Source organism: Lentihominibacter sp., from assembly GCF_046951855.1.
Classification (GTDB): Bacteria; Bacillota; Clostridia; order Peptostreptococcales; family Anaerovoracaceae; genus Lentihominibacter; species Lentihominibacter hominis.
On the sequence record NZ_JBKTXS010000001.1, the window covers coordinates 68,785 to 126,455 of the forward strand.

At 40.0% G+C, this 57,671-nt stretch carries 55 protein-coding genes and 1 riboswitch (2 of these 56 only partly in view); of the genes, 4 read left to right on the forward strand and 51 right to left on the reverse strand.

The features are described from left to right. From ACLR96_RS00365 to ACLR96_RS00405, 9 genes are all read right to left on the reverse strand, one after another. Nucleotides 1-400, reverse strand: the 5' portion of a protein-coding gene (locus tag ACLR96_RS00365) for a response regulator transcription factor (protein WP_177267836.1). The gene continues 290 nt to the left of window position 1, outside the view; the window shows 400 of its 690 coding nt (coding positions 1-400); its start codon is at nt 398-400; its stop codon lies off the left edge, out of view. 68 nt (nt 401-468) lie between these two features. After that, entirely contained in the window at nt 469-2,139 is a 1,671-nt protein-coding gene (locus ACLR96_RS00370; RefSeq protein WP_177267837.1) for a Na/Pi symporter, read from the reverse strand. Between the two features lie 187 nt (nt 2,140-2,326). Further along, on the reverse strand, nt 2,327-4,015 hold the full coding sequence (locus tag ACLR96_RS00375) for a Na/Pi symporter (protein ID WP_177267838.1): 1,689 nt from the start codon (nt 4,013-4,015) through the stop codon (nt 2,327-2,329). Between the two features lie 115 nt (nt 4,016-4,130). Further along, entirely contained in the window at nt 4,131-4,607 is a 477-nt protein-coding gene (gene ribE / locus ACLR96_RS00380) for a 6,7-dimethyl-8-ribityllumazine synthase (RefSeq protein ID WP_177267839.1), read from the reverse strand. A gap of 40 nt (nt 4,608-4,647) precedes the next feature. After that, nucleotides 4,648-5,847 (reverse strand): bifunctional 3,4-dihydroxy-2-butanone-4-phosphate synthase/GTP cyclohydrolase II, encoded by a 1,200-nt coding sequence (locus ACLR96_RS00385; protein WP_177267840.1) that lies wholly within the window; start codon nt 5,845-5,847, stop codon nt 4,648-4,650. Nucleotides 5,848-5,868: 21 nt separating this feature from the next. Continuing rightward, on the reverse strand, nt 5,869-6,522 hold the full coding sequence (gene ribE / locus ACLR96_RS00390) for a riboflavin synthase (protein ID WP_177267841.1): 654 nt from the start codon (nt 6,520-6,522) through the stop codon (nt 5,869-5,871). Continuing rightward, nucleotides 6,507-7,610, reverse strand: a complete 1,104-nt coding sequence (gene ribD, locus ACLR96_RS00395; RefSeq protein ID WP_177267842.1) for a bifunctional diaminohydroxyphosphoribosylaminopyrimidine deaminase/5-amino-6-(5-phosphoribosylamino)uracil reductase RibD — start codon at nt 7,608-7,610, stop codon at nt 6,507-6,509. Before ribD ends, ribE (ACLR96_RS00390) begins: the two co-directional genes overlap by 16 nt. A gap of 248 nt (nt 7,611-7,858) precedes the next feature. Further along, nucleotides 7,859-8,003: riboswitch (FMN riboswitch) on the reverse strand. Between the two features lie 81 nt (nt 8,004-8,084). Continuing rightward, the gene (locus tag ACLR96_RS00400; protein WP_177267843.1) at nt 8,085-9,242 is read right to left on the reverse strand and encodes a hypothetical protein; all 1,158 of its coding nucleotides are present in this window, start codon (nt 9,240-9,242) and stop codon (nt 8,085-8,087) included. Between the two features lie 83 nt (nt 9,243-9,325). Next, nucleotides 9,326-10,024, reverse strand: a complete 699-nt coding sequence (locus tag ACLR96_RS00405; RefSeq protein WP_177267844.1) for an ATP-dependent Clp protease proteolytic subunit — start codon at nt 10,022-10,024, stop codon at nt 9,326-9,328. 54 nt (nt 10,025-10,078) lie between these two features. On the opposite strand from ACLR96_RS00405, the gene ACLR96_RS00410 reads away from it, so the two are divergent. Continuing rightward, nucleotides 10,079-10,327, forward strand: coding sequence for a YlmC/YmxH family sporulation protein (locus ACLR96_RS00410; protein ID WP_177267845.1), 249 nt, complete (start codon nt 10,079-10,081; stop codon nt 10,325-10,327). 5 nt (nt 10,328-10,332) lie between these two features. Here the strand turns inward: ACLR96_RS00410 and ACLR96_RS00415 are convergent, their stop codons facing one another. From ACLR96_RS00415 to ACLR96_RS00535, 25 genes are all read right to left on the reverse strand, one after another. Then, on the reverse strand, nt 10,333-11,184 hold the full coding sequence (locus tag ACLR96_RS00415; RefSeq protein WP_177267846.1) for a metallophosphoesterase: 852 nt from the start codon (nt 11,182-11,184) through the stop codon (nt 10,333-10,335). A 556-nt stretch (nt 11,185-11,740) separates the two neighbouring features. Continuing rightward, on the reverse strand, nt 11,741-12,013 hold the full coding sequence (locus ACLR96_RS00420; RefSeq protein WP_177267847.1) for a hypothetical protein: 273 nt from the start codon (nt 12,011-12,013) through the stop codon (nt 11,741-11,743). Nucleotides 12,014-12,043: 30 nt separating this feature from the next. Further along, nucleotides 12,044-13,429, reverse strand: coding sequence for an amino acid permease (locus tag ACLR96_RS00425; RefSeq protein ID WP_177267848.1), 1,386 nt, complete (start codon nt 13,427-13,429; stop codon nt 12,044-12,046). A gap of 195 nt (nt 13,430-13,624) precedes the next feature. Next, nucleotides 13,625-14,161: a rubrerythrin gene (gene rbr / locus ACLR96_RS00430; RefSeq protein WP_177267849.1), complete on the reverse strand. Its 537-nt coding sequence runs from the start codon at nt 14,159-14,161 to the stop codon at nt 13,625-13,627. Between the two features lie 76 nt (nt 14,162-14,237). Continuing rightward, nucleotides 14,238-14,612 (reverse strand): Fur family transcriptional regulator, encoded by a 375-nt coding sequence (locus ACLR96_RS00435; protein ID WP_177267850.1) that lies wholly within the window; start codon nt 14,610-14,612, stop codon nt 14,238-14,240. A gap of 164 nt (nt 14,613-14,776) precedes the next feature. Beyond that, nucleotides 14,777-16,012: an MFS transporter gene (locus ACLR96_RS00440; RefSeq protein WP_177267851.1), complete on the reverse strand. Its 1,236-nt coding sequence runs from the start codon at nt 16,010-16,012 to the stop codon at nt 14,777-14,779. 150 nt (nt 16,013-16,162) lie between these two features. Next, nucleotides 16,163-16,948 carry an ABC transporter permease gene (locus ACLR96_RS00445; protein WP_177267852.1) on the reverse strand — a complete coding sequence of 262 codons (786 nt, stop codon included), beginning with the start codon at nt 16,946-16,948 and terminating at the stop codon, nt 16,163-16,165. Next, on the reverse strand, nt 16,945-17,856 hold the full coding sequence (locus ACLR96_RS00450; RefSeq protein WP_177267853.1) for an ATP-binding cassette domain-containing protein: 912 nt from the start codon (nt 17,854-17,856) through the stop codon (nt 16,945-16,947). Before ACLR96_RS00450 ends, ACLR96_RS00445 begins: the two co-directional genes overlap by 4 nt. A gap of 1 nt (nt 17,857) precedes the next feature. Next, nucleotides 17,858-18,976, reverse strand: a complete 1,119-nt coding sequence (locus tag ACLR96_RS00455; RefSeq protein WP_177267854.1) for a helix-turn-helix domain-containing protein — start codon at nt 18,974-18,976, stop codon at nt 17,858-17,860. Nucleotides 18,977-19,082: 106 nt separating this feature from the next. Then, entirely contained in the window at nt 19,083-19,760 is a 678-nt protein-coding gene (locus ACLR96_RS00460) for an MmcQ/YjbR family DNA-binding protein (RefSeq protein WP_177267855.1), read from the reverse strand. Nucleotides 19,761-19,807: 47 nt separating this feature from the next. Then, a complete protein-coding gene (locus tag ACLR96_RS00465; protein ID WP_412265063.1) occupies nt 19,808-20,227 on the reverse strand; it encodes a cupin domain-containing protein in 420 nt (139 codons plus the stop codon). A 113-nt stretch (nt 20,228-20,340) separates the two neighbouring features. Then, a complete protein-coding gene (gene ppdK, locus ACLR96_RS00470; RefSeq protein ID WP_177267858.1) occupies nt 20,341-22,962 on the reverse strand; it encodes a pyruvate, phosphate dikinase in 2,622 nt (873 codons plus the stop codon). A 29-nt stretch (nt 22,963-22,991) separates the two neighbouring features. Further along, nucleotides 22,992-24,395, reverse strand: a complete 1,404-nt coding sequence (locus ACLR96_RS00475) for a glycine--tRNA ligase (RefSeq protein ID WP_177267860.1) — start codon at nt 24,393-24,395, stop codon at nt 22,992-22,994. 25 nt (nt 24,396-24,420) lie between these two features. Then, on the reverse strand, nt 24,421-25,143 hold the full coding sequence (locus tag ACLR96_RS00480; RefSeq protein ID WP_177267862.1) for a DUF4342 domain-containing protein: 723 nt from the start codon (nt 25,141-25,143) through the stop codon (nt 24,421-24,423). A gap of 26 nt (nt 25,144-25,169) precedes the next feature. Continuing rightward, the gene (gene recO, locus ACLR96_RS00485) at nt 25,170-25,916 is read right to left on the reverse strand and encodes a DNA repair protein RecO (RefSeq protein WP_177267865.1); all 747 of its coding nucleotides are present in this window, start codon (nt 25,914-25,916) and stop codon (nt 25,170-25,172) included. Nucleotides 25,917-25,925: 9 nt separating this feature from the next. Next, the gene (gene era, locus ACLR96_RS00490) at nt 25,926-26,825 is read right to left on the reverse strand and encodes a GTPase Era (protein ID WP_177267867.1); all 900 of its coding nucleotides are present in this window, start codon (nt 26,823-26,825) and stop codon (nt 25,926-25,928) included. A 23-nt stretch (nt 26,826-26,848) separates the two neighbouring features. Then, a complete protein-coding gene (gene cdd, locus ACLR96_RS00495; RefSeq protein WP_412265069.1) occupies nt 26,849-27,229 on the reverse strand; it encodes a cytidine deaminase in 381 nt (126 codons plus the stop codon). A 32-nt stretch (nt 27,230-27,261) separates the two neighbouring features. Next, the gene (gene ybeY / locus ACLR96_RS00500; protein WP_177267869.1) at nt 27,262-27,723 is read right to left on the reverse strand and encodes an rRNA maturation RNase YbeY; all 462 of its coding nucleotides are present in this window, start codon (nt 27,721-27,723) and stop codon (nt 27,262-27,264) included. 7 nt (nt 27,724-27,730) lie between these two features. Continuing rightward, on the reverse strand, nt 27,731-28,693 hold the full coding sequence (locus ACLR96_RS00505) for a PhoH family protein (RefSeq protein ID WP_177268017.1): 963 nt from the start codon (nt 28,691-28,693) through the stop codon (nt 27,731-27,733). A gap of 116 nt (nt 28,694-28,809) precedes the next feature. Beyond that, nucleotides 28,810-30,042 (reverse strand): sporulation protein YqfD, encoded by a 1,233-nt coding sequence (locus tag ACLR96_RS00510; protein ID WP_177267871.1) that lies wholly within the window; start codon nt 30,040-30,042, stop codon nt 28,810-28,812. Further along, on the reverse strand, nt 29,990-30,253 hold the full coding sequence (locus ACLR96_RS00515) for a YabP/YqfC family sporulation protein (protein ID WP_177267873.1): 264 nt from the start codon (nt 30,251-30,253) through the stop codon (nt 29,990-29,992). Before ACLR96_RS00515 ends, ACLR96_RS00510 begins: the two co-directional genes overlap by 53 nt. A 61-nt stretch (nt 30,254-30,314) precedes the next feature. Then, nucleotides 30,315-31,853 carry an NAD(P)/FAD-dependent oxidoreductase gene (locus ACLR96_RS00520; protein ID WP_412265064.1) on the reverse strand — a complete coding sequence of 513 codons (1,539 nt, stop codon included), beginning with the start codon at nt 31,851-31,853 and terminating at the stop codon, nt 30,315-30,317. Between the two features lie 31 nt (nt 31,854-31,884). Continuing rightward, complete coding sequence (locus tag ACLR96_RS00525) at nt 31,885-32,928, reverse strand: NAD(P)/FAD-dependent oxidoreductase (protein WP_412265065.1); 1,044 nt, start codon at nt 32,926-32,928, stop codon at nt 31,885-31,887. After that, nucleotides 32,915-33,601, reverse strand: coding sequence for an HdeD family acid-resistance protein (locus ACLR96_RS00530; RefSeq protein ID WP_177267879.1), 687 nt, complete (start codon nt 33,599-33,601; stop codon nt 32,915-32,917). The genes ACLR96_RS00525 and ACLR96_RS00530 overlap by 14 nt, the downstream gene beginning before the upstream one ends. 15 nt (nt 33,602-33,616) lie before the next feature. Then, nucleotides 33,617-33,766, reverse strand: coding sequence for a hypothetical protein (locus ACLR96_RS00535; RefSeq protein ID WP_177267881.1), 150 nt, complete (start codon nt 33,764-33,766; stop codon nt 33,617-33,619). Between the two features lie 212 nt (nt 33,767-33,978). Between ACLR96_RS00535 and ACLR96_RS00540 the strand changes: the two genes are divergently transcribed. Both ACLR96_RS00540 and dinB read left to right on the forward strand, forming a co-directional pair. After that, nucleotides 33,979-34,512: a hypothetical protein gene (locus tag ACLR96_RS00540; RefSeq protein ID WP_177267883.1), complete on the forward strand. Its 534-nt coding sequence runs from the start codon at nt 33,979-33,981 to the stop codon at nt 34,510-34,512. A 270-nt stretch (nt 34,513-34,782) separates the two neighbouring features. Continuing rightward, nucleotides 34,783-36,015: a DNA polymerase IV gene (gene dinB / locus ACLR96_RS00545; RefSeq protein ID WP_177267885.1), complete on the forward strand. Its 1,233-nt coding sequence runs from the start codon at nt 34,783-34,785 to the stop codon at nt 36,013-36,015. A gap of 51 nt (nt 36,016-36,066) precedes the next feature. On the opposite strand, the gene phnX is transcribed toward dinB, so the two are convergent. The 9 genes from phnX to ACLR96_RS00590 all read right to left on the reverse strand — a co-directional run bounded on the left by phnX (nt 36,067) and on the right by ACLR96_RS00590 (nt 48,924). Further along, entirely contained in the window at nt 36,067-36,852 is a 786-nt protein-coding gene (gene phnX, locus ACLR96_RS00550; RefSeq protein WP_177267887.1) for a phosphonoacetaldehyde hydrolase, read from the reverse strand. 30 nt (nt 36,853-36,882) lie between these two features. Further along, on the reverse strand, nt 36,883-38,043 hold the full coding sequence (locus ACLR96_RS00555; protein ID WP_177267889.1) for a saccharopine dehydrogenase C-terminal domain-containing protein: 1,161 nt from the start codon (nt 38,041-38,043) through the stop codon (nt 36,883-36,885). Next, complete coding sequence (gene phnW / locus ACLR96_RS00560; RefSeq protein WP_177267890.1) at nt 38,040-39,158, reverse strand: 2-aminoethylphosphonate--pyruvate transaminase; 1,119 nt, start codon at nt 39,156-39,158, stop codon at nt 38,040-38,042. The genes ACLR96_RS00555 and phnW overlap by 4 nt, the downstream gene beginning before the upstream one ends. Then, nucleotides 39,133-40,815 (reverse strand): putative 2-aminoethylphosphonate ABC transporter permease subunit, encoded by a 1,683-nt coding sequence (locus ACLR96_RS00565; protein ID WP_412265066.1) that lies wholly within the window; start codon nt 40,813-40,815, stop codon nt 39,133-39,135. Before ACLR96_RS00565 ends, phnW begins: the two co-directional genes overlap by 26 nt. 2 nt (nt 40,816-40,817) lie before the next feature. After that, on the reverse strand, nt 40,818-41,819 hold the full coding sequence (locus ACLR96_RS00570) for an ATP-binding cassette domain-containing protein (RefSeq protein ID WP_177267893.1): 1,002 nt from the start codon (nt 41,817-41,819) through the stop codon (nt 40,818-40,820). 42 nt (nt 41,820-41,861) lie between these two features. Beyond that, nucleotides 41,862-42,926 (reverse strand): putative 2-aminoethylphosphonate ABC transporter substrate-binding protein, encoded by a 1,065-nt coding sequence (locus tag ACLR96_RS00575; RefSeq protein WP_177267895.1) that lies wholly within the window; start codon nt 42,924-42,926, stop codon nt 41,862-41,864. A 169-nt stretch (nt 42,927-43,095) separates the two neighbouring features. Continuing rightward, a complete protein-coding gene (locus ACLR96_RS00580) occupies nt 43,096-43,977 on the reverse strand; it encodes an SIS domain-containing protein (RefSeq protein WP_177267897.1) in 882 nt (293 codons plus the stop codon). A 405-nt stretch (nt 43,978-44,382) separates the two neighbouring features. After that, nucleotides 44,383-45,342 (reverse strand): 6-phosphofructokinase, encoded by a 960-nt coding sequence (gene pfkA / locus ACLR96_RS00585; protein ID WP_177267899.1) that lies wholly within the window; start codon nt 45,340-45,342, stop codon nt 44,383-44,385. Between the two features lie 24 nt (nt 45,343-45,366). Continuing rightward, the gene (locus tag ACLR96_RS00590; protein WP_207722970.1) at nt 45,367-48,924 is read right to left on the reverse strand and encodes a DNA polymerase III subunit alpha; all 3,558 of its coding nucleotides are present in this window, start codon (nt 48,922-48,924) and stop codon (nt 45,367-45,369) included. 187 nt (nt 48,925-49,111) lie between these two features. Between ACLR96_RS00590 and ACLR96_RS00595 the strand changes: the two genes are divergently transcribed. Beyond that, nucleotides 49,112-50,509, forward strand: a complete 1,398-nt coding sequence (locus tag ACLR96_RS00595) for a L,D-transpeptidase family protein (protein WP_177267901.1) — start codon at nt 49,112-49,114, stop codon at nt 50,507-50,509. A 73-nt stretch (nt 50,510-50,582) separates the two neighbouring features. On the opposite strand, the gene trpA is transcribed toward ACLR96_RS00595, so the two are convergent. The 8 genes from trpA to ACLR96_RS00635 form a co-directional block, all read right to left on the reverse strand. Then, the gene (gene trpA, locus ACLR96_RS00600) at nt 50,583-51,356 is read right to left on the reverse strand and encodes a tryptophan synthase subunit alpha (RefSeq protein WP_177267903.1); all 774 of its coding nucleotides are present in this window, start codon (nt 51,354-51,356) and stop codon (nt 50,583-50,585) included. Beyond that, on the reverse strand, nt 51,349-52,533 hold the full coding sequence (gene trpB, locus ACLR96_RS00605; protein WP_177267905.1) for a tryptophan synthase subunit beta: 1,185 nt from the start codon (nt 52,531-52,533) through the stop codon (nt 51,349-51,351). Before trpB ends, trpA begins: the two co-directional genes overlap by 8 nt. A gap of 1 nt (nt 52,534) precedes the next feature. Continuing rightward, a complete protein-coding gene (locus tag ACLR96_RS00610; protein ID WP_177267907.1) occupies nt 52,535-53,152 on the reverse strand; it encodes a phosphoribosylanthranilate isomerase in 618 nt (205 codons plus the stop codon). 5 nt (nt 53,153-53,157) lie between these two features. Further along, nucleotides 53,158-54,021, reverse strand: coding sequence for an indole-3-glycerol phosphate synthase TrpC (gene trpC / locus ACLR96_RS00615; RefSeq protein ID WP_412265067.1), 864 nt, complete (start codon nt 54,019-54,021; stop codon nt 53,158-53,160). Beyond that, entirely contained in the window at nt 54,018-55,028 is a 1,011-nt protein-coding gene (trpD, locus tag ACLR96_RS00620; RefSeq protein WP_177267909.1) for an anthranilate phosphoribosyltransferase, read from the reverse strand. Before trpD ends, trpC begins: the two co-directional genes overlap by 4 nt. Continuing rightward, nucleotides 55,006-55,599, reverse strand: a complete 594-nt coding sequence (locus ACLR96_RS00625; protein ID WP_177267911.1) for a glutamine amidotransferase-related protein — start codon at nt 55,597-55,599, stop codon at nt 55,006-55,008. Before ACLR96_RS00625 ends, trpD begins: the two co-directional genes overlap by 23 nt. Beyond that, entirely contained in the window at nt 55,596-57,083 is a 1,488-nt protein-coding gene (gene trpE / locus ACLR96_RS00630; RefSeq protein ID WP_177267913.1) for an anthranilate synthase component I, read from the reverse strand. Before trpE ends, ACLR96_RS00625 begins: the two co-directional genes overlap by 4 nt. A gap of 484 nt (nt 57,084-57,567) precedes the next feature. Next, nucleotides 57,568-57,671, reverse strand: partial view of a toxic anion resistance protein gene (locus ACLR96_RS00635; protein WP_177267915.1) — the final stretch only. It continues 1,033 nt past the right edge of the window; only the last 104 of its 1,137 coding nucleotides appear in the window; the start codon falls outside the window, past its right edge — the gene reads right to left on this strand; its stop codon occupies nt 57,568-57,570.

Below are 57,671 nucleotides of genomic sequence, written 5' to 3' on the forward strand. Positions count from 1 at the left end.
CAACAGTATCACTGCTCATATTGGTATCCGCTGTTACCTCATATCTTCTGAGGACAGCCTTTATCCTTGCCATAAGTTCACGTATACCAAAAGGTTTTGAAATATAATCATCAGCTCCGAACTCCAGTCCCAAAACTTTATCGACTTCTTCCGTCTTGGCAGTTATCATGATAATAGGCGTATTATTGCCTTCTTCCCTAAGCTCTCTACATATATCATATCCTGTCTTTCCGGGAAGCATTATATCCAGTAATATAAGATCAGGTTTTTCTCTGTGGACCATGGTTATACCCATTATACCATCTTCCGCAGCAATTCCGTCATATCCGTTAGTCTTTAAATTATAAAGTATAAGCTCCCTTATATTAGGCTCATCCTCTATAATAAGTATCTTTTTCATATTCGTATATCTCCTTGATGTACTCCGGAAGTCCACTATCTGATATTATTGTACCACGGTTTTTAAATTTACTCAACTTTATGATTCTCAATAACAGCATCTGCTATATTATTACAGTAATCGCCTATTTTCTCTATGTCATGTATAACATCAGTATATATAACTGTAAATTCCGGCGAACACTTTTTCTGTGTAAGTCTTTCCATGTGATGGGCTCTGAGTTCCTTCTCTCTTGTGTCCATCTCTGTTTCCATGATTCTCACACCTTTTGCTCTCTCCAAATCATCATTTTCAAGAGAAGATATGCTGTCTTCAGCCATTTTCTTGGCAAGATCAAAACAACTGTATATTTCAGAATATGCCTCTTCAGAAAATTCATACGAATTTTTTATTTTAGCATCTGCAAACTCTGCTATATTCTTACAATGATCACCTACATGCTCTATATCCGCAGCCACATGCATGAGCCCTGATATTTCAGCTCCCTGCTCTTCAGTCGTCTTTTCTCTGGAAACCATCGCTGAAAGATAATTTAATATTTTCCCCTGCAATTCATCTACTGTATCTTCTGTTTCCATAACCTTCTTTACAGCATCACTGTCATTGCCTATAAAGGCTTTCTGAGCAGAAACAATCATATCAAACGACATCCTCCCCAGTCTCACCAGTTCTTTTGTAGCAAGATGTATCGCCGCAAAAGGCTGTTCCAGCACATTGTAGTCAAGATAAACGGGATCTGCCGGCAGTTTGTCCAGTTCTTTTCCCGGTATTATTTTTGTGACCACTTTCACAAGAACTCCTATAAGAGGGATAAACCAGATAGTATTAAACAAATTAAATCCGAGATGCGCATTTGCTATCTGTCTTGAGATAACATCAACCTCTGCACCTTGTGGAGATATATACTGAATAAATTTAGCATAGTAAGGAATAAACCAGACAAACAACAATGTTCCTGTAAGATTGAATATAACGTGAGCCGCCGCTGTTCTTTTTGCCGTTACTGACGCTCCTATTGATGCCAGCACTGCTGTTATCGTGGTACCTATATTATCTCCAAACAATATAGGAAGAGCACCCTGAAGCCCTATTATACTGGTGATACCGTCAGGGCCTGCAGTTGAAGCAAGATTCTGAAGTACTGCTATTGTAGCAGAACTGCTCTGTACTATCACAGTCATACAGGTTCCCAGTAAAACCCCCAGCACAGGTATATCCTGCACCTGCATCATAAGATCTACAAAAACCTGTGAACTTGCCAGCGGCTCCATGGTATCTCCCATAATATTTATACCGACAAACAGCACGCCAAAGCCAAATGTAGTCTGGCCTATATAAGAAATAAATTCTTTCTTCTTCATAAAGAAATACAATATAAATCCTACCGCCACGAAAGCCCATGCGTAATCGCCTATATTAAAAGCTATGAGCTGCGCTGTTATCGTCGTTCCTATATTTGCGCCCAGTATTATACTGATAGCCTGAGGAAGCTTCATAAGTCCCGCACTCACAAATCCGATCACCATAACTGTGGTAGCGCTGCTGCTCTGGAGTACAGCTGTTACAAGAGCTCCCGCTACAACTCCCAGTACGGGATTTTTCGTGAGCAAAGCCAGTATACTTCTCATTTTATCTCCCGCAGCTTTTTGAAGACCGTCACTCATAAAGTTCATACCAAATATGAACAGAGCTAATCCCCCGACTAATGTCATGATCATCTGTACCGTTTCGCCGTTCATTTTCTCTTTACTTCTCCTTCTTGATATTTCTTTCATATATTATTAATTAAACTTACTATTCTATGGTATATTTGTTAAATGTAAAGGAAAAGTGACTTAAAGTTAAATAAACATTAAGTTTTTGTAAAAAATTCAACAAAAAACGACAACCATTAGATGGCTGCCGTTTTATATCTTCCATATATCGTTATTCTTTTTCACCTATATCTTTGAAATTTATATCTCTCAAAACCGCATTCGCTATATTGTCGCAGCTGTCCCCAATCTTTCTTATATTTGCAATGACATCTGTATATATGACAGAAAATTCAGGTGAACATTTTTTAGTATTTAAACGTTTCATATGCATATGTCTTAATCTCTCTTCAAAGTCCTCCATAGCTTCCTGCTGTTCCTTAACATGTCTTGCAAGTAAAGTATTGCCGGTATTAAGAGCTTCTATAGAATCGCTCACCATCTTGCTTCCGTAATCAAAACACTGGTATATCTCTGCATATGCCGAATCCGAAAATTTATAGCCATAAGTTATCTTATCTATAGCAAATCCCGCAATATTCTTACAGTCATCTCCTATATGCTCCACATCTGATACCACATGCATAAGTCCCGAAATTGTCACCGACTGATGTTCTGTTACCGTTTCCACAGGAAATATAGATGAAAGATATTTTACTACCATATCCCTAAGGTGATTTATTACTTTATCTGTTTCAATGACATTATTTGCAGCCTCAAGATCATTGGCAAGAAACGCCTTTTTTGTGTCTACTATCATTCCCGAAGTTATCTCAGCCATTCTGGAGATTTCCTTGGTTGCCAAGTGTATAGCTGCGAAAGGCTGTTCCAGCACATTATAATCAAGATACACTGTTTCCATAAGAGTTTTTTCTTCATCTGTACCCGGAACAAGTTTTGTAACTACTTTCGCCAGTACATTTATCAGCGGCAGAAAAAGTATAGTCGTTGCCACATTAAAACAGAGATGCGCATTAGCTATCTGCCTCGAAATCACATCCAGCTGATGACCGCTTGGAGATATCATAGTGACAAAATCCGCTATATATGCAGTAAGCCAGATAAATATCAAAGTCCCGACCACATTAAAAATAGTGTGAGAAATCGCAGTACGTTTAGCGTTTACAGTTCCTCCTATAGATGCCAAAAGAGCTGTAGTAGTGGAACCTATATTAGTTCCGAAAAGAATAGGGATTGCACCTGTCAGCCCTATGAGACTTGTAACTCCGTCAGGCCCTGCTGTGCTTGCCAAATTCTGCAGTACCGCAATGGAAGCTGAACTGCTCTGAACTATAGTAGTCATTATAGCGCCTGCAATTATTCCCAAAATAGGAACATCCGCCACCTTCAGCATGAGATTTGAGAAAAATTCACTCTGAGCTAACGGCTCCATTGCAGCCGCCATTATATTAAGCCCTGAAAACAGAATACCAAAAGCAAATATAGCCTGTCCAAAATCTCTTATCTTCTCATACTTAGAAAGGAAAAAGTACATAATAAACCCGACGATTACAAATGCCCACGAATAATCTCCGATCTGAAATGCCACCAGCTGAGCTGTTATACATGTTCCTATATTAGCCCCCATTATTATGCTGATTGCCTGTTTAAGCGTCATAAGTTTTGCTGAAACAAAACCTATAACCATTACTGTCACTGCACCGCTGCTCTGAAGCACGGCTGTAGCTGCCGCACCCGCCAAAACACCGATAAATACATTCTTCGTGAGAAGGGCCAGTATACTCTTCATTTTGTCCCCGGCAGCCTTTTGTAATCCGTCACTCATGAAATTCATTCCATAGATAAATAATGCCAGTCCGCCCAACAGCTGCAATATGATCTTTAATATTTCAGTATTCATTCCTCCACCATTACATATACAAAATCTAACTGCTATAATATTATGTTGCTTTTATTATATTGTTAATTCTATATTAAATAAAGTATCGCAATGTTAAGGTTATGTTAAGGTTATGTTAACTATGTGAAGATGATATTTCTCTGAGAAGATTGACCATTTCTATGGCGCTTTCTGCACAATCAGCACCCTTATTTCCTGCTTTCGTTCCTGCCCTCTCCACAGCCTGCTGTATATTCTCTGTAGTCAAAACACCAAACATAACAGGAACTCCACTGGAAAGCGAAACTTGTGATATTCCCTTGGACACTTCACTGCACACATAATCATAATGAGTCGTATTACCTCTGATTACTGCTCCCAGACATATAACAGCATCATATTTTCCAGTTCCGGTCATTTTTGATGCCGCAAGAGGTATTTCAAAGGCTCCCGGAACCCATGCCACATCAATATCATTATCTTTCACATCATGCCTTTTTAAAGTGTCAAGAGCTCCCGAAAGCAGCTTTGAAGTTATAAACTCATTAAATCGTGCTGCTATTATTCCTACTTTTATTCCTTTTGAAACAAGTTTTCCTTCATATACTTTCATTTCTATTCTCCTTTTCTTTTTTATCAATGAAATATTCCCGTTAATAGTTGAGAATATGCCCCATACGTCTCTGTTTTGTTTTAAGATAAAACAAATCGTTTTCTGTAGCATCCATCTGTATGGGGACTCTTTCAATGATTTCCATACCATAATCAGAAAGCTGATATACCTTATCAGGATTATTAGTAAGAAGTCGCAGCTTCCTTGCTCCCAGATCCTTTAATATCTGCGCTCCTATAAAATACTCTCTCATATCTGCCGGAAAGCCCAGCTTCAGATTGGCATCTAAGGTGTCCATTCCCTTATCCTGTAATTCATATGCTCTAAGCTTATTTATAAGACCAATCCCCCGGCCTTCCTGTCTCATATAAAGGATTATTCCTCGGCCTTCCCGTTCCACCTGAGTCATAGCACTGGCAAGCTGCTGACCGCAGTCACAGCGTGCAGAACCGAATGCATCACCTGTAAGACATTCTGAATGCACACGGCACAAAAGATTTTCACCGCTTCCTATATCTCCCTTAACTAAGGCCATGTGATGTTCTCCGTTAAGTTTATTGACATAACCATATGCCATAAAATCGCCGTATTTTGTCGGCATTTTTACAACAGCTTTTCTTTCTACAAGCTTTTCATATTTTTTTCTGTAATCCTGAAGCATTTTTATAGTTATAAACTTCATATTATATTTTTCGGCAAGCTGAAATAAATCGCTTTTCCTCATCATAGTACCGTCGTCTTTCATGACTTCACAGCAAAGGCCGCATTCTTTCAATCCCGCCAGTCTGAGCAGATCTACAGTTGCCTCAGTATGTCCGTTTCTCTCAAGAACTCCGTTCTTTTTTGATTTAAGAGGAAACATGTGACCGGGCCGTCTGAAATCCTGAGGTTTTGCATTTTCTTTTGTACACGCTCTGGCTGTAAATCCCCGTTCCTGCGCCGATATACCTGTGGAGGTATTTATATGATCTATGGAAACAGTAAATGCAGTTTCATGATTATCAGTATTCTCACTTACCATCTGAGGAATCTGAAGCCTGTGACAAAACTCTTCACTCATAGGCATACATATAAGACCTTTTGCAACACTTGCCATAAAATTAACATTCTCTGTAGTAGCAAACTGAGCTGCGCATACCATATCCCCCTCATTTTCTCTGTCCTCATCATCTGTAACAAGTATTATCTTTCCTTTTCTCAGCTCATCAAGTGCCTCTTGTATCGTATTGAATTTCTCCATAATAACTTTCTCCTTTTCTTTCTAAAACCCATTTTCCATCAAAAATTTTTCTGTAATTTCCCTGTCTGCCTTCATATTAAGTGCAGTATTATTAAACATCATTTTTTCCACATATTTTCCTATAGTATCATTTTCGAGATTCACTTTATCCCCTTCTTTTTTTACAGAAAATATGGTATTTTCCACTGTATGAGGTATCACCGAAACAATGAAGCTTTGTCTTTCGCACCGCACTACAGTCAGACTCGCTCCATCTATCGCCACAGATCCTTTCTCAACTATATATCTCATGATTTTTTCCGAAGTCTGTATTGTATACCAAATTGCATTATCATCAAGAGAAATGTCTGTTATTATTCCTGTCCCATCTATATGTCCCGATACTATATGTCCTCCAAACCTTCCTCCGGCTTTAATCGCTCGCTCAAGATTGACGAAACTTCCCGTTTCCAAATCTCCCATAGAGGATCTTTCGATAGTCTCATGCATAACATCCGCCTCAAATTGGCTGTCCGTCAGATCAGTGACTGTAAGGCAAACACCATTTACAGCGATACTGTCCCCCGGTGCCGTATCTTCCAGTATTTTATCGGCAGCAACAGTAAAAACCGCTGACGCTGGCCCCTTTTTTATCTCTTTTATTTTCCCTATCTCCTCTACTATTCCTGTAAACACTTTTTCATGACCTCGCTTTCCAACAGTATATCGTCATTAAAAAACGTTATTTTAGGCGGCGATGCCATAAAAGCCGCCGCCGGCATACTGACTCCTTTGCCGCCTATAGGAGACGGAGCTCTTCCTCCGCCAAATAATTTTGGAGATATATATACCTGTATCTTATTAACTATATCTGCTTCAAGCGCCGCCCAGTTAATAGTGGCTCCTCCCTCCAGCAAAACACTGTCTATATTTATTTCGCCAAGTTTTCTCATAAGTTTTTTAAGATCTATATGCCCGTTCTTTACAGGAATATGAAATATTTCACATCCTGCCTGCTGTATTTTCCGGTATTGTCTTACATCATTGGAAGCTGTAGCTATGATAGTTCTGATTTCTCGGGAAGTTTTTACTATCTGCGAATCTTCAGGAATCCTGAGGTCTGTATCGCATACTATCCTTATGGGATTTCTTCCTCCGGCAATCCTGCAAGTTAAAAGAGGATCATCTTTAAGAACAGTGCCTATTCCCACCATGACAGCACTATACCGGTTTCTGTCACGATGTACCTGTTTTCTCGCTTCTTTACCTGTTACCCACCTTGATTCTCCTGTGCGTACAGCGATCTTTCCATCCATAGTCATAGCATATTTCATTACCACATATGGAAATCCTGTACTTATAAAATTAAAAAACACATAATTCACAGAGTCACATTCCTCTCTCAAAAAATTTTCCGTCACCTTTATTCCATGTTCCTTCAACATTTGTATACCTTTTCCTGAAACAAGAGGATTAGGATCATAAGACCCTACTATCACATGTTTTATCCCTGCCTGTATTATAGCCTCTGTACATGGCGGCTGCTTTCCCTGATGACAGCATGGCTCAAGAGTTACATACATATCTGCGCCCTCCGGGCATTCACAGCATGAAGAAATAGCTTCCCGTTCTGCATGAAAGCCTCCATATTCCATATGATATCCCTTACCTATCACTTTGCTGTTTTTTACTATCACAGCTCCTACCAGAGGATTGGGGTTTACCTTTCCGCAGCCTTTTTCCGCTAAATTCAGCGCCAGACGCATATATTTTTCATCCTTCATCTTAAATCCTTTCAAAATAAAAACTAATTTTATCATTTCTTTTCAGCATCAGATTTTTCAACGTTCAGCCAATCTCATAAAGCAATATTCACCTCATAAAAAATACCCTGAACATTTTTCAGGGTATTACAAAAAATATAGCCAAATCACTGTTCATGCCATATTTAACAACCAAAATATAAAAAACTCTGAAACAAAAATAGTTTCAGAGCCAATGGTTACACAAATATACGCATAAACTGCGTTTATCATATCTTCTCCCATCCAGACTATACTGTCGGTTTTGGAATCTCACCAAATCCTGATTCAGACAAAATATCTGCTGAATCCTGTGCTTTCACACTCGCGGACTTTACCGCCGATCGGGAATTTCACCCTGCCCTGAAGATAATATTCAATTATGTATAATATATTAGTCCTGTAAAGCATATCTGTCAAGAATTATTTAAAAAAATATTCTATCTGATACATACATCACCTTTCAGGTTCTGTAAGTTTTTCTACAAGTCTTTTAATACTGTTTCCGAATTTTCCGTCCAGAAATATGCGCATGATCTCCCCTTCCTGTAAAAATGTACTGCTTCGATTTATGCATATGTCTGCATCTATCATGCAATTCTTTTCCCCGGAAATTTTATCTGTATTCGAAATCTCAGTTTTCAGATTTTCTACCTTTATTATTTTATCTATGACCTCTTCTCCACAGCGATATATGAGATGCTGCAGATATTGATTTTCTCTTGCGCCATTTCCCTGTCCTTTAGATACGAGACATATCCTTTCGCACATTTCCATACATGTTATATCAGTTTCAGACAGATTATCGCCCATATCTATTATAATAAAATCATATCGTCCGATATCTATGAGTGATGCCATAAAGACATTAAGCTCCTCATCCGTAATATCTCTTAAAGGATTCCTTCCAGCTGTAGGAGCAAAGGCCTCCACTCCGAAATCATCATGTACAAGATAACCTTCTACAACAGGGTACTCATTATCCCCGATGCCGTCTGATTTTATTACAGAAGACGAATTCTTAAAAAGATGATATAGATATACGCCCACTCCTTTTACTCCGATAGGACTTTCTATAAATTCACCTGTTGATTCTATTTCCTCAAAAGAAAGATACAAAACACGACTACCTCTGAAACGGCACAATTCCTGAGCTGCCGCCATTGCGGTTACAGTGCATCCTGAACCTCCCATCCATGAGGAGAAAACAAGTATACGTACTTTCTGACGCTGTATGTTAACCATACGCCGTCCTATCAAAAAACTGTATATCTCAAACAAAGACGCCGCTATGCACTGAGCCTGACTGTATTTGTAAATACAGAATTTTCCTTCATTAAAATCTTTTACAGACATAACCGGTTTCTCAGACAAAAGTATAATTCTGCCTCCGTAAGATGATTCTGCTTCTGCTCCATCCCATAATATCAAATCTACAGATTCAAGGAAAGATACTTCATCCTTCTCATTACCGTATTCCCTCATCTTTGAGAAAAACTCACTCTTTCCTATCATCTGTATTATCATACCTACACATAGGTGAATCAAAGCTTTGCTCAGTGCCCTGCCATACGCTTTGTCATCTGTGACAATCATCAATGAAATATTTTCCATAATTCTCCTTTCAAATTAATGCATTATATGGAAATTAATTCCTTTTAATATAATACATCTTATGGAAAATATTGTCAATAATTTTATTTTTCTTCTATTCTTTTTCTCAGCTCTGCTATCGCCTGAGACACTCCTCCGATTTGATCGATTATACCAGTTTCCACAGCTTCTTTTCCGAAAAGTACAGTTCCCACATCATTAGACATATTGTCATTGCTGTTCATAAGCCATATTATTTCATCACGTTTGGCTTTTGAATGTTCCTCTATAAAATTGATCACACGTTCTTGCGTTTTTCTCATATAATCAAAAGTAGTCTCTGATGTGATCACTATTCCGGTAGTTCTGATAGGATGCAGCGTCATGGTGGCAGTTTTGGCTATAAATGAATAATCCGTAGCTGTTGCAAGCGGTATGCCTATGCTGTGTCCGCCTCCCAGAACAAGAGATACAGTCGGTTTTGATAAAGTAGATATCATTTCTGCAAGGGCAAGCCCCGCTTCAACATCACCTCCTACAGTATTCAAAACAACCAAAAGACCTTTAAGCTTAGGATTTTCCTCTACAGCTATAAGCTGGGGTATTAGATGTTCATATTTTGTAGCCTTGTTATCAGGCGGAAGAACATTATGCCCCTCTATGCTGCCTATAATATTTATATATTGAACATCGCTTTCAAAATCCGTTCCGGTAGTTAAAAGGCCAAGCTCTGTAATAAGATCTCTCGTACTGTTTTCCTGCTCAGCAGTCTTTTTTTCTTTTTTTTCCTCTTTCACCTTCATAATCTCCTCTTAAACTTAATATCATTAATATTATCTGTATTTAAGGAGTATATTATGCGGTTAAGTGAAATCGGAAATAAAGAAATCGTTGATCTTTCAACGGGATGCAGTCATGGTCAGCTTTGGGATGCCGAAATGATTTTTGACAAAAAAACAGGGAAAATAAAATCAGTGCTTGTCCCGTCTATGGAAAGCACCGGTATTTTCAGAAAAAGCATAGGAGATATGTGTGAACTGCCGTGGAGCAGTATAGTGATAATAGGAGAAGACATGATAATATTCCAGTCTTCTCCTCCATGCTGATATCATTATCTCAAATCAATATCTATAACAGCAATCTCACTGTCGGTACCTACTCTCATAGCCGGTCCCCAGACTCCCACACCGGAAGTAACTATGGAATACATATCATCAACTTTAAGAAGACCATAAGGATTATCCCAGAAAAAATTTATAGTTATATTTCCAGGAAAAATCTGCCCGTCGTGAGTATGTCCGCAAAGATCAAGATCAACTCCCGCCGAGGCTTTTTCCTGAAGCTGGGAGGGCTGATGATCTATGCATATTATAAGCTTTTTCTTGTCAAGATCCTCAGTCAGTTGATCTATAGAAGCTCTTTTCCCGCTGCTGCTGTTTGGTTTGGATGCATCATATCTTCCCAGCAGGATAATATCGCCTGCCACAGTTTCAGATTCATCCTGAAGTATTTTTATCCCTGCCCTTTGAACAAATTCTTCAACTTCCGGAGGTATCTTTGCCTCTTCATCTAAAGATACAGTAAATCCTCCGATCAAAGTCTCTTTTACATCATGATTGCCATAGCATCCATAAACACCATATTTTGAATTTATGCGCGACAATGTTTCTGCAGTTTTTTCTGCATCAGACACTGCATAATAATCATTATCAACTATATCTCCGGCGAATACCACAAGATCTGGTTTCTGCCGGTTTATCAGATCCACCATCTCAGACATCATATCATTTCCCACAGAATAGCCGAGATGAGTATCTGCCACAAGAACAATTCTCATGGAATCACCAGCATGTGATGATTTGTCTATATCGATTTCATAATTATTTACTTTTATGTTCTGATAATGAAACACTCCATACAGACTGAAACTTATCACCAGCAAGACTACTGCAGTTCCTCGCATAACAATATACCTGCGATAACCGTCATATCCCTTTCTCATCTTTTTAAAAGCCCATAGAATAAATGTGACAATTTCCGCAGCAGCCACAAAAATTAAAGCATAAATAAATATTCCTATCCATACATTATTTATATATTTAAAAAAAGCCGTCCATATTGGATCATCGAAAATTACCCATATCCATATGCTATTTAAAAAAAACAGATATAACAAAGTAAATACAATCATAATCCACTTGTTTCCAAAAAAACCGTGGATATTTTTAAGAAGCCTTATAACTCTATGCCATAAGAAAAAATTTACCGCCAAATAAACCGCAGCCAATAATATCAAAAACCACATCTTTTATCCTACCCTCTGCTTTCTCACACTCTCATACCCTCTTTATTCCATATTCATGACTTTTTTCAGGCTGCCTCTGAAAGGAAGCCGTCATATCCCTTGTTCTGTTAATATAGCTGTCATCTGTGACATCAAATGTGAAATTATAACATTTTACAGTTTTTGGAGCAACATGTTTTCATAAAAACTTTCTTTTATTTCTCCTGTTCAAGCTCTATAGGTATACAGTTTCCCTGCATTTACAAGCTCGTAAGAAAGCAGACCTTTCCTTCCACTGTGAAATATCCTTACATATTCGTATATCTTTCTCATGAATTTTCACCGCTTCTTTATTCATGATCTCTGCTATGTCTTCTGCTTCGTCGATGTCATCTGAGGATTTGTTTTCAAAAATATCATAAGCCTTCTTCATTACTTTGTCCACTGTCCACGTCAAATTTACAGCAGTAAATCTCGATGATTTCAGATATTCAGCCGGCTTTTTCATCTTCCCTCAGTTTCACCTTTTCCATATATACTACATTTCACGTTTTTGATATCTTGCTCTATTCCCCTTTCTGCTTATTAACACCCCTGCAAACATTACTGCAGCGAAAACTATAAGATAGAACAATACATCTTTTTTATGAGAAACTACCGCCGCGACCATCATAAATATACAGCCGCATATAGAAGCCGCTGGCATCACAAATCTCTTAAACATTCCCCATTTTTTTTCTTTTTTCATTACCATTATGAATATTGGTATATAAAAAGCATATATGGTTATGATCGGCAACTCCGAACTGTCAAAAGAAAAAGGTCCGAACCACTCATTACTGAGATTGGCTCCGTAAAAGTACAAAAGCCATACGCTGCACAGCAGCACTCCTATGACAGCAGAATTAGTCGGCATATTAATAACCGGGTCCACCTGTCGGAATATATCTGGCCTCGGACCTTCATTCCTTACACCCAGAGCATACATCCCGCGTATACAGCCTAACATGAGCCCATTTAATGTTCCGATACAGGATATAATGATAAACACGAACAAAGCCACTCCTCCGACCTGTGAAAATGCATTAGTAAAGGCCAGCCTCGCTCCTGCTTCTCCTCCTGCCATCATGATTTTATTTTCTACCGCGCCGGAAAGACCTATATAATAAACGACATACGTCAGCATAACTATAAAAGTTCCTATCACAAGGGCTTTAGGGAGAGTTTTCTTGGAGTCCTTAAGTTCCGAATTTATAGATGTGGCGATTATCCAGCCATCATAGGCAAACGCTGTAGCGCATACAGCGGTAAACAATATGTGTCCCGTACCTCCCAACTCCTTTGCCGGCACTACAACTTGTGTAAAATTCTCTATCATAAGACCGCTGGCAAGTCCTTTTACAGTCCCTATTATGGCCATAAATACAAGAGGAATCATTTTTACAATTGTAGTTGATACCTGAAATCTACCTGCAAGCATAGGAGATAAAGCATTTAAAGCATAACTCGCAATAAGACAAAACCCCGCTACTGCCATACAGGCGCCTCCTTTTATATCCCACCCTATGAGAACACAAATATATTTTGCAGATACCCATGCCAACACAGATGTCATAGCAGGATAATACATGACAGCCAGAAACCACGCTATATAATATCCATACTGGGATCCCAGCATTTCTTCAGCATAATCAACCACACCGTTAACCCTTTCATATTTTGCAGCCAGATTAGCAAATGTATATGCGCATACGATCATAATACTTCCTCCTATGATCCATGCGATTATGCCTATAGGAGTATTGCCTCCTGTACAGTTCAATATTTTTTCAGCTTTAAAAAAAATACCGCTGCCGATTGCGATCCCGACGACCATAGTGATTGCTGTCACCAATCCATAACGTTTTTCAAGTCTGTTTTCCATTTGATTTCTTTCCCAGTATATCTTTTTTCTGTTGACCTTAAAAATACTTTTATAAGTTTACTATATATTTTTCCGGAAAACAATCGACTTTACTCATATCACATAAAAAACAGTTACGGCTTTTTCTTTTATCAAGAATATAAAAAGAACATCCCACACAGGATGTTCTTTTCAAAAAAAACTATATACTTATTCCTAATAGTTTTCAGCATGTACTTCGAAATAGCTCTTAGGATGTCTGCAAGTAGGGCAGATCTCCGGAGCCTTAGTTCCTACTATGATATGTCCGCAATTACGACATTCCCAAACTTTTACTTCACTCTTTTCAAATACTGCTGCTGTTTCTACATTCTTAAGAAGAGCTCTGTAACGTTCTTCATGGTGCTTCTCAACAGCTCCTACAAGACGGAATCTTGCAGCTAATTCAGGGAATCCTTCTTCTTCTGCAGTTTTAGCAAATCCATCATACATATCTGTCCATTCGTAATTTTCACCTTCTGCGGCAGCTTTCAGATTCTGAGCAGTATCGCCGATACCTTCCAGTTCCTTAAACCACATCTTTGCGTGTTCCTTTTCATTTTCTGCCGTCTTGAGGAATAAAGCTGCAATCTGTTCGTAGCCTTCTTTTTTGGCAACAGATGAAAAATATGTATACTTATTCCTTGCCTGTGATTCTCCTGCAAAAGCTTCCATTAAATTCTTTTCTGTCTGTGTTCCTGCATATTTACTCATTACTCCCTCTTTTCTGCGCTGCTTCTGGCTTGTCTCGTAATGCGCATAACAGCGCTGATAAACGCATTACACCGGCTCAATGCTCTGGTGATGATTTCCCTCGGCACTTTTCACAAAGATAATGGATATTAAGATCATACGATACAATAGGCATTCCTATATCACGTTCTAATCTATTGGATAAATCATCCAGATGAATATCTGACAGCTTACCACATTTATCACAGATCAGATGATCGTGACGTGTAGGCTTATCGTAACGATCGGGACTGCCGTCAAGAGTTACACGCCTTATCAGTTTCTTATCAACAAGTCTTTTCAGATTGTTATATACTGTAGCCAGTACAATCTTAGGCGCCTTCTCCTTTGCCTGTATAAAGATCTGTTCAGCAGTCAGATGTTCCGCAGATTCATAAATGATCTCCATTATCATCTTTCCGTTTTTGGTCATGTCATCGCCTCTTTTAGAATTATTCTATTTTTAATTATATGCTTTTTACCTTTTTTGTCAACATGTTTTTCAAAAAATATTAGCATAATTTGCCTTTGTATATTAGAAAAAATTCCTTAATATATACAATACAGTTGATTCAGCCCTTTTATAAGGATCAAAAGTTATCTCTTTAATCGGCCAAACAGCCGCTCAGCCATTATTTTCTTTTTTACAATTATAATCCATATCAGTAAAGCCGCTGACATACAGCCTATACATATGACTGACAAAGCTGTAATATAACTGCTCCAACTTAGAGTTGCAAGTGATGCACCCACAGTACCTACGATGTTAAGTATGAAATTAATCATAGCGCTGGCAGCTCCTGCAACGCGAGAATACTGTTCCAGCAAAACGACCATTCCCAACGCACGTATCATTCCTTCAGCTACGATAAACGGCAACGTCGATAAGAGGAACAATATAGGGGCGCGGCCGCCTATCGCCACCAGCAGTATACCTGACATCAATATAAGCCCCAAGCATACTTCACAGGCTCTGCCGGTAGAAAACCGCTTCGTTATTACCATGTAAAGAAATGGCGATATACAGGAAACTCCCGCTCCCAGAGCATATAAAACACCATACTGCATATTGGAAACACCAAAATCAGTAATATAAATATACGAGCAAACTGAAATATATGCCCACATAGGAATGGTAAGTATCGCCATAACTGCGGCAAACATGGCAAAAGGTTTATCTTTAGCTGTGTTCAGTGTTTCTTTGATGGCCGTCAGCGTGCTGTCAGAAACTCTATGTTCTTTAGGCCATGTTTCTCTGGACATCAAAATAAAAACAGAAGGTATCACCGAAACCACGGCTATGAATACAAACATCCATCTCCAGCTGAGACAGCTTATAATTAAAGAACCCACAGAAGGCGCCAGAATAGGACCTATAATAGCTGCTGACTGTAAAACCGTCATCACGCTTTTAAACTTACTTCCGGAGAAAGTATCTTTTATCATTGCAGTTGTCACCGTCAGAATAATACCGTTACCCATACCGGCAAGACCTCTTACTACAATGAGAAACTCAACACTGCCTGCAAAAGTACACAAAAACGTAAAAACAAAACTTAATGTAATTCCCACTGAAAAAACAGGCTTTCTTCCATATTTATCGCTGAAGGGACCTCCGATCAGAGTACCTACAGCAGTAGTGATTATCCCTATAGTCAGTGTTAAATTCAAATAACTCGCCGATACATCAAAAACCTCTTTCAATATAGGCAGCGCCGGAAGATAAATATCTAAAGCCATCCATACTACCGCCGTTAAAATCATAATAGAAACAGAAAACAGCCTTACCCCAAGCTTAGGCTGCTCCATTATTACATCGTTTTTCTTTTTCATATTACCTCCATGATGTATTTCTTTTATTTCTACATTTTTAGTATAACATAAATTTATGATTTTGAAATCCATTGAAAAGGCAAGATATTTCACAAAAAATCTTCCGAAAATTTTTATTTTTCAGAAGGTTTTCAATCTCATCACATAACTTTATTTCAAAAGCATTTCATATGTGAAACGTCCCATACATTTTTTAAGAAGCAGCCATGCCAGAAGAGCACATACTGCTCCAATCCCTAAAAGAATCCATTTATTAAGAAGCAATACCCCTGTAAACTGTCCTGCAATCAGTAGAATAAGGGGGATGATAAGAAATACGGCACTTTGCTGTGACTCTTCCACACTCTGAGCCTTAGCAGATACACGAACTATCAGCGTCACCGCAATCAATGAAACAGCCGGAGAAACGATAAGAAGAATGATCAGCCAGTTTACACTGGGCAAAAGTAAATTTCCCATAAGAAAAAATGTCTCAAACTCAAGCACCAATATCATAGCTAAAAATGAAATCAAAGATACTGTCATGCTCAGTATAAATGATGCCGCAACCTTTGAACGAAAAATCTGCTTTACAGACATAGGACAATAAAGAAGCGTCTCCAGAGTATGTTTCTCTTTTTCTCCTACAAAAGAGCTGGCAGCCATAATGGAAGCTGTCATTATGGGGATTATCAAAAAGAAAACCGGAAGAATAAAGTTTAGAATCATTCCGGCAACCGTAAGTTCCAAACTGTCATATTGAGCCGACTGAGGCAGCAACTCCAAAAGTTTCTGTATATCAGGATCATTTGGATTAAAATAGATCAGAAATACAAACACAGAAGGCAGAATTATAGTAAGTACAAGAGGAACAACTAAAAGCCCCGTAAACAAATGTTTGTTAGTTGTAACACCGCGAAAATCTTTCTTGATGAGAGCCATCATAGAATCTCTCATAATATCTCCTCCTCTCTTGTCGTAAGAGCAAAATAAATATCCTCCAGCGAGGGCCTTTGAGCCGTAACAGAATAAATATCTCCTCCTCCCTCAACAATATTGCGAACAATTTTCGGAATTTCATCATCAGACCGTATAACTGTTTCATATTGATGCGTTCCTATTTCTTGGAGTGATGTTCCTTTTGGCACATTATCAGCATATATTTTTACTGCGGCACCGGGCTTCACCTTTTTCCGCAGTTGATCTAATGTTCCTTCAGCAAGCAATTTTCCCTCCTCGATCAAGCCATATTTGGTGCAGATCTCTTGAGCATACCGAAGCTGATGCGTACATAAGAAAATAGTAACTCCTTCCTGCTTCGCCATATTCCGAATCAGTCTGTTAACATTTTGAGCGCTTTCAGGATCAAGTCCCGAAGTCGGCTCATCTAAAAAAAGTACCTGAGGTCTATGGATCAGAGCCCTTGCCATGGAAAGTCTCTGTCTCATGCCGGTTGAATAAGTAGACAACCTCATGTTACCTGCTTCCTCCAGATTCAGCTGTTCCAGTAAAACTTCTGCACGCTTTAGAGAATCAGTTTTACAGACTCCATAAATAGAAGCGAAAAAAATCAGATTCTGCATACCGGTGAGATTATCATACATCTGAGCATGTTCTGTTACTACACCTGACAAAGCATGAACTTTTTCCGACTTTTCCGCAGGATCAAATCCCATGACACTGCAATTTCCTTCTGAAGGAACAAGCATACCATTCAGCAATTTTACTGTTGTTGTTTTTCCTGCACCATTAGGTCCAAGAAAACCAAATACTTCGCCCCGTTCTAAAGACAGAGAGATCTGTTTAACCGCCTGCTTTCCTCCTGAATAAGTTTTTGAAAGATTTTGTAAAGTTATTGCCTTCATATCATTTCTTCCTTTCACTATCTTTTAATCGTGAAACCATTTCCTGAAAACGAGAATCTGTCCTCAGGCTTTTAAATGCCGGATTTGCTGTGAGCGCCTGTGTCATGCTCCGACGAATCACAGATTCATCTCTGGGCGGATAATTTCCCAGATTCGAAACCTCCCCAAGCCACTCATCAATCATATTAAAAAATATATCGCCATGCAGCCTCAAAGGATAAATATCTCCTGTTGCCAGATCAGTATATTTTTCTAAAAAAAGAAAAGCTCTATCTGATTTTCCCCGGACTGCCCAGCCCTGTGCCATAGCAAGATAACATGGAAGAATTATACCGGGATGTAATTTATCTAAATCAAAAACATCTGAAATTGCCTGAAATCGTTTGCATATCCCGCCAAATATCCCATCATCACTCTGCGACATGTTCATATAAGAAGAAAACAAATTACAAAGAGAAACTATATTCTTATAAATTCCAATCTGCAATATTTTTCCGGATTCCGTAAGATTACCCGTCATCTGATATGCCGCTGCCATCAGCGGTTCATTGCTTCCAAACCCATCCTCATCTTTATCCATAATCTCCAGTGCTTTTTCAGGACATTTAAGAGCCAGCCAGCAATATGCTTCCATTTGAAGAGCCTTTTTGCCAAGGCCGGGATCATCTGTTCCATTTTTCACATGCTGAAAAAATCCTCTTGCTTCTTCCAGAGCCCTCCGAGACTTCTCAATAGTCTCAGCAAGCATAAAATGATTAACCAGCAGAATACCAATATGAAACAAAAACAGATAACAAGAATAATATTTTCTTGCCATCCGGAGGCAATGTTCCAAAACTTCATCAAAGGGTAAATCAGAAAATTCCTTAGTAAATCTGCAATACCATTCTCTGATTTCTTCCTTTGTCATTTGCGGTCTATAGCCCATAAGCTCATCAATACTTATATCAAAATACGCTGCTAAGCGCGGCAGCAAAGCAATATCAGGATATGTCATTTGCGTTTCCCATTTTGAAACCGCAGCCTTAGAAACACCTATATATTCAGCAAGCTCCTCTTGCGTAATCCCCTTTTTATGACGATTCTCAATCAAAATACGTCCAATATTAATCTCTTTCACTATCCTTACCTCTTTCATACATAATAACAGGTCAGAAATCTGAGAACAATGGAGTCTTTTTTGACTTATTTTATAAAAATCAACCACCAGTAAACCATATACACTGCTATTTATCACCAACACATTCAAAACTGGACGAAATCAGAGAAAAAATGATATCATCCGAAATACTTTCATCTAAAAATACAGTGAACCAATGTTTTTTGTTCATATGATAAGCTGGATAAAACCCTTCTTCATCCAGCAAACATTTCACATAATGAGGATCCGCCTTCAAATCTATTATCTCAGCATTCTCATGTTTTGAGAAACCTAACTTGGCTTTATCTACTGTCATAATAAGAGCAAACCACTTATCGTTATCATGTCTTCTGAAAACAGCATAATCAGGATACCTCTCCCATAAAAACTCAGGCTCCGTTTCATGCTTTGACCTGATAAAATCAAGAATTCTCTTTGTCTGTTCTCCTTTGAACATTTCAGTATCAAAACACTTTTGTGATATTTCCAGCAAAAACTTCTCGCAAGCCTCGCGTATCTTTCCGATAAAGCTGCCTTCTGCACTTTTTACACTGACCGGAATATACTCTTCCCGTTCTTCTGTATCTACTACTTTATACTGTACAGACCCATCAGCATATATTGTAATAATCATATTAAATTTATTCCCTATAATAGGTATTTCTTTAATAAATCCAAAATTCGTTTTTTTAAAACCATAATCCAATAGCTTTAATTCATTTATCACCTTGTATTTAAAAATATCATTTATATCGATTATCATCTATTTCATCTTCCTTTTCGCAATATCAGATATAATAAAATCCAAAATTATCGTTCTGTTACCACTGTGAGAAGAACTAAATCCTCGCTTCCTGTATTCATAATACTGTGCTGAGAACCCTTTTTACATATGTGACACGATCCCGCTGTTAAAACCTCATCATTTCCGTCACAAGTTGCAAGCCCTGTGCCGGAAATAACATAATTGATATCATCGCTTGTCTTATGTATATGCAGACCTATAGATCCTCCGGGATGGATACAGCAAAAAATTATCTTCCCCTGTTGATCAGCAAACATTTTAGCAGTTATTTCTCCGTCTCCGCCATTCATTCCTGTGATAGTTCTTCCAACCATTTCATTAAACTCTATAAGCATATCTATTCTCCCTTTTTTATTTTTCCTGATAATATTCAGTTGAAAATGTTGATTGATCTCTTCGTCATTATACTTCATATGTTGCAACATTTCTATATATTATCTCCGCTTCAATGTATATCTGTAAATATAACATTTGCCGCACAAAAAAAGCGTACCGCCATTTCTAATGGTACGCTTTTGATCTTTTAAATTATTTGAATCTATTTCTGTGCAATAGCTGCCTGTGCTGCCGCAAGTCTTGCAATAGGAACTCTGAACGGCGAGCATGATACATAATGAAGACCTATTTCATTACAGAATGCTATAGACTTAGGATCTCCTCCGTGTTCTCCGCATATTCCCAGCTTAATATTAGGTCTCGTTTGCTTTCCGAGATCCACAGCCATTCTTACCAATTTGCCTACACCTACTTGATCTATACTCTGGAACGGATCTTCTTCAAAGATACCCTTGTCTATATATTCCTTGATGATATTACCTGTATCATCTCTTGAGAATCCAAACGTCATTTGAGTGAGATCGTTCGTTCCAAAAGAGAAGAATTCCGCTTCCTGCGCTATCTCATCAGCAGTGAGAGCTGCTCTTGGTATCTCAATCATTGTACCTACCAGATAGTCAAATTTCACGCCTTCCGCTTCCATCACAGATTCTACGGTTTTGACAACTGTAGCCTTGACATCAGCCAGCTCTGACTTAAGGCCAATCAGTGGTATCATAATCTCAGGAACTATATCCAGACCCTTTTCCGCTCTGACTTCTATAGCAGCCCTTATGATAGCTTCTGCCTGCATCTCAGCAATCTCTGGATATGTTACTGCAAGTCTGCAGCCTCTATGCCCAAGCATAGGGTTGAATTCATGAAGTTCTTCTGCCTTTTTTGCCAATTTTTCATATGAAACATTTATCTGCTTTGCCAAATCATGAAGTTCTTCGTCTGTATGAGGAATAAACTCATGAAGCGGCGGATCCAACAGTCTTATAGTCACAGGTCTGTCACCCATAGCTTCGTATATTCCCTTGAAATCACCTTTCTGATACGGAAGGAGGAATTTAAGCGCTTCTCTTCTCTCTGCTTCTGTGTCAGCCATAATCATCCTTCTGATGGCAGGTATTCTCTCTTCTTCAAAGAACATATGCTCTGTTCTGCACAGACCTATACCCTCTGCACCAAACTCCACAGCCTGCTTAGCATCTCTCGGATTGTCGGCATTTGTTCTGATCTTCAGCGTTCTTATCTCATCAGCCCATGACATGATTTTCCCAAAGTCTCCAGAAAGTTCAGGCGGAACAGTCTTTATCTGACCTTTAAGCACATCGCCTGCACTTCCGTTAAGTGATATGTAATCTCCTTCAACAAATGTATACTCACCGATTCCCAGTTTCTTATTATCTTCATCAACCTTAATCTCTGAGCATCCTGACACGCAGCACTTACCCATTCCCCTGGCAACTACCGCAGCATGAGATGTCATTCCGCCTCTTGCTGTAAGTATACCTTCTGCAGCAACCATACCTGCAAGATCTTCAGGTGATGTTTCAAGTCTTACCAATATTACCTTCTCGCCATTGGCTGCAGCTGCTTCTGCATCTGATGCATTGAAGTAAATCTTACCTGTAGCCGCTCCCGGAGATGCCGGAAGTCCCTTTGCAAGTTTTTCCGCCTTAGCCAGCTCTGCTTCATCAAACATAGGGTGCAAGAGCTGATCTATCTGTGCAGGTTCTATTCTCATAATGGCAGTTTCCTTATCTATAAGGCCTTCTGCCTCCATATCAACTGCTATTTTTACAGCCGCAGGAGCTGTCCTCTTCCCGTTTCTTGTCTGAAGCATGTAGAGTTTTTCCCTCTCAACGGTAAACTCCATATCCTGCATATCTTTATAGTGGTTTTCAAGGAGTTCTGCAATCCTCACAAATTCTTTGTATACTTCAGGGAACGCCTGCGCCATTTCAGCGATAGGCTGAGGTGTTCTGATACCCGCAACAACATCTTCTCCCTGAGCGTTAACCAGAAATTCTCCAAACAGCGCCTTCTCACCGTTAGCAGCATTTCTTGTAAATGCAACACCTGTTCCGGACGTATCGCCCATATTTCCGAACACCATAGACTGTACGTTTACTGCAGTACCGATGCTGTCAGGTATTTCATTGAGTTTTCTGTAAAGTATAGCTCTGTCGTTGTTCCATGATCTGAATACCGCCATTATAGCTTCCATCAGCTGATCTTTAGGCTGCTGCGGGAAGTCTCTCCCCATTTCTTCTTTAACAAGAGCCTTATACCCTGATATGATATCCTTAAGATCATCTGTTGTAAGATCTACATCAAACTCACATCCTCTTTCTTCCTTCTTTCCGTCGAATATAGCATCAAACTTTCTTTTGTCGATTTCCATAACTACATCGCCGAACATCTGAATAAATCTTCTGTAGCTGTCATATGCGAAACGAGGGTTTTCAGTAAGTGTTGCCAACCCTTCTACTGTCTCATCATTTAAACCCAGGTTCAAAATAGTATCCATCATTCCAGGCATGGATATCTTAGCTCCGGAACGAACTGAAACCAGCAGCGGATTGCCTACATCGCCGAACTTCTTGCCTGTCACGTTTTCAAGCTCTTCCAGCTTTTCGAAAATGGATTCTACGATATCATCTCCGATAGTCTTTCCTTCTTCATAATATCTGTTGCATGCTTCAGTAGTTACTGTGAATCCGAAAGGTACAGGCAGGCCGATCTTCGTCATCTCTGCCAGATTTGCGCCCTTTCCGCCCAACAAGTCCTTCATGTCCTTTGAGCCTTCATTAAATGAATAAACAAATTTTTTCATTTTTCCTTTTACTCTCCTCGCTTTAATAATTAAAAGACTAATCTTTGTTCTATATATTCTTTGACCTGTTCTACAGGTATGCGAATCTGTTCCATTGTATCTCTGTCTCTTATTGTTACACAACCGTCTGTCTCAGTATCAAAGTCAACACAGATAGAGAATGGGGTTCCTATCTCGTCTTCTCTCCTGTATCTTTTCCCGATAGATCCTGTAACATCATAATCAACAGGAAAATATTTTACAAGTTCTTCATAAATAGGTTCCGCAACAGGAGCCAGTTTCTTTGCCAGAGGCAGTACCGCAGCCTTAAACGGAGCCAGAGCAGGGTGAAGTCTAAGTACTGTTCTCACATCCTCTTTGCCTTTGCTGTCTGTGAGAACCTCCTCGTCATATGCATCTGTAAGGAATGCCAGAGCCACACGATCTGCTCCCAGAGACGGTTCTATACAATATGGCACATATTTTTCATTTGTTTCCGGATCAAGATAGCTCATATCCTGACCTGAATGTTCCATATGCTGCCTAAGATCAAAATCTGTTCTGTCAGCTATGCCCCAAAGCTCTCCCCATCCAAACGGGAATCTGTATTCTATATCTGTAGTAGCATTGCTGTAATGGGAAAGCTCTTCCTCATCGTGGTCTCTGAGCTTTATATTTTCTTCCTTCATTCCCAAAGATTTAAGGAAGTTTACACAATAGTCTTTCCAATAAGCAAACCACTGAAGATCTGTTCCGGGAGCGCAGAAGAATTCGAGCTCCATCTGTTCAAATTCCCTTGTTCTGAAAATAAAATTTCCCGGTGTTATTTCATTTCTGAAAGATTTTCCTACCTGAGCTATTCCAAAAGGCACTTTCTTTCTTGAAGTTCTCTGTACATTTTTGAAGTTTACAAATATTCCCTGCGCAGTTTCAGGTCTGAGAAAAATCTCTGCCTTTGAATCCTCAGTAACACCCTGAAACGTTTTAAACATCAAATTAAACTGTCTGATTCCCGTAAAATCGGCTTTTCCGCATTCAGGACACTTGATGCCTTTTTCTTCGATAAAAGACTGCAGCTTTTCATTTGACCATCCGTCTACAGTGATATCATCCATACCCTGATCTTTCAGCCATCCTTCGATGAGCTGATCTGCCCTGAATCTGGATTTACAGCTCTTACAGTCAATCAGAGGATCTGCGAAACCTCCCACGTGACCTGAAGCCACCCATGTTTGCGGATTCATCAATATTGCTGCATCAAGACCTACATTATATTTTGATTCCTGCACGAATTTTTTCCACCAGGCTTTCTTGATATTATTCTTGAATTCCACTCCCAGCGGACCGTAATCCCATGTATTGGCAAGTCCTCCGTAGATCTCTGAGCCGGGATATATAAATCCTCTGTTCTTTGCAAGGGCTGTAAGCTTCTCCATTGTTACTTCTCTGCTCATGTTTTATTACTTCCTTCTTTTCGTCTTATTTTTCTTCTTCCTGTTTTAAAGATTCTTCTGCCGACTCGCCTTCTGTCTTTGTGTCAGCAGTCGGATCTTCAGCCGTATCAGAAGCACTTTTCTCAACATCTATGCTGTCAACATCTTCATCCTCTGCCTTTATCTCCACATCCGAATCATTTTCCTCAAAACACTCTGAGAAATCAAACTCTTCAGTATCTTTCTTCATGCGACTCATGGCTTCTTCAGCCTTTTCTTTTCCCTTCTGATATATCTGTGAACTTTTTTCCTTCACTTCATCCACGACAGTACTGCTCTTTTCAACTACCGTTCCCATGGCATCAGTGACTGCATCGCTTACATCTATAATAGTCCCGTCATCTTTAATTACTTCTATGGTACACTTAAATCCAAATGCGGCGACTACTGCGACTACAGAAGCTAAAGGGGCTATCACTACTCCTACTATTCCTGCGTTTACGGGAACATTGAGAACTATTTCACCCTCCCTTTTCACCTGTATCTTTGAAACGTTTCCTTTGCTCACAAGTGCTTTGATACTTTCAAACAAGGCTTCTCCTTTTTTCCCGAAACCTCTCTTTTTCTGCCCTGCGTTTATTGTCTCCTCTATAGCTATTATTGCATCTACCACACTGCCGTCAGCCTCTTCCAATGCTGCTTTGGCCTCGGCATATGTTACCCCCGTTCTATCTTTCACCAATTCTATCTTCTCTAATGTGATTTCCATATTTTACCTCCTGTTCATATTTATACTTATATAAGTTTTTCACTTTTCAAATCCGAAGCATCCAGATAATATGCCGCATAATCTCTTATTATCTTCTGCAGCAGCTTACCTGCGTCTTCTTTCAATGCAAGGTTTTCCAGTTTTTTTAACGGATTCGCCGTAAAATACTTCAATATATCTAATATACCAAATTTAACATCATAAATCAATGTATGACGTTCTAAATTTTCAATACTTTGAAGGCAGTCACTACATACTATACCGCCCTCCTTCACACTGAATTTAACCGCAGCTTTCTTCTCTCCGCACACCGCACATCGTTCAAGCTGAGGCATAACTCCTGAATATTTAAAAACTTTCGTTTGATATGCCAGTACAAGTGTTCCGATTCCCTTTTTTCTCATTTCAAGCAAATCAAAAAAATCAATAAGAAGATTAAATATCGCAGGAGCAGGTACCTCTTCCGACAATACCCGTTCGGTAAATTCCAAAACATAAGCTCCGTTCATATATTTATCCACATCTTCTCCTATGCCGTAGTAGCTTTTTAGGACATCTGCGCTGTTTATATTATAACTGTCTCTGTTTTTAAACAGCTCATATCTGCCATAAGTAAAAGGTCTCAAAGCCAGAGAACTTTTATTTTTTCCTCTTTCGGCTATACTGGTCCCTGCACTTATCTTACCGTACTTTTTGGAAAAGAGAAGTATCATGCGCCTTCCATATGAAGTTTTCACTTGTCTGAGCACAATGCCCTCTGTATCCGTAAGCAATGTCCCCACCTACTCCTTATATCCAAAATTGGAAAGTGCGATATCGCTGTCTCTCCAGTTTTCTTTGACTTTTACCCAAAGTTCTAAAAATACTTTCTCTCCCAGCAGAGCTTCTATTTCTTCTCTGGCGCTTTTCCCTATTCCTTTCAGCTTTCTTCCGCCTTTTCCAATTATCATTCCTTTATGAGACTTTTTCTCACAGTATATTACCGCACTGATCTTTGTGATACTGCTTTCTTCTTTAAACTGCTCAATTTCCACGGCAACACCATGAGGGACTTCTTCCTGAAGATACATCAGAATCTTTTCCCTTATGATCTCGCTTACTATAAATCTCTCCGGATGCTCAGTGACCATGTCATCAGGAAAAAACATAGGTCCCTCTTCCATAAAACCCAGAGCGCATTTTATCACATCATGAACATTTATGCCTTCTTTTGCAGAAACGCCGAATATATTTTCAAATATCTCAAGCTGGTCATACTCATTGTATATCTCCTCAAACACATCAGGCTCCATCTTGTCAATTTTATTTATTACCAAAATCTTGGGAGTTGTCACCTCATTAAGCATATCTACTATATATTTGTCTCCCGGCCCTGCCGACAGTCTATCATCCACTATAAAAATAACAGCTTCTACTTCTTTAAAAGTATTGACTGCCGAATCTGTCATATATTTTCCGAGTTTTGTCCTCGGTTTATGGATGCCGGGCGTATCTATGAATACCATCTGAGTATCCTCGTTTATATTATCATCAGCATAATGAGTGTATATACCTCGTATGGCATTTCTCGTAGTCTGAGGCTTATCTGTGGTTATGGCTATTTTCTCACCCAGAATTGCATTAAGCAATGTGGATTTTCCTACATTGGGCCTTCCTACAATACCTACAAAACCTGTCTTCATAAATAATCTCCTGTTCTTTCACATCAGCGCTTTAAGACAAATCCAACAGGGAAAAGCTGACTAAGCTTTCTCACATTTAGATTTTCTCTATCTGTACCTGTAATAATATATAATTCACTTCCGAATTCATACATAAACTGTCTGCATATCCCACAAGGAAAAGATTCCGTACTGCCGGCCGCCACAGCAATGGCGACAAACTCTCTTTCTCCTTCCGATATGGCTTTGACAAAGGCGGTCCTCTCTGCACATATTGCGGCTCCGTAAGACGAATTCTCCACATTCACCCCGGTATATATACTTCCGCTTGAAGTTAAAAGAGCAGCGCCTACTTTAAAGCCGGAAAAGGGAGCATAAGCGTTTTCCGATATCTTTGAGGCAGTATCATATAATAATTTTGCCATTTTACTGCTGATCATTTTTTCTGTATTTTCTTTCACTTCATCTTCCTCTCAAGGCCCAGCTCGGACATGATCTCTTCTTCTCTTTTTCTCATATCCGCCTTTTCCTGTTCATTCATGTGATCATACCCCAGAAGATGCAAAACACTGTGAACAAACAGATACACGAATTCTCTCTCCTCACAGTGACCGTATTCTTCTGCCTGCCTCTTTGCCTGTTCCGTACAAATCACCACATCTCCCAAAAGTATCTCTTCACCATCATGTATCAGGTTGAAATCTTCAATCATAGGAAATGACAGCACGTCTGTATAATTATCTATATTTCTGTACATTTTGTTAAGTCTTTGGATTTCTTCCTGAGATACAAAACTCAGACTGATTTCTGCATTGATCGGAGACAGACCTTCTCCCTCCATACACAATGAAGCGGCTTTTGTAAATATATCCATAATCCTGCTGTTTTTTTCTATTTCGCTGCTGCATAAGATTCTCATATGACTGTTATTCTTCCTCCTTAGGCGGATGAGCTTTGTAATATACATCATAAGCATTGATTATTTTCTTAACAAGCTGATGCCTCACAACGTCCACATCCTTCATATAACAGAAACTGATTTCTTTTACATCTTTAAGAATTCTTGAAGCCTCTATAAGACCTGATTTCTTTCCTCTGGGAAGATCTATCTGAGTAACGTCCCCTGTCACTACTACTTTTGATCCAAAACCCATTCTTGTAAGAAACATTTTCATCTGTTCCGGAGTAGTATTTTGAGCCTCATCCAATATTATAAATGAATTATCCAGAGTTCTTCCTCTCATATAAGCAAGAGGAACCACTTCTATCACTTCTTTTTCCTTCAGTCTCAGAGCACTTTCTCTTCCCAGCACATCATACAGAGCATCATATAGAGGTCTCAAATATGGATCCACCTTTTCCTGAAGATCTCCCGGAAGAAACCCCAGACGCTCTCCCGCTTCAACGGCAGGTCTTGCAAGTATTATCTTCTGCACTTCCTTATTCTTAAAAGCGTTTACTGCCATAGCTACAGCGATGTACGTCTTACCCGTTCCCGCAGGACCTATCCCAAATACGATATCTTTTTTCCTTATGCAGTCAACATAGACCTTCTGTCCTATGGTCTTGGGTCTTAACGGTTTTCCTTCATGAGTAAAACAGATTATATCTCCGCCGACGTTCTCCTTTTTATATGAGATTCCGTTATGACTCAGATCTGCAATATAGTTTATCTTCTGCTCGTCCAACTTTTCTCCTCTTTCCAAAACACCCATCATCTCTCTGATTATCTTTTCTGCTTGAGATGTATTGGCGCCCTTTAATATCAACTTATTGTCTCTTTGTATTATATCTACATTCAAATTGTCTTCTATCAATTTGAGATTCTTGTCAAGCCCGCCAAAAAGCTCTCCCCTGTCTATGGTATCGCTTATATCGACATTCACCATATCAGCTTTTTTTCCTTTGTGATCTTCCAAATAAATTCTCCTTTTGACATAAAATCCTTATTCCGTAATATTACACATTCTTATTATATTTTCTTACAGAGGAAAATTCAAACTATTTATTCCTCTAACTGATTTTCTTCTGTTTTTTCTTCTTCTTTAACCTTTATTATTTTTTCTGCTCCTATTTCTTCCAGCACTTCCAAAAGAACATCTGCCTTTATAACACCCTGACTTTCTGAATAATCTATATTCTGTGTCAAAATTTCTTCGCCTTCTTTCAGATTATCTTTCTGGTACTGCCTCACAGCAGCTTCCACTACTTCTTTAACCTTATTCATATCACGATGCCGCTCTTTTATTTCAACTTCTTGTATTTTAATAAGTGATATCTTTACAGGCAGAGGTTTCACAATATCAAGGATTTTTATTTCTTCTCTTTCCGAGACTTCATATTTATTTAACCCTGCTGCTGTATCTACCTCTGCATCACCGAATTTTATATATATACCGGGAATAAATTTCCCTGTTTTCTCTTTTCTTCTCTGATTTTTCTCAACATAATATGTGAGTCTGAGAGGAGCTTTAGCATATACCTGTCCTGATGCATGACTGTACATTGTAAAAATATCATCTCCCCTGCTGTAATCACTGCTCTGATATTCAAAAGCTCCACTTATAAGAACATCTCCTTTATTGACATATTCTCCTTTCTGAACACATGCATTGCCTTTCAGCGGAAGAATTTTCTCTATCATACCTGCCCGGTCTGCTACGATATCTACAGGAGTCTCATCTTCCACTTCAGCTTCTTCCTGTTTAGACGCCTCTGAAATATCGACTTCCACAAGTCGGCCATCTTCATATACACTTACCCATGTTATCTGCCCGAATTCTCTGTACAAGGCCTCTTTGATATGATTATAATCCTCAGACTTTCTGGCTCCCTCATAAAGGCCTGCATCAGCAATGACTTTCCGTAAGCTTTCCTCGCTTATACTTCTGTAACCGTCTATTCTTATTTCAGCAACAAACAGACTCTGATAAAAAATAAAAGCACCCAGTAAAAAGGCGCCTACAATTGCTGTTATATTGGCTTTCATGCTTTTGAAAAGTGGAATAACTCCGCCCTCTTTTAAAACAGTCACTTTATATGAATGTCCCGCCGTTTTTTTTAGCCCCTGAAAATCCTCCCCCTTTATCTCAACGGTAGATTCCAGGGGATCTTTCCACTTTAGGTTTCTCATAGGGATCCCGTTTTTCATGCACTTGTTGACAATACCATTTAGGTCAGTACCTTCAACCTTTATCTTCTTGTAATGACGCAAAAAACCGAATTTCTTCAACTTCACCTGACACCAGCATCCTTCCCTCTTTAAGTTCAGTTATGACAAACCCATCCCCTGTGACAGAAGTATACTTCTGTCCGTTAAAAACGACTATCTGACTGTCGGTCAGCAGCATCACTTTCTTAACATTGTCCAGTACAGTGGTTTTTCCTGTTACCAGAACCCTCGGCATATTCAGCGCAAAGTCAAACAGCAGCTCTTCCTTGATGGACATGGCATCTCCTTGATTTCGTATTTGCTAACACTCATATAGCATGATAAATTATATTCAGTTTTTAAAGAAATATCACATTCAATATTTTCTCTGCCGTCTTTATTCCATCGACTGCAGCAGACATTATGCCTCCTGCATATCCCGGCCCTTCACCGGCAGGAAAAATACCTTTTATATCAGACTGATGATCACTGTCTCTCAATATCCTCACAGGTGACGAACTTCTGGTTTCCACCGCTGTCAAAACAGCTTCATCACTGTCAAAGCCCAAAAGTTTTTTTCCGAAAAACGGCATGGCTTCTATTATCGATTCAGCAGCAAATTCCGGAATACTTTTTCTTACTGCATCATTATTATTTTCACGAAAATTTTTGTACTTAGTCTTAGGAAGATTTCCCTTTCCGTTTTCATATGCAAGTCTCTCATATTTTCTCTGAAACTCGACTCCCGCCAGAGGATGCTCCGATGGAAAATCTTCTCTCAATACATCCACAAGAAGCCCGCTGTTTGCATATATGCCCTTTCTGTCACTGTTGCTCATTCCGTTTGTCACGGCAGTATGTCTTTCAGATGCCGCATTTATCACTGATCCGCCGGGACACATACAAAAAGTGTACACCCCTCTGCCGTTTTGACATCTGTGATTCAGCTTATAATCTGCTGCTCCCAGCGTTTCTGCCAATACTGCACTTCCGTACTGAGCTCTGTCTATATCCTTCTGAAGATGTTCTATCCTCACCCCTATGGAAAAAGGCTTCTGCTCCATTTTAAAACCTTCACGGAAAAGCATCTCGAATGTATCTCTGGCACTGTGGCCTATGGCGAGAACAAGGCTGTCTGTTTCCAGTTCAATGATTCCCGCTCCACGCTGCAAAAGCTTCACACCTTTAATCCGTCTTCCTTCGGCGCTTTCCTCTGTTATGATACCATCAAGCCTTGTATCAAAAAAAATATTGCCACCCAGAGACTCTATTTTATGTCTTATGTTCTTAACAATATCTCTCAGCTTGTCCGTTCCTATATGAGGTTTCTGCTTGTAAAGTATTTCCTCATGGGCTCCTGCCTCTGTAAATTCCTTCAAAACCTTAGATATCCTAATATCTTTTATTCCTGTAGTCAGTTTGCCGTCAGAAAACGTTCCCGCGCCTCCTTCTCCAAACTGAACATTTGATTCAGGATCCAAAACGCCTTCACTCCAGAATTTTTCAACAGACTTTACTCTCTCATCCACCGATTGTCCCCGCTCTATCACCACAGGCCTTTTTCCCGCCTCGGCCAGTATGAGAGCGGTAAACATTCCACACGGTCCAAAGCCTGCTATAACAGGTCTTTTGTCGTAATCCCACGGTCCTGTCTTTTTTGCCATACTGTCATAATCTCTGTTTGAAGGACTCTCAAGACTAAGCTTTTCCCTGCACGAAAAATCAACGGTGTACACCAGCCTGATATCGTGCTTCTTTCTGGCATCTACCGATTCCTTTACAATCTGCATGTCGTATATTTTAAGCTTTGGCTTTCTCAGCTTTTTTCTTATTGCCTTTGGGATATCGTCCCTGCTCTGACCTACGTTAAGCTTTATCTGGTTTATTCTGTATCTCATTTCAACCTTCCATTCAAAGTTTCAGCGGCTCTTATTGCTGTCTCCCACGCATTCTGCAGATTATATCCTCCACACGGTCCTGAACATTTATAATCTCTCCGGCAAAAAACAGCCCCTTTACTATCTTTGATTCCATGGAATCCATATATATCTCATTAAGGCATACGCCTCCCGCTGTACATTGGGCATTTTTCCAGCCTTTGACTCCTTTGACGGGAATCCTCCATCTTTTTATATTATCAAGGCTCACACAAGATGCCAGTTTATCCGATAATATCCCAAACGATCCTGATCTTTTCTCCAACTGTTTCTGTGTAAAATCAGGCGCCAAATCAAGCTCCAGCACATACCGCTTTAAAGCGGTATGAAACTGCTCTCCCTCATCAGCTTTTATATAAGGTGTAATATTAAATACACATATACCTGAAATCCCATCTTCGGTAAACTGTATTTCTCCTGTCTGTCTGCAGATCATATCCCCATCCTTATAAAGGCTAACTGTACCTCTGGCTCTTACACCTTTAATCGTCCTGAAATCTCCACACTGTATCGGCGCTAATATCGGATATACTTTTTCTATACTATGTCCCAATGACTTAGCAATGGAATATCCGTCACCCGTAGTTCCGAACTGGGGAGCTGCTTTTCCTCCCATAGCCATAATCACATTATCCGCCAATACACATTTCCCTTTTTCGTAAGAAACAAAAAAATAGCCCTTACTGCATGAGATCCCGTCGACACAAATATCCGTTATGAGATCCGCCCCTTTCCCTTTGATTGCTCCGAGCAATATTTTAACCACATCAGGAGCATGATTTGAATAGGGAAAATATCTGCCCTCATTATCACTGTAGGTTTCAAGTCCCAGCGATTTAAAAAAATCCAGGGTCAGATCTTTGCCCTCACAGGCGGCGTTAGTAATATTACATCGTCCTCCTCCTGTCGCCATGATCTTTTTCCCCGGAATCTCGTTCTTTTCCAGCATACAAATACTTATACTGTTATTTAAAGAGGCAGCGGCAGCCAAACCGGCAGCCCCACCCCCTATAATACATACATCATATTTTTTCATCTGTCCGCGCCTCTCCTGATCCTCCGTCAGTTTCAGATTCGGCAGCTTCTCTCATTTTAAGCCGTTCTGTAACTTTTTCGGGAGTCTCGTCTTCATCGGTGATCTTAATAGGTTCACGCTTTCTTTTATATATTTTTACATATGATTTCTTTTCATGAGGCATATGAATACCCAGCTCTATGATATTGACTCCTTGCATTACCATAAACATTCCCAGAAGCACTGCTGTAGTCATCCACATCACCAGAGGATTTATGAAGCCGAAAATTCCCACCAATACAGTAAGTACTCCTGTCGCCATAGTTACTCTGAAGTTACTGCGTTTCTTCTCTTTATTGATATGTGTAGCTGCTTCCACACGAAGAATTCCCGATACAAGCATCCACATTCCAAATACCATGGGAATCGCCGTATCAGCCACCAGCTGATTGCACAATACGAGTATCCCAAGAAGAAGTGTTATCAACGCGTCAGTCAGTATCCAACCATTGTTGTCTCCCTTGTTGTAAAGACCTCTTCCGATAAAATAAGCAAGCGCATGTATAAGGCCGTTTAAAACCATAACCAATCCAACGATGAAAGCCAGAGACAGAAAAGTCTGTCCGGGATTCATAAAACAAAACGCTCCCGTCAATACCATAAGGATACCGCTTAATATTGTCCAGATTCTCATATGTTACTTACTCCTTTACCAAATGTCATCAAATTCTTTCGTCTGGAAGCCGTCTTTTTCAGATTTTTTCTCGATCTTATTCTTTTCTGTCAGCTTAAAAACAAAAAACAGAGCTCCTGCAGCCAACAAAACTATTCTCATAATCCTGTTTATCTTTGCAAACATAATCGCTACCTCTCTTACTAACTTAGTCCAATACTTTTTTTAATTATAACACAAATCTCCTTTCAAGAAAAAGAAGATTATGTGTTTTCCCATAATTATCCTTTGCGTTCATTCTTTCTCCCATCATACTAATAAAAACTGTAGATTTATGATGGATACATGATATAATTATTCAGAAAATATATAAACATTGAAAATGGAGGATAGAAGAAGTGTATATTACAAAAAAAGCAGACTTATCCGAAAAAAAACGCGGTATGATAGTCTGGGGCTATATAATAGGTATTATGGGCGTCATAAATCTGGCAATGGCGTTTTCAGATCCTCAGGCACGGAAGACTATACCTGTATCGATAGCCTTCATCGTTATCGGAGCATTCATGATATTGCGAGGCAGGAAAAATAATAATGAAAGAGTCAAATTAATCAATCTGGCAAAAGAGCTCAATATCTTTTTTCTCAACGAAGAAAATTATTCGATACCTCTTGCTAAAGTTGCCTCAGCTATATCAATGTCCAGAGATGAAGCCAGAGATGTACTGAAAGAACTCATAAATCAGGAATATATTACTAATCTTTATATAGATAATCTTAACAGTCAGGTAATATTGACCGCAAGCAAAACTGCTCAGGGCCATCCACATTTACAGGCCATCAGTGTCACATGCCCGAACTGCGGCGCTTCCTGCACTGTGATACAGGGGCAGAAAAACAAATGTGAATACTGCGGAACAATACTTGTATAATTTTTAGAGGAAGATATTTCGGTATCATCGTCCAATGGCAAAATATACACGGTATCACAATAATTCATATGGGAATTTCATCTGTACTGCCGATATATGGGAGACTGAAAACAGTAAAGAAATCATCTAACTTCAGAAATAAAAATTTAAAAATAACAGGATATGCCGATACCATAAATGCATATCCTGTTATTTTATCAAACGTGCTGCTTTCTCCTTTTTTTGATCATAATAACATTAAATAATCCAAAACATAAAGGAAACAAACTCATGGACAGAATCATACTTCACTGCGATATGAACGGGTTTTATGCATCTGTCGAACTTATCGACAAACCGCATTTAAAAAACAAACCCATGGCGGTATGCGGAAACCCTGAAAACCGCCATGGAATCATACTGGCAAAAAATGAAATAGCAAAAAAATACGGAATCATGACAGCGGAAACCCTGTGGCAGGCGAGAAAAAAATGCCCCGCCCTTCAGGTGGTCCCTCCTAATCACAATAAATACAGGCATTACAGTAAACTGATAAACAAAATATATCTCAAATATACCGATATGGTTGAGCCTTTTAGTATAGACGAATCCTGGCTGGATGTAACAGGAAGTACCAATCTGTTCGGAAGCGGCAGTCATATAGCCGATACCATCAGATCCACCGTGAAAGAACAACTCGGTCTTACCCTTTCAGCAGGAGTTTCTTTCAATAAAATCTTTGCAAAAATGGGAAGTAATTATAAAAAACCCGACGCTACTACAGTAATAACAAGAGAAAATTTCAGGAATATCCTCTGGCCCATGAATGTCAGGGCTATGTTCTTTGTCGGAAAGGCCACAGCTAAGAAACTCCATGAGTTCGGAATAAATACCATTGGACAACTGGCCATGTCAGACAAAAGCATGATATCAGATATATTAGGCAAGCAGGGCAGTGTAATACACGATTATGCCAATGGGCGTGACACTACTCCCGTACTGCATTACAATCAGCTGGAACAGATAAAATCCATCGGCAACGGAACTACTTTCAGAAGAAACCTTCAAGGTATGGAAGATATAAGAGTTGCCGTTATGGGTCTTGCCGATACTGTAGCCACACGCCTCAGAAAACATAAAATGAAAGCATTCGGAGTAAAAGTAGATATCAAAGATCCCAGCCTTAAAATCATTTCAAGACAGCAGCAGCTCAACAATCCGACGAACCTTACAGAAATCATATCAGACTGCGCTGTATCTATAATAAAAAAATCATGGAGACTGAGAGACCCCATCAGAATGCTGACCATAACAGCCATCAATCTTTGTGATGAAAACCAGGCCCAGCAGCTTTCCCTGTTTTCCGATGAAAATATAAACGTAGAAAAGAGCGAAAAAGCAGAGAGGGCGATGGACAGCATACGGGAAAAATTCGGATCGGGAGCCATCAATTTCGGATCAATCATCAACAATGACATAGGCCTGGATGTAAGCACCCTTCCTGATAAAGACACTAACGATTAGCAAAATACCGGTCTGCAAACAACATATCTTTTTGCAAACCGGCATATTTTTTTATTGTTTTTCTATTGTTTCTATCAACGCCGTAAGACTGCTCATATTATCTATGACATAATCAGCTCCTGCCGATAAATAAACTTCCGCGATTCTTGCCTTTTCTTTTTCCTTTTCTGCATCAGCCATCTGATTATATTCTTCTTCAGACATTCCCATAACCGAGCTGCCTTCAATAATACCTATAGATATCAGTCCGGCATTTTTCCCTTCTGTTATGTCTGCTACAGTATCTCCCACCTTTATGGCTGCTTCTGCCGAAGAAACTCCCAGCCTTTCCATGTTGCGAAATATCATGTAAGGATATGGCCTTCCCTTTCCTTCTGTATCATCAGGTGTAAAACAGGCATCAGGCTTATAGCCTTTTTTCGCAGCCTCTGCAGCAACTATCTTCATCATTTCCGCATTATACCCTGTAGTGGAACCGATCTTTATCCCTTTAGCTCTGAGCTCTGTCACAGCCTCCGTCACATATGGCTTTGGGGTGCCAAATTCAGAAAGTATATCCATGATAAGCTCCTCACTGAGCTTATATATGCGGTCCACATCACTGATTTCCCACGGTCTTCCTTTTATGCGAAGCCACTCCCCGGAAATCCTCGGCATCTGCATCACTGTATGAACATGATCCCACTTGGGAAGTCCCATAGGTTTTCTCACTTCATCAAGAGACGGCGTAATTCCAAACTGCTGAAATGCTTTTAAAAATGCCTGCACAGGAGCTATTGAACCAAAATCAACTGTAGTTCCTGCCCAGTCAAATATTACAGCTTCTATCCTTTTCATTCTTTCCTCCAAATCCTTATGGCCGGCTATCTACATATCCCACCATTCTTCATGCATGAAAATATCCCGCTTTTTTAACTCCTTAAAAATAATTTCAGGCTCAAAAGCATTCTCAGGTATCAAGATACCGCTGCTTTTTACCTTACCCTGCGCCAGCAGCTGAGCAGCTATGGAAAGAGGTATTCCCACATTTTTAGTGTATGCTCTAAGCCCCTCCCAATCCTTTACAGAGCCGTCAGAGGCAGGATGCGTATGATATATGATACCGCGTTTTTTCACTCCATCCTTTATGCCTGCCACCTCGACGTGAAGGCTGTAGCCGTAAAGTTCCGTCTTCTTACCCTCTTCACTGTTTACGAGATAATCTCCTATAAGAGTCATCAGTCCCACCTTCTGATTGCCCACCTGTATTTCAGGATTTCTAAGTATACCGTAATCGTAAAGTCCTCTGACCAGTGTCATATTCTGCTTAGGCCATGTGCCTCTTACCTCTATCAGTCTTACTCCCTTGTCCTTTAACGCCTGTGACAGGGTTATGGTTTCGGAATGAGGAATTATGTACTGGACAGTGTCTCCGTAAGGCTGCGGAAGCTTTACCTCCCTGGGTCTTGCAAAAGGCGGAACCTGAATAAATTCTCCGTCTTCAAAGACCACTCTCGATTTTAGCTCCGGGTCATACTCATATGTGGTAGTTTCCGTAATGGACTTGGAAAATGCGAAAGGTCTAAAGGCTCCGTGTGATACGTATACCTCCTCCACCGTGTCCAACTGATTTGAAAGGTGCATGGCCATCATCTGCGTAACTCCCGGCGTCATCCCAAAGCCCGGAACGCAGACCTTTCCTGCCGCCTTAAACATTTCATTCCACTGATTTTCCTCACCGAAGCCATTGAGATTAACACCGCTGCACCCTGCCTTGGCTATACACTCAGTTGACTTGCCGTTAAGGGTTATCTGTGTGCCATCCATGACAACATCGTATCCCCTCATAAGCTGAGCTGTGGCCTCAACATCATTGACGTCCGCCTTTACAACATTGACTCTGTCATCATCAAGCCACTGTGCTACCTTTTCGGCTTCCTCAACATTATAATCTCCAATGGTTATGGTATCAAAATCCGAATGCTGTACAAGGTCCATTACAGACTCCCTGCTTATTCTTCCTGCTGCGCCCAAACAAAAAACCTTCACGCTGTTACCTCCCTGACTGCCTTAAGCAATCTATCTATATCTTCGCTGTAAACCTCCCCTATATTACCGATACGAAAGGTTTCGGCGTCTGAAACCTTCCCCGGATATAGGACAAATCCCTTTTCCTTCATTTTTTCATAAAAATCCTTAAACTCAAAAGAACTGTCAGGATAGCAAAACGCTGTTATTATAGGAGACTGCATACCTTCGTCAAGCAGGGTCTCATATCCTATTTCCTTCATGCCCTCTCTGAGCCTTTGCTGATTCTCGCTGTAGCGACTGTATCGCTTCTCTATTCCGCCTTCCTTATCCAGCTCATTCAATGCCTGCTGAAAAGCCCTTACTGTATGAGTGGGAGATGTAAATCTCCACTTTCCTTTTTTATCCATGGTCTTCCACTGATCGTATACATCCAGACTGTGGGAATGAGCATTGCCTTCACATAAAGCAAGCTTTTGTACAGAAGCTATGATGAAACTGAATCCCGGCACGCCCTGTATGCATTTATTTGATGAGCTTATGAGATAATCTATCCCCCAGCCCTCCATATCCATAGGAATCCCGCCAAAGGCGCTCATGGCATCTACTATTGTCATCTTTTCTTTTTCCTTTGCCAAAAGACAGATTTCTCTCACTGGATTTAAAATGCCTGTAGTCGTCTCACAGAAAACCATTGCTACATGGCTTATTTCCTTATCCTTATCCAAAATCTCATTGACCTTATCTATGTCAGGCTGTTCTGTTTCAGAAAACTCTGCCAGTACATACGAACGTCCCATGGTCTGCATAAAGCTGACCATACGTCTGCCATAAGCTCCGTTTGCTATTATCAAAAGCTTGCCGTCTTCCGGTACCGCAGTTCCCAAACAGGCCTCAACCCCGAACGAGCCGCTTCCCTGCATGAGAACAGCCGTATATTTTTCAGGCTGTGATGTGGCATACTCTGTAAGCCTTGTTCTTATATCCTGAACTACTCCTATGTTATAATCCTCATCCCACGTACACCAATCCCTGAGCATGGCATTTCGTACTGCCGCAGATGTGGACAGCGGTCCCGGTGTAAGCAGAATATACGGATTGTCCGGAATATCAGACAACACTTTTTCTGTTTTCATTTGTTGATTCACCTTTCTTTCTTATCTTATATACAACTATTTCATACAATCCTCTGGCTATGATATTCACAAGAAGTATCAGCAGACTCATAGCAGCTGCCTGAGCTATATCTCCTGCCTCCTCCATGTGGGTTATAGCTATAGACGCCACCTTAAACTGCGCGCTGTAGAGAAATACCACAGCCGAAACAGTGACCATTGAATTCATAAAATAGTATAGGAATATCTCCAGTATAGCCGGCAGAGAAAGGGGAACTATGACTTTGGTAAAACTCTTCCATGCCGGAATCTTCATACTGTCTGCTACATTTTCATAATCCCTGTCATGTTTTTTTAGTGCACTGCTTGCTGTCACAAAAGGAACCGAATAAAAATGAACTATATTAGCAAGCACCAGAATGATAACTGTACCATATATGAAATTCAGCGGATTACTCTTACTGTTAAAGAAAAATATGAAACTGAGGCCTATCACCATCCCCGGCAGCGCCAAAGGAACAGAGGAAAGCAATCTGCCGATATTTTTCAGCACACGCGAACTTTTGCTTCTCTCTATTAAATAGGCATATACGAAGACAAATATAGTTCCCAATACCGCCGTCAAAAGACTCATGACGATGGAATTTATGAAACTCTGTATGCCGCCTGTCGATTCGCTGAATGAAAAATGCTCAAAGGTAAAGCCCATCTTATATGGGTAATATTCTGTAAATGCTCCCATAAACAAAACGCCTACCATGATGAACAGACACAGACTCATACCTCCGCACACGATATAAAAAACAAGATCCCTTGATACAGATTTTTTTATTTTAAGAGTGCTGGCCTTTGAACTTATACTGTCATCTGCTCCTCTTGATGTCAATCTGTCTATACCGAAGCTTATAATCGCAGGTATCAAAAGTAATGTTCCTACCACTGCGCCCATGTTCATGTCAAATTGTCCTGCCACCTGCTTGTATATATCTGTAGCCAGAACATTATAGCTTCCTCCCACAACCTTTGGGGCTCCGAAATCAGTAAATGCCAAGGTGAAACAAACAAAAAGACAATTTATAAGCGTATACTTCACCGACGGCATTGTTATGTATCTGAACTTTTTCAAATTGCCGCAGCCCATGGTCTCAGCCGCATCATAAAGTCTGCCGTCAGTATATCTGAATGCTATGTAAAACATTAGGAACGCCTGAGGGAATGTATAGATTATTTCCGAAAGAATTATTCCTGTGCGTCCATAAAGCTCTATATCCCATCCCATGTCTGTTATCACTCCCTGGGTTCCAAACAGGTATACGAGACTGAGTCCGTGTACTACAGTAGGAAGAAAGAGAGGTATAAGGGCTGTATATCTAAAAAATTGCTTTCCCTTTATATTAGTCCTCGTAAGCCCATATGCGTATACAAATCCGAGAATGGTGCTTATTAATGCCGTAGATACTGATACATTTATGGTATTTCCTATGGATACCGACAGAGATGGAGTTGAGAAATATTCTATGTAATTCTCAAGCCCCACAAATGTCCCATCAGCTGCAAGAAATGCTTTTGAAAAAAGGCTGTACAGCGGGCATACTAATATGACAACAAAACACATCGTCATCACTGTCATGGTTATACTCCCCGGTTTCAGCCCGCCAGTACCGTCAAGACGTCTCATAATCAACCCACCTCATTATTGACATATCTCAGAATGCCTGTTTTGGGTATCTGAAAAAAGATCTCATCCTCTGAACGAAGCGCCAGCTTCTTTACAGTCTCCGATGATATATCCACACAGATAGGATCCTTTGAAGTAAGCTCTCCGTATACTCTTGTAAGAGGGCCTCTGAATTCTACTTCTTTTACCCTTCCTTCCCAGCTCTCTGCTCCGGAATTAGAAATTTCTCTTGATATACCTATTTTCTCAGGTCTTACACCAAGCATCTCTCCGTCACTTGCTCTGTAAAGATTCATGGTTCCTATAAAATTGGCTACAAATATAGTTTTCGGATCGTTATAAATCTCATGAGGTGTACCGATCTGTTCTACCTGAGCGTTATTCATTACAACGATCTTATCAGCCATGGTCAGCGCTTCTTCCTGGTCATGGGTAACCATGATAGTGGTTATTCCCAGCTTTTTCTGTATGTGGCATATCTCGGTTCTAAGCTTTACCCTTACTTTGGCATCAAGAGCCGACAGTGGTTCGTCAAGGAGAAGATATTCCGGCTTAAGAGCTATAGCTCTTGCCAAAGCTGTTCTTTGCTGCTGCCCACCCGAAAGTTGTGACGGATATTTTTTCCTGTGACCCTCAAGATCCACCATTTGTATCACTTCTTCACATCTTGAGCGTCTTTCCTCCTTGCTTAAGGCCTTCTGCTCTTTGAGTCCGAACATTATATTTTGCTCTACTGTCATATTGGGAAACAGTGCATAGGACTGAAACACTATCCCAAAATTTCGCTTTGAAGGAGGCAGTTTAGTACAGTCTCTTCCGTTTATCACAATTTTTCCGCCCGATGGCTGCTCAAGCCCTGCTATTATCTTAAGCAATGTAGTCTTGCCGCAGCCGGAAGGACCTAAAATGCTCACCATTTCTCCTTTTTCTATATCCACCGATACGTCCTTTAACACTGTCTGATCGCCGAAGCTTTTATTAACATTTTGAATAGATAAAAACATATATCTTATTCTCCCTTCTTTTCTTCGGCTGAAGAGAATTTACTACTCCTCAGCTTCTGACTTAGCATCATACTTTTCCATCCATGTTTTCAGAATATCGTCTCTGCTTGAGGCTGCCCATGAGAAATCATTTTCTATCAGCTGCTCTAAAGGGTCTCCCTCGTATCCTTCGTATTCGCCTACGTCATTTGTAGTTATTATAGGATAATTCTCTTTATAAAGAGCCATGGCGCTGTCGGAAATAGCCCAGTCAAGGAATGTATAAGCCACAGGGTTTATCTCGTCCTTATTAATCAGTGCATTAGCTTCAAGATCCCAGCCTGACCCTTCCTCAGGGAAGATTACCTCTACAGGAGCCCCATCCTCTTTCTGGCTGAGTCCGGCATATCCAAAGCTTATTCCTACTGCACATTCTCCTGACGATGCCATCTTTGCAGGTTTGGACCCTGAATGAGTATACATAGCTATATTTTCATCAAGCTTATCCAGATACTCCCAGCCCTCGTCTTCACCCATAAGCTGCAAAACAGCTGACACTGTAAGGAACCCTGTCCCTGATGAATTGGGATTTGACATTACTATATGACCTTTAAAAGCCGGATCCAGCAAATCATCATATGATTTTATCTCAGGCAAATTGAGCTTTTCAGCCTCTTCCGTATTCACTACGATTGCAGTTTCCCACGCATCTATGCCTACCCACGTAGGAGTGTCTTTATCCGACTTGAATTCCGGAAGAATTCTCTCTACTCCCTCGGGAGCATACCCTTTAAGCCCCCCTTGATCATCCAGCACCATCATAGATGAAGCGGCTGTTCCCCAGACAACGTCAGCCTGCGGATTGTCTTTTTCTGCAATCAGCTTAGCGGTGATTATTCCCGTAGATTCACGTACAACATTCACTTTTATATCAGGGTACTTCTTATTAAAATCTTCCAAATACGTACTGACCTGCTCGTCTTCCAGAGCTGTATATACTGTTAACTCTCCCTCCGTGGCCTTTTCATCTGTATTTACGTTTTTATCTTTATCGGAACATGCCGTAAATGACAGAGCCGAAGCTAAAACTGTCACAGATAAAAGAACGCTGAGTAATTTCTTCTTCATTTCTTTATTTCCTCCTAAATGTCTTAAAATATGATCATGACATGAACACATCAAAGTTCATTGATCCTTACAGCTGCATTTTATCTTTTACTTTTGCTTCAAACAAGCAAGGATATGTAAAGCTTCTGTCAATTAAAGAATTCCGCCGGTTGTTTTTTATGTAACTTTTCTACATTAAAGGCTCTTTTTCTAAAGAGATCTCTTCCGATATACGGCTTTGCCGTTTTATTTTTTCTGAGTATTTTTCATAATCTGACGAGAGAATACCACAGTAAATCATATCCACTACGGCAAGCTGGCTGCATCTTGAATAAAGCGTATTACTGTATAAATGCTGTTGGTTGCCTGTGCATAAAATAATATCTGCATACCTGTTTATAAGTGAATCTTCAAAATTTGTGATTGCCACCGTTGCTGCGCCTGCATCTCCGGCTCTTCTCAAAGCTTTTACCGTGCATGAAGAATATCCCGTATATGATATGCCTACAGCTGCGTCACCCTCCGTCAGGCTGCCGGCAGCCATACTCTGCCTGTAAATATCCTGATGATACACAGCGTTGATTCCCAAATATATAAGCTTACTGGCCAGATCTTCCGCAGCAGCGGATGAATTTTCGGCTGCCAATATCAGTACCTGCTTGCTTGCTGACATGATTTTTGAAGCCTTCATAAGTTCAAATACCGACAGATTCTTCAGAGTATCCTCCATTTGTCTGATACTGGCACTTATCACTTTCATAGGAATATCTATAAATTTTTCTTTAGGAGAAATATTAAATGTAAGAGATTTTTCAATCTCAAGCTCTTCTTTTTCTGCCATAATACTTTCTTTCATTAAAACTGTTTTTACTTCCTTAAAGCCAGACAGTCCCATGGCCTTTGCAAAACGTATAACCGTGGGCTGGCTTACTTTTGCAGACTCTGAAAGTCCTTCAATAGTAAGCTTGGATGGATCAAAACCTCCTTTTATTATTTCATCTGCCACTTTTCTTTCTGAAGGACGAAACAAACGATAATTCTTTCTTATCTTGATAATAAATTCCGTGCTCATATATGTACCTTTCTTACAAAACTTAACTCTATTTTATCTCCGCATGTCACAGAACTGTTCACGTAACAGCTCCTCAGTACAACATAACGGTTTGTTTTAAAGAAAAAACAACGATCTTTTGTTAATTATAGATTCTTACGGTTAAATCCCCGTCTGTTCTACATTAAATGTAGGTAAAATAAAATAATAAAAACTTTGCAACTAAAGATATAAAAAAAGACTGTCAAATTAAGGAAAATCTAAGCAATTCCCTAATTCGACGCCTTTTTCTTTAATGTCTGTAATTCTGTTGTCATCATCTGTTTCGGCTTTATTTTCTATATTCAGGAGCTGTCATAGTGTAAATCATTATAACAATTCCGTACTTTTTAATCATTTTTTTCACATTTTGCCCCTTTATCATATCTATGCCAGAGTCTCGGCTATTTCATAAAGATCAGCTCTGAAATGCTTCTTCATAGACAAAGCCTCTTCCAAATCATATGCGATTATCTCATCGTTGCACGTACCTATCGCTTTGCTTTCCTCATCATCGTAAAGGAGCTTAATAGCCTTTGCTGCCATCATACTGGCAAGCATCCTGTCACGTCCTGTAGGTGTGCCTCCTCTCTGTATATATCCCGGCACAACCGCCCGAGCTTCACGCCCTGTACGCTCCTGCACTGTTTCAGCCAGCTGATGTGAACTTATTTCAACGCCTTCTGCCTTAACTATTATGCTGTGAAGCTTACCCGATTGCTGACCTCTGAGAACTCTTCTGCACACAGAGTTTATATCAAACTCCATCTCAGGCAGCAAAATCACATCAGCTCCTCCGGCAAGCCCTGAATAAAGAGCTATATCTCCGCACTCTCTTCCCATAACCTCTACTATAGTAGTTCTTTCGTGAGCTGAAGCTGTATCTCTGAGATTCGATATCATAGATAAAACAGTATTCACCGCTGTATCAAAACCAATAGTATAATCTGTATATGCCAGATCGTTATCTATGGTCCCCGGCACCCCCATAACGGTAATGCCGAGTGCGGCAAGCTCAGATCCGCCTCTAAAAGATCCGTCACCGCCTATTACTACAAGCCCCTCTATTCCAAAAGTTTCAAGAATATTAACTCCATGTTTTCTTCCTTCTTCTGTTCTGAATCTTTCACTGCGAGCAGTCCTAAGTATGGTCCCTCCACGCTGCAGAATATCACCTACAGACTGCCACTGCATCCTTTCTATCTCTCCGTCCAGCAAGCCTTCGTAACCTCTCTTTATGCCATACACTTCCATCCCCATGGAAATACCTGTTCTCACAGCTGACCGTACAGCTGCATTCATACCCGGAGCATCTCCTCCACTGGTGAGTATACCGATCCGTTTCATATCGCTTTCCTTCCTTAGTCTCTTTCAGCCTTTGTAATTTTCTTCTCCCACTATATTTATGACAGCCGTTCTAAACTCCATATCAGGGTTTACCCACAGCTCCGGCTCAGTTCTGAATGACCCTCCTGTAGGCATATATACGATAGTCTGATACATTCCTTTATGATTTCTCATGATCTGCTTGATATCTTCCAGCATAACAGAAACATCACCCGAAGGAAGCTTTATCTTCACCAGCCCCGCAGGCTCTGTTTTTTCCGGTTTCGATACGGTGAAATTCATTCTTTTCTTCCTCGGCTCCTCTCTGTCAGATGATAAACCGCTTATTTCCTTAAGATCGGTTATCCTGTCAGCCAGAAGTTTAGGTACTTCCCCTTCTTTGAAATTTATAGTTCCTGAAATAGATATTATCCTGTCTTCCGAAACAAATTTTGCGTATCTTTCATATACGTTAGGGAAAACCACCACTTCCACAGTTCCGTAAAGATCTTCCATATCTATGAAGGCCATCATCTTGTTGTTTTTTGTTATCAGCGTTTTCTTTCCTGTTATTATTCCCGCCATAACTACATGCATACCATCTGTGATAAAACTGTGACTCTCACCGCTTTCTTCACTTTCCAGTACATCTGCCAAATCCTGCGCCGTCACGGTAACTGATTTCTCTATGATTTTTTCATATTCTTTCAAGGGATGTTCTGTGATATATACCCCAAGCATTTCTTTTTCCTGCGCTATAAGCATCTCTTTTTCAAAATTCTTCACATCCGGAAGTCTTTTTACCGTTTCATTTTCCTCCATAGCCTCGGCATTTATCTGAAAAAGAGTTATCTGCCCTTCTATTGTATTTTTGGCATTTGACTGAGCCGACTCCACGAGCTGCTCATATACAGCCATATGAGCAGCTCTGTTATCATTGAGACGATCCAGTGCTCCTGCTTTTATGAGACTCTCCAGCGCCTTTTTATTAATCTTATGGATATCAAGATTATCTATAAATTGAAAAATATCCTTCGGCTCGCCTTTTTCCTCTCTTGCTTCTATTATGGCATCGATAGGCGCTTCTCCTACATTTTTTACACCCATCAGTCCAAATCTTATTTTTCCGTTAGAAACAGAGAATTTCTTATGACTTTCGTTTATATCAGGCGGAAGAACTTCTATACCCATTTCACTGCAGTTTCTTATGTATTTTGCTGTCGAATCCGGATCTCCCATTACACTTGTCAAAAGCGCCGCCATAAATTCTACAGGATAATGCACCTTAAGATATCCCGTTTCATAAGCAACCACTGCATAAGCTGCAGCATGCGATTTATTGAAAGCATATTCTGCAAAACTTACCATTTGGTTAAATATTTCCTCAGCAGCCTCTCTCGGCACACCGTTATTCACACATCCGGCAATCTCAACATTCCCGTCTTCATCTGTCTTGCCATTTATAAAATATTCCTTCTCTTCCAGCATAACATCCATCTTCTTCTTACTCATAGCACGACGAACAAGATCCGACCTTCCATAAGAATAACCGCCCAAATCTCTTACAATCTGCATTACCTGTTCCTGATATACCAGACAGCCGTAAGTGACAGACAGTATAGGTTTCAGGCTCTCATGGATATATTGTATGTTTTCGGGATGTTTTTTATTGTCAATATACGTAGAAATCGAAGACATCGGACCCGGTCTGTAAAGAGAAATACCTGCGACTATGTCTTCAAAACAGTCAGGTCTGAGATTTTTCATAAATTGAGTCATTCCTCCGCTTTCAAGCTGAAATATTCCCTGTGTGTTTCCTTTTGCAATCATATCGAAGACATCTGCATCGTCATAATCCATCGATGAAAAATCTATCTTGACTCCATGGTTTTTCTCTATCATCTCCAGAGCATCTCTGATTATAGTGAGATTCCTCAATCCGAGAAAATCCATCTTCAAAAGCCCCAGTTCTTCTATAGTCGTCATATTAAACTGGGTAGAAAGCCCCTTATCCGCAAGATAAAGCGGCACATATTCGTCTATACTTTCCTTGGAAATAACAACCCCGGCCGCATGAGTAGAAGCATGCCTTGGCATACCTTCTACAGCCCTTGCCATATCTATGACTTTTCTTGTAGTCTCCTCGTTATCATACTTTTCCTTGAGTTCCGGACTCGTCTCCAATGCCTTATCTATAGTCATCTTAAGGGCAAACGGTATTGCCTTAGCAATGGCATCTGTCTCCGGATAGCTTACGTTTAGAACTCTTCCCACATCACGGACCGCCTGTTTAGCCTTCATTGTTCCGAATGTAATTATCTGAGAAACTTTATCTTCTCCATACTTTTCTATGACGTAATCTATGACTTCTCCTCTTCTTTCATAACAAAAATCTATATCTATATCAGGCATGCTGACTCTCTCCGGATTCAGAAATCTTTCAAATATCAATCCATATTTTATAGGATCTATATCCGTGATACGCAAAGTATAAGCCACTATACTGCCTGCTGCCGATCCTCTTCCCGGACCTACCATTATTCCCTTGTTCTTGGCATAATTTATAAAATCCCATACTATAAGAAAATACTCTACATAACCCATATTTTCTATAGTAGAAAGCTCATAATCCAGCCTTACCTGAAGCTCCTTCATATCATCTGCAGCCGCATCTTTATATCTCTGTTTCAGACCGTCTTCACACAATTTTCTCAGATATTCTCTGTTGGACATTCCGTCAGGAGCTTTAAAATCAGGCAAGTGAAGCTTGCCAAACTCAAAAGTAACATTACATCGCTCTGCTATCTTAGCTGTATTATCACATGCTTCCGGTATCGATGAAAAAATTTTTCTCATTTCATCTTCCGATTTCAGATAAAACTGATCGTTGGGAAATCTCATTCTGCCTTCTTCATCTATGGTTGCTGCCATCTGTATGCACATGAGTACATCCTGTGCCACAGAGTCCTCTTGTCTTACATAATGAACATCATTGGTGGCGACAAAAGGAATCCCTGTTTCTTTATGAAGACGCTTCATATCCGGAAGAATCCGCATCTCTTCTTCCAGCCCCTGATCCTGAAGCTCAAGGAAAAAATTATCCTCTCCGAATATATCGCGCATCTCAAGAGCCTCTCTTCTGGCCCCATCATAATCCCCATTGAGAAGCCTATGCTGTATCTCTCCGGCAAGGCAGGCAGATAAAGCTATTATCCCTTCGCTATACTTCCTGAGAACGTTCTTATCTATTCTCGGCTTATAATAAAATCCATGGCGGTATCCTTCTGACACTATTTTCATAAGATTTCTGTAGCCTTTATTGTTTTCAGCCAAAAGAACCAAATGTCCCATATGCTTATCTTTCTCTGAATCCTTGTCAAACAATGTTCTTGCCGCCGTATAAACTTCACAGCCTATGACAGGCTTTATGCCTTCTTTCAAACATTCTCTGTAAAAATCAATAACGCCGAACATCACTCCGTGATCGGTTATAGCTACAGAATCCATTCCCAACTCCTTGGCACGTGAGACAAGATCAGCAATACGTGATGCTCCGTCAAGTAAACTATATTCTGTATGTACATGAAGATGTGTAAATGCCATATCAATTCCTTCTTTTTATATGCAAAAAATATTTCGTTTATATAACTTATTTCTGTAATAATTATACCTTATTAGGTAAAAAAATCATACCGTAAAAAATTTTAAATGATTTCCCGGGAAAATGTATTTTTTTCCTTTAAAACTTATATTAAATAGAGTAGAATAAAAAAAGGTTTAAGGAGAAGATATGAAAAAATTTGTTATAACCATTTCCATAATTATTTTAATAATTATCATCGCATTCACCTGTGCAACGATAGCGTATTCAAAAACAGATTCTTATGAAAACAGTAACTTCCCCGACAATACAACGATAAACGGTATCGACTGTTCAGGACTTACTTACGAAGAAGCTGAATCAAAACTTACAAAAGAATGGAACTCAAAACACATCGTGATAACAGGCCCGTTAAGCGATGACATGGCTACCTTCACGGATTTTGACTGCACATATGATATAATGAAAGATTTAAAAAAATCAAAAACTCATTATATGGTATTCGCTGCAGCTAACCATTTTGCCAAAACTCCACTGGTTATTCAGTTTCCTATGGTAGTCAAGGATTACGGACAGCAGTTCAAAGAACGTGTTATTTCTTCATCTTTCCTCAATCAGGAAAAAGCAAGTGCCAGCAAAGACGCATATGTGGATCTTTCCGATCCCGATTTTCCCATAGTTCCCGAAAAATACGGAGATAAACCTAATGCGGAAAAGTTCTTTACAGATCTGCTTCACCATATTCAGACCGGTGAAATAAAATTCATGTACGAAGAAAAAGATTATTATACACTTCCGAAAATAACTGCAGAAGATGAAAGCCTCAAAGAATATCAGAAATACTGCAAGAAATATCTCAGTCAGAAAATTACATATGATATGGGAGATGAAACTTTTACCATATCAGCTGAACAACTTGCCAGTCTTATGAAAGATAATAAATCAGGAAAAGCAGATAAGGAAGCTGTAAAAAAATATGTTGCTTCCTTGGCGGAAAAATACGATAATATAGGAGCCCAGAGAAACTTCACATCACTGAGCGGAAGACAAATCAACGTAAGCGGCGGTACTTACGGATGGAAAATAGATCAGGAAAAAGAAGCGGAACAGCTTACAGCTGACATAAATTCTCATAAAGATATCACTCGCGAACCGCTATTCTCCGAAAAAGGTTACGGTAAATATTCCACAGATGTGGGAAATACATATATAGATGTAGATATTTCCGGACAGATTGTTAAATTATACAAAGACGGAAAGCTCCAGTTCAGTGCGAACTGTGTCACCGGATGCAAAACAGATGGAACCACCACAGATACAGGTACCTTTTACGTTCTCAACAAAGTACGGGATGTAGTATTAAAGGGAGATAATGCCGACGGCAGTAAATATGAAAGCCCTGTTAAATACTGGCTGGGTGTCACATGGGGAGGTCAGGGACTTCATGACGCAGACTGGCGAAATACTTTCGGCGGAAGTATCTGGATACGCGGGGGCAGCCATGGCTGTATAAACATGCCGCCAAATAAGATGCCTTCACTCTACAACGCAGCTGAAGTCGGAATGCCTGTAGTAATGCATTACTGAAAAATAAAAAGGACGCATATACTCGTCCTTTTTTATTACACACAGCACACCGTTACCGATGATTTTACTCTTTCTAAAGAAGAGACTTCTTCATTTTCTTTACATATTCTCTAATATAAAACACACTCTTATCTCCGTATTTTTCACATATTTTAACGATAGCCGAACCTACTATGGCTCCATCGCTTTTTTCCGCCATATTTTTTGCCTGCTCCGGCGTTGATATACCGAATCCGACAGCGCAGGGCAGATCACTATTCTCCCTGACCAGCTTTACCATTGTTTCCACATCTGTAGTTATATCTGAGCGCATTCCTGTAACACCTAACGACGAAACACAATATATAAATCCTCTGGCCTCTTTGGCTATCATCGCAATCCTGTCATTAGACGTAGGAGCTATCAGAGATATAAAGTCTATATTGTACTGTCTGCATACATCATCAAATTCTCTCTTTTCCTCAAAAGGTACATCAGGTAATATTATTCCGTTCATTCCAGCCTCTGCTGCTCTTTTTACAAACTTTTCAATCCCATAAGAAAATACTACATTAGCATAAGTCATAAACACCATAGGAATATCAGTATTTTTTCTTATCCTCTCTACCATTTTGAATATCTTATCAGTAGTAACTCCTCCTGACAGTGCTCTGACATTCGCCGCCTGTATCACAGGCCCTTCAGCTGTAGGATCTGAAAAAGGTATACCCAGTTCTATAAGATCAGCCCCCGCCTCTTCCATGGCATATACAATCTGCTCTGTAGTTTCCAAAGAAGGATCTCCGCATGTTACGAAAGGTATAAAAGCCTTTCCGTTTTTGAATGCATCTGCTATATTTTTACTCATATATATCCTCCCCTCTGTATCTGGCTATAGCTGCGCAGTCTTTATCACCTCGGCCCGATATCGTTATAACCACTATTTGATTTTTATCCATATGAGGAACTATTTTTCTCGCATATGCCACAGCATGCGCACTCTCTATAGCAGGTATTATCCCCTCCTTCTGTGAAAGATACTCAAAAGCCTCCACGGCCTCCTCATCAGTAACCGGTACATATTCAGCCCTCCCTATATCATGCAGATATGCATGCTCAGGCCCTATCCCCGGATAATCAAGCCCTGCCGATATAGAGTAAACCGGAGCAATTTGACCATACTTATCCTGACAAAAATAAGATTTCATTCCATGAAATATACCAAGGCTTCCCACAGATATAGTAGCCGCCGTTTCAGCAGTATTTATCCCTCTGCCTGCCGCCTCACATCCTATTAATTTCACAGACTCATCTTCTATAAAATGGTAAAAAGTTCCTATGGCATTCGAACCTCCTCCTACGCATGCCATAACTACATCCGGAAGTCTTCCCTCTTTTTCCATCAGTTGCTCTTTTATTTCTTTGGAAATAACAGCCTGAAAGTCTCTCACAATAGTGGGAAATGGGTGAGGTCCCATTACTGATCCCAGCACATAATGTGTATCCTCTATCCTATTGGTCCATTCTCTCATAGTTTCCGATACAGCATCCTTTAATGTGGCAGTTCCTGAAGTCACCTCATGCACGCAGGCTCCTAAAAGTTTCATTCTGTAAACATTTAAAGCCTGTCTTTCTGTATCTTCTCTTCCCATAAATATTTCGCATTCCAATCCCATCAGAGCCGCTGCAGTAGCTGTGGCCACACCATGCTGTCCCGCTCCTGTTTCTGCTATTACTCTCTTTTTTCCCATCTTTTTTGCTAAAAGAACCTGCCCCAAAACATTATTTATCTTATGAGATCCTGTATGGTTGAGATCTTCTCTTTTTAAATATACTCTGGCTCCTCCAAGATCTTTTGTCATATGAGCCGCGAGATACAGTCTTGACGGCCGTCCCGCATATTCATTGAGAAATTCCGTTAATTCACTGTTAAACTGAGAATCATCTTTATATCTGTTATAAGCGTCTTCCAGTTCCAGAACCGCATTCATAAGTGTTTCCGGTATATACTGCCCTCCGTGAACACCAAATCTTCCTCCTGTCATATTATTTCCTCCTGTCATATTCCCGTACTGCTTCAACTGTTTTAATTATTTTCTTCCTGTCTTTTATGCCTTCTGTTTCAAGACTGCTGCTCAAATCCACGGCATAAGGCTCCAGTCTGGATATAGCTTCTTTTAGGTTATATAAATCAAGTCCTCCCGCAAGAAAAAATTTTCTGCCTGCGCTTTCAGCTAAAGACCAATCAAACGTTCTGCCGCTTCCTCCACTCCCCTGATCGAGCAGTATATAATCTGCGATACTGGATATGGCTTTTTCAATATCCTGCCTGCCAGTCACAGAAAAAGCTTTAATTATCTTTCCATCAGTCATTGATCTCAGACTGCGAATATATCTTTCGTCCTCATGTCCGTGAAGTTGTGCTACTGATATAATTCCGGCATTCATAAGCCTTGCCGGAAGCTGAAGCGGTGCATCTGCGAATACACCTACAGGCATTATATTCTTATCCAGCTTTTCCGCAAGTTTCGCTGCCTTCTGATAAGAAACAGATCTGTGACTCTTTGAAATCTCTATCACAAATCCGGCATAATCAGGTTTTGCCTCGTTGACATATTCTATATCCTCAAACCTCTTAAGGCCACATATCTTTATTTTAGTCATGGTTATTACCTCTCTGCCGCAGTCTTTGCTTTCCCACCTGCGTCAAGGCCGCCGCTCAGTTCCTTAAGGGCTGCTTTCTTATCGCTGCTTCTCATTAAAATTTCTCCTATAAGAACAGCATCCACATTATTGTGTCGAAGTTTTCGAATATCATCATTTGATCTTATACCGCTTTCTGATACAAATATGATGTTTTCCGGAACCAAGCTCCTCAGTTTGACACTGTTTTCCATATCTACCCTGAAACTTCTCAGATCACGGTTGTTGATTCCTATTATATTTGCTCCGGCATTTACCGCCTTTTTTACTTCTGCTTCATCATGAGCTTCTACTAAAGCATCCATCCCCAAATTCTGTGACAAACGTATATATTCAGACAATTTTTCTTCAGTCAATATAGAACATATTAGAAGTACAGCCGAAGCTCCGAGAGTTTTGGCTTCATATATCATATAATCGCTGACAACAAAATCTTTACGCAAAACAGGTATATCCACTGCTTCTGATATTTCCGCAAGATATCTGTCATCTCCCATGAAATAAAAAGGTTCCGTAAGGCACGATATAGCAGCTGCTCCCGCAGCCTCATATTCCATCGCTATATCAAGATATGGAAAATCATCTGTTATAATACCCTTAGACGGAGATGCCTTTTTCACTTCGCATATATAAGACATCCCCTCTTTCATCAGAGCCTCTCGGAAAGTTATCTTCGGTTTTTTCAACGTATCCTGACATATAGCTTCCGCTCTCATTTTTATTTCCTGCGGTGAAACAAACTCCTTCTTCTTTCTGACTCTTCCTCTTGCTTTTGCCGTTATCTGATCCAATATATTTTCTGTTTCCATCGTTATGTCCCTCGCTGTCATTTGTTGCTCTTCTCAATAAACTGATGCAGTTTTCTAAGTGCAGAGCCATTATCTATAAGATCCTCAGCATATCTTACCCCATCTTCTATGGAAGATACTGCTCCGGTTATATAAAGCGACGCACCTGCATTAAGACATACTGCATGTCTTTTCGCCCCCTTTTCCCGTCCTTCCAATATATCTAAAGTTATTGACGCATTTTCCTTCGGGCTTCCTCCTGTAAGCTGATCCCTGCCGCATCTTTCATACCCAAACTGCTCAGGCGTCAATTCATATGACTGAAACCATCCGTCCTTTATCTCACACACAGATGTAGGCGCACATATAGAGATCTCATCGAGTTTATCCCGACCGTATACTACCATTCCTCTCTGCACTCCCAGTTTTGCCATTACCTGCGCCAAAGGCTCTACCAGCGATTCATCAAATACACCCATGAGTTCCATATTCGCACCTGCCGGATTGCTGAGCGGACCCAATATATTAAAAACCGTCCGTATTCCCAGTTCCTTTCTTATAGGGGCCACATATTTCATAGCTACGTGGTAATTCTGTGCAAAAAGGAAACAGATATTTATCTCTTTCAAAAGTTCTGCACTTCTTTCCGGCGATATTGCAATATCCACTCCAAGAGCTTCCAGCACATCCGCCGCTCCTGACTTTGAAGATGCAGCTCTGTTTCCATGCTTAGCCACAGAAACTCCTGCCGATGCAATAACAAGAGATGCCGTCGTAGATATATTAAAAGAATTGGAACCATCTCCGCCTGTCCCCACTATTTCAAGAACATCCATATCATGAAGTAATTTTATACAATGAGACCTCATCCCTGCTGCCGACGCAGTAATCTCATCTATGGTTTCACCTTTCAAAGACAAAGCGGTCAAATATGCCGACATCTGTACCGGCGTAGCCTCCCCACTCATGATCTCGTCCATCACTTCTTCTGCCATTTTATATGTAAGGTCTTCTTTTTTAGCCAGTTTAAATATCGCTTCTTTGATCATTTCTCACTACCTCCATAAAATTTTCTATCATTTTCCGTCCATCAGGCGTCATCACCGATTCAGGATGAAACTGCACACCGAATATAGGATACATTCTGTGTTCCAAAGCCATTATCTCTTCATCATCAGCCTCCGCTGTTACCTCAAGCTCCTCCGGAAAATCATCTTCAAGTGCTGCCAGAGAGTGATACCTCGCAGCTTTAAATTGTGGCCCCAGCCCTTGAAATAACCTTCCTTTTCCTCCCTGATAAACTTTGCTCTGTTTACCATGCATCAACTTTTTTGCATACGAAACAGTTCCTCCGAAAGCTTCACATATCGCCTGATGTCCCAGACATACACCTAATATAGGTATCTTCCCTGTAAAATGCCTAATGGCTTCTATACATATACCGGCGTCTTTCGGTTTTCCCGGTCCGGGGGATAATATAAGCGCCTCAGGCTCCATATCTTCTATATCTTTAAGTAAACATTCATCATTTCTTACTACTTTTATATCTCTTTCCACTGTTCCTATAAGCTGATACAGATTATAGGAAAAACTGTCATAATTATCTATCAGCAAAATCATTTCAAGCCCTCCTTCGCCTTTTCTATGGCATTTATGACCGCTCTTGCTTTATTACCGCACTCTTTGAACTCATTTTCTGCAATACTGTCGGCCACCACTCCTGCACCTGCTCTTATGCATATTTTACCGCGCTTTTTATACACAAGCCTTATAGCTATACAGGTATCCATATTCCCTGTAAAATCCAAATACCCTATTGCTCCGCCATAAACACCTCTTTTATCTCCTTCCAATTCTTCTATTATCTGACAGGCTCTGAATTTAGGCGCTCCCGATAGTGTTCCTGCCGGAAGGATTGCATCAACCGCATCTATAGCATCTTTATCTTTGCGAATAGTTCCTGTAACCGTTGAACCTATGTGCATTACATGAGAAAACTTTTCTATAGAAAGATATTTCTCTACCTTAACGCTTCCTATCTCACTCACCTTTCCGAGGTCATTCCTTCCCAGATCTACCAGCATATTATGCTCTGCAAGTTCTTTCTCATCTGCAAGAAGCTCTTGTTCAAATGCTTTATCCTTCTTTTCGTTCTCTCCTCTCGGTCTTGTTCCAGCCAACGGGAAAGTACTGAGTCTACCATCATCAAGTTTTGCAAGAGTTTCCGGAGATGCTCCGGAAAGTTCAATATCATCACTTGAAAAATAAAACATATATGGAGACGGATTTTCTGTTCTCAATACCCTGTAAGTATCGAAAAGACTGCCTTCTGCCTCAGCCTGCATGGGATTGGAAATGACTACCTGAAAAATATCTCCTTCATGTATATGCTTTTTTGCTTTTTCTACCATACTGCAGTATTCTTTCTCTGAGAAATATGGTTTTATCTCCGATTTCAGAATAAGCGGATCAAATACTTCCTTTTCACCATTACTTATCAGTTCGGCCATATCATTCAGTGTCTTCTCTGCATTTTTGTAAGATCTCTCTATATCATCAGTCATAACTCCTGCTATAAGAAGAAGCTTCTGTCTGTAATGATCAAAAGTAATCACTTTATCAAAAAGCATAAGATCCATATCTCTAAAATCCTGATCTTTCTTTGATGCAAATTTAAGTTTAGGTTCACTATACTTTATGTAATCATATGAAAAATACCCTACCAGCCCTCCTGTAAATGTTGGCAATCCATTCATTACAGGTGTCTTGTATCTTTTAAGAATCCCTCTTAATATATCCCCTGGATGATTTACCTGAATAATCTTTTTCTGCTGACTGCCATCGTCCATAACTTCTCTTATAGTCAGTTCGCCATCAGTACAGCTGATCTCCATTCGAGGATCATATCCAAGAAAAGAATATCTTCCCCAGACCTCCTGCCTTCCGGCACTTTCCAAAAGATAGCAATGCCTACTGACTTTCCTCAATATCCTCATCACCTCTACAGGAGTACAGCTGTCTGAAAAAATCTCTCTGCAGACCGGTATCCTCTTATACTTCCCTGATGCGGCTATTTCTCTTATCTTGTTTAATGTCGGATACATGATACCTTACCTCCTTTAAATATCTTATTAATTGTAAACCACAGAGCACTGTAAAATCAGTACACTTTGAAACCCTCTGATTTTTGTGTTTGTCCTTACGCCAAAACAAATTTTTAAGCATGCTGCAATAAAAAACTCGCCCTCGACAGAATATAAATTCCATCAAGGACGAGTAAATACCCGCGGTGCCACCTTAATTCATGGTATGACCCATGCTTCTCTACGGAATACCAACATATTCCTGACAACTGACGTATGTCCTACGTCGCAGAATACTCAGCCTCCGTATAATTGTCTTCCGGCCTTTGACTGCGCCCTCAGCGGTCCATTTGGCAATCTGCTTTTCCGTCCGGCTCTCACCATCCCAGACTCTCTGTGGGTGCATTATTGCTTTGATCTCCGCTTCATCGGTTTACTATTTTCATTAAAAATATCATAAATTTATGTGTGTGTCAACAATTTTTTACTGTATGCCACAACTGACTTATTTATTCTCCACAACTTCCAGAAGTTTATTTTTAAGCTCATTTTCCATTTTTCTCAGTTCCGTCTCAGCCTCTGCCCTTTTCTGACGGCCTTCCTGCTGTA

Excerpts from the sequence above, each read along its gene's own strand:
- ACLR96_RS00370 (WP_177267837.1), bottom strand. The coding sequence starts at position 2,139 with ATGAACGGCGAAACGGTACAGATGATCATGACATTAGTCGGGGGATTA.
- ACLR96_RS00375 (WP_177267838.1), bottom strand. The coding sequence starts at position 4,015 with ATGAATACTGAAATATTAAAGATCATATTGCAGCTGTTGGGCGGACTG.
- ribE (WP_177267839.1), bottom strand. The coding sequence starts at position 4,607 with ATGAAAGTATATGAAGGAAAACTTGTTTCAAAAGGAATAAAAGTAGGA.
- ACLR96_RS00385 (WP_177267840.1), bottom strand. The coding sequence starts at position 5,847 with ATGGAGAAATTCAATACGATACAAGAGGCACTTGATGAGCTGAGAAAA.
- ribD (WP_177267842.1), bottom strand. The coding sequence starts at position 7,610 with ATGAAGGATGAAAAATATATGCGTCTGGCGCTGAATTTAGCGGAAAAA.
- ACLR96_RS00400 (WP_177267843.1), bottom strand. The coding sequence starts at position 9,242 with ATGGAAAATATTTCATTGATGATTGTCACAGATGACAAAGCGTATGGC.
- ACLR96_RS00405 (WP_177267844.1), bottom strand. The coding sequence starts at position 10,024 with ATGAAGGTGAAAGAGGAAAAAAAAGAAAAAAAGACTGCTGAGCAGGAA.
- ACLR96_RS00410 (WP_177267845.1), top strand. The coding sequence starts at position 10,079 with ATGCGGTTAAGTGAAATCGGAAATAAAGAAATCGTTGATCTTTCAACG.
- ACLR96_RS00415 (WP_177267846.1), bottom strand. The coding sequence starts at position 11,184 with ATGCGAGGAACTGCAGTAGTCTTGCTGGTGATAAGTTTCAGTCTGTAT.
- ACLR96_RS00420 (WP_177267847.1), bottom strand. The coding sequence starts at position 12,013 with ATGAAAAAGCCGGCTGAATATCTGAAATCATCGAGATTTACTGCTGTA.
- ACLR96_RS00425 (WP_177267848.1), bottom strand. The coding sequence starts at position 13,429 with ATGGAAAACAGACTTGAAAAACGTTATGGATTGGTGACAGCAATCACT.
- rbr (WP_177267849.1), bottom strand. The coding sequence starts at position 14,161 with ATGAGTAAATATGCAGGAACACAGACAGAAAAGAATTTAATGGAAGCT.
- ACLR96_RS00435 (WP_177267850.1), bottom strand. The coding sequence starts at position 14,612 with ATGACCAAAAACGGAAAGATGATAATGGAGATCATTTATGAATCTGCG.
- ACLR96_RS00440 (WP_177267851.1), bottom strand. The coding sequence starts at position 16,012 with ATGAAAAAGAAAAACGATGTAATAATGGAGCAGCCTAAGCTTGGGGTA.
- ACLR96_RS00445 (WP_177267852.1), bottom strand. The coding sequence starts at position 16,948 with ATGAGAGATTCTATGATGGCTCTCATCAAGAAAGATTTTCGCGGTGTT.
- ACLR96_RS00450 (WP_177267853.1), bottom strand. The coding sequence starts at position 17,856 with ATGAAGGCAATAACTTTACAAAATCTTTCAAAAACTTATTCAGGAGGA.
- ACLR96_RS00460 (WP_177267855.1), bottom strand. The coding sequence starts at position 19,760 with ATGATAATCGATATAAATGATATTTTTAAATACAAGGTGATAAATGAA.
- ACLR96_RS00465 (WP_412265063.1), bottom strand. The coding sequence starts at position 20,227 with ATGTTGCAACATATGAAGTATAATGACGAAGAGATCAATCAACATTTT.
- ppdK (WP_177267858.1), bottom strand. The coding sequence starts at position 22,962 with ATGAAAAAATTTGTTTATTCATTTAATGAAGGCTCAAAGGACATGAAG.
- ACLR96_RS00475 (WP_177267860.1), bottom strand. The coding sequence starts at position 24,395 with ATGAGCAGAGAAGTAACAATGGAGAAGCTTACAGCCCTTGCAAAGAAC.
- ACLR96_RS00480 (WP_177267862.1), bottom strand. The coding sequence starts at position 25,143 with ATGGAAATCACATTAGAGAAGATAGAATTGGTGAAAGATAGAACGGGG.
- era (WP_177267867.1), bottom strand. The coding sequence starts at position 26,825 with ATGAAGACAGGTTTTGTAGGTATTGTAGGAAGGCCCAATGTAGGAAAA.
- cdd (WP_412265069.1), bottom strand. The coding sequence starts at position 27,229 with ATGGCAAAATTATTATATGATACTGCCTCAAAGATATCGGAAAACGCT.
- ybeY (WP_177267869.1), bottom strand. The coding sequence starts at position 27,723 with ATGAGAATCTTATGCAGCAGCGAAATAGAAAAAAACAGCAGGATTATG.
- ACLR96_RS00505 (WP_177268017.1), bottom strand. The coding sequence starts at position 28,693 with ATGGTGAATGTCGATATAAGCGATACCATAGACAGGGGAGAGCTTTTT.
- ACLR96_RS00515 (WP_177267873.1), bottom strand. The coding sequence starts at position 30,253 with ATGTCCATCAAGGAAGAGCTGCTGTTTGACTTTGCGCTGAATATGCCG.
- ACLR96_RS00520 (WP_412265064.1), bottom strand. The coding sequence starts at position 31,853 with ATGAGATACAGAATAAACCAGATAAAGCTTAACGTAGGTCAGAGCAGG.
- ACLR96_RS00525 (WP_412265065.1), bottom strand. The coding sequence starts at position 32,928 with ATGAAAAAATATGATGTATGTATTATAGGGGGTGGGGCTGCCGGTTTG.
- ACLR96_RS00530 (WP_177267879.1), bottom strand. The coding sequence starts at position 33,601 with ATGAGAATCTGGACAATATTAAGCGGTATCCTTATGGTATTGACGGGA.
- ACLR96_RS00535 (WP_177267881.1), bottom strand. The coding sequence starts at position 33,766 with ATGTTTGCAAAGATAAACAGGATTATGAGAATAGTTTTGTTGGCTGCA.
- dinB (WP_177267885.1), top strand. The coding sequence starts at position 34,783 with ATGGACAGAATCATACTTCACTGCGATATGAACGGGTTTTATGCATCT.
- phnX (WP_177267887.1), bottom strand. The coding sequence starts at position 36,852 with ATGAAAAGGATAGAAGCTGTAATATTTGACTGGGCAGGAACTACAGTT.
- phnW (WP_177267890.1), bottom strand. The coding sequence starts at position 39,158 with ATGAAAACAGAAAAAGTGTTGTCTGATATTCCGGACAATCCGTATATT.
- ACLR96_RS00565 (WP_412265066.1), bottom strand. The coding sequence starts at position 40,815 with ATGAGACGTCTTGACGGTACTGGCGGGCTGAAACCGGGGAGTATAACC.
- ACLR96_RS00570 (WP_177267893.1), bottom strand. The coding sequence starts at position 41,819 with ATGTTTTTATCTATTCAAAATGTTAATAAAAGCTTCGGCGATCAGACA.
- ACLR96_RS00575 (WP_177267895.1), bottom strand. The coding sequence starts at position 42,926 with ATGAAGAAGAAATTACTCAGCGTTCTTTTATCTGTGACAGTTTTAGCT.
- ACLR96_RS00580 (WP_177267897.1), bottom strand. The coding sequence starts at position 43,977 with ATGAGCACGGAATTTATTATCAAGATAAGAAAGAATTATCGTTTGTTT.
- pfkA (WP_177267899.1), bottom strand. The coding sequence starts at position 45,342 with ATGAAACGGATCGGTATACTCACCAGTGGAGGAGATGCTCCGGGTATG.
- ACLR96_RS00590 (WP_207722970.1), bottom strand. The coding sequence starts at position 48,924 with ATGGCATTTACACATCTTCATGTACATACAGAATATAGTTTACTTGAC.
- ACLR96_RS00595 (WP_177267901.1), top strand. The coding sequence starts at position 49,112 with ATGAAAAAATTTGTTATAACCATTTCCATAATTATTTTAATAATTATC.
- trpA (WP_177267903.1), bottom strand. The coding sequence starts at position 51,356 with ATGAGTAAAAATATAGCAGATGCATTCAAAAACGGAAAGGCTTTTATA.
- trpB (WP_177267905.1), bottom strand. The coding sequence starts at position 52,533 with ATGACAGGAGGAAGATTTGGTGTTCACGGAGGGCAGTATATACCGGAA.
- ACLR96_RS00610 (WP_177267907.1), bottom strand. The coding sequence starts at position 53,152 with ATGACTAAAATAAAGATATGTGGCCTTAAGAGGTTTGAGGATATAGAA.
- trpC (WP_412265067.1), bottom strand. The coding sequence starts at position 54,021 with ATGACAGCGAGGGACATAACGATGGAAACAGAAAATATATTGGATCAG.
- trpD (WP_177267909.1), bottom strand. The coding sequence starts at position 55,028 with ATGATCAAAGAAGCGATATTTAAACTGGCTAAAAAAGAAGACCTTACA.
- ACLR96_RS00625 (WP_177267911.1), bottom strand. The coding sequence starts at position 55,599 with ATGATTTTGCTGATAGATAATTATGACAGTTTTTCCTATAATCTGTAT.
- trpE (WP_177267913.1), bottom strand. The coding sequence starts at position 57,083 with ATGTATCCGACATTAAACAAGATAAGAGAAATAGCCGCATCAGGGAAG.